We start from the raw sequence: 55,043 nt of genomic DNA on the forward strand, positions 1-55,043 counted from the left end.
CGTGTACCGGGTGGCGGTCGACCAGCGGTCGATCCCCGTCGTCGAGAGCATCGACACGGTCTCCATCACCGACGACACCGCGATCGCCCAGGCCACCGTCCACACCGGCGCGGCCCCGAACGAGAGCTCGGCGCGCTCGTTCAACCTGCAGCGCGATGGCGACGCGTGGAAGGTCTGCTGACCTAGCCCGGAAATGACGAAAGTGCAGCTACCGGGGCATCGACCGAGAGGCCGAGCCGGTAGCTGCACTTTCGTGCGAGCGACTAGCTGCCGGAGACGGAGCGTCCGGCGGACTTGAGGTCGTTGCAGGCCTCGATGACGCGAGCGGTCATGCCGGCCTCGGCCTTCTTGAGGTAGCTGCGCGGGTCGTAGACCTTCTTGTTGCCGACCTCGCCGTCGATCTTGAGGACGCCGTCGTAGTTGGCGAACAGGTGTCCGGCGATCGGGCGGGTGAACGCGTACTGGGTGTCGGTGTCGACGTTCATCTTCACGACACCGAAGTTCAGCGAGTCCTCGATCTCCGACTTCAGCGAGCCCGAGCCGCCGTGGAAGACGAAGTCGAACGGCTGCGAGCCTGCGGCAAGGCCGAGCTTCGCGGCCGCGACCTTCTGGCCCTCCTCGAGCACGGCGGGCTTGAGCTTGACGTTGCCCGGCTTGTAGACGCCGTGCACGTTGCCGAAGGTGGCGGCCAGCAGGTACTTGCCGTTCTCGCCGACACCGAGCGCGTCGACGGTCTTCTCGAAGTCCTCGCTGGAGGTGTACAGCTTGTCGTTGATCTCGGCCTCGACGCCGTCCTCTTCGCCGCCGACCACGCCGATCTCCACCTCGAGGATGATCTTCGCGGCCGCCGAGAGCTTGAGCAGCTCCTTGGCGATCTCCAGGTTCTCGTCGATCGGGATGGCCGAGCCGTCCCACATGTGCGACTGGAACAGCGGGTTCTGGCCCGCGTTGACGCGCTCCTGCGAGATCGCCAGCAGCGGACGCACGAAGCCGTCGAGCTTGTCCTTGGGGCAGTGGTCGGTGTGCAGCGCGATGGTCACGTCGTACTTCGCGGCGATGACGTGCGCGAACTCGGCCAGCGCGACGGCGCCGGTGACCATGTCCTTGACGCCGAGGCCGGAACCGAACTCCGCGCCGCCGGTCGAGAACTGGATGATGCCGTCACTGCCCGCGTCCGCGAAGCCCTTGATGGCGGCGTTGATGGTCTCGGAAGAGGTGCAGTTGATGGCGGGGAAGGCAAAGGAGTGCTCCTTGGCCCGACCGAGCATCTCGGCGTAGACCTCGGGAGTTGCGATCGGCACGGAACTGACCTCCATTTAAAGAGTCGAGGGGCGCATCCCTTGATGTCAGGGGCGCCGGGGGTACATGCAGTATTGCAAACCCCGCCGCGCGTGCCCGACGACTCCTGACCGTCGCCGCCCACCGGCGACCTCACGATTGCCGCCGGCGCCGCGTGCGTTCACCCGGTTCCGACCGGCCGCGGGGCGCGGGCGGGCGAGCCCGCGCCGATCGCCGGTACTCTGGGCCGCGTGATTGTGCAGGCAGCCTCGGAGTCCGTGACCAACCTAGCCCTGATGCCCCAGTGGATGGACCCGATGTATCTGCTGACGGAGTCGTGGCTCAAGAACCTGGTGCTACCGGCGATCCTCACCATCGTCTTCATCGAGACGGGCCTGCTGTTCCCGCTTCTGCCTGGCGATTCGCTGCTCTTCACCGGTGGCCTGCTCGCCGCACAGCCGAACCCGCCGGTCAACATCTGGGTCCTGATGATCGCGGTGCCTGTCGTGGCGATCCTCGGCGACCAGACCGCGTATTGGATCGGTCGCAAGATCGGCCCCGCGCTGTTCAAGAAGGAAGACTCGCGCTTCTTCAAGAAGGAGTACGTGACCGAGTCGCACGCGTTCTTCGAGAAGCACGGGCCGAAGACCATCATCCTGGCCCGCTTCGTGCCGATCGTGCGCACCTTCACCCCCGTGATCGCGGGCGTCTCGAAGATGAACTACCGCACCTTCCTCGGCTACGACATCGTCGGCGGCATCCTGTGGGGCGGCGGCGTCACGATCCTGGGCTACTTCCTCGGCAATGTCGCCTTCATCCGCGACAACGTCGAGGCCATCTTCCTGCTCATCGTCTTCATCTCGATCCTGCCGGGCATCGCCGCGGTGGCCAAGAAGGTGTTGGCCTCGCGCCGCGAACCGGTCGCAGCGACAGCGCCCGAGGTCCCCGTGACCCAAGACGACCCGACGCCGTAGCCGATGACGCTCGCCGCCGGCAGTTTTGCGCCACTTGAAACCGCCGGGCCGGCGGTGGTGTGGCTGATCGTCCTCGCCTTCGTCTTCCTCGAGTGCGCCGTCATCATCGGCCTGTTCCTGCCCGGTGACTCCCTGTTGATCACAGCGGGCATCGTGCTGGCGGGCCACTCCTCGGGTTCGGCCCACGTGTGGGCGCTGTCCGCGGGTGCCGCCGTCGCCGCCATCGCGGGCAACCAGGTCGGCTACCGGATCGGCCTGCGCACCGGGCACCATCTGGTGGCGCGCCGCGGGGGCCGCTACGTGACGGCCGAGAACCTGCACAAGGTCAACGTCCTGTTGGATCGGCACGGCTTCCTGTCGGTTCTGGTGGCGCGCTGGATTCCGTTCGTCCGGACCCTGTGCCCGCTGGTCGCGGGCGCGGCGGGGATGAACCACCGCATGTACACGGTGGCCAGCAGCCTGGGCGCGCTCGCGTGGGCCCCGGTGCTGCTGCTGATCGGCTACTACGCGGGCGAGTTCCTCCAGCGCGTCCCGTGGCTGATGCCTGCGGTGCTCGCAGTGATGGTGGTGTGCCTGATCGTCGGCACGGTGCTCGGCATCCGGCATTACCGGCAGGAGATGGCAAAACCACCCGTGGACTACGCCGTCGAGTGACCGCGTCCCCACGGCTTGACCTCAATTGAACTTCAGGTTCAAGGATGTCTCTCAGGACCCGAGCCCCAGCGCCCCCCGAGAGACCGGAGATCAGCCATGAGCGTCGTCAGGAACCCCCACGCGCTGCCACGGATCACCCGTCCCGGTGCCGGCATCGTCAAGGCCAGTGCTTGGGACGTCGGCACGCCCGAGCGACAGCGGGCGGCGGTCGACGCGATCGCCGCGGCCTGGGGCAAGCGCGACTGGCCCGACGAGCACCTGCTCTCCTACAGCGTCTACATCGGCAATGACGGCGGGACGCTGTTCCACTACTCACAGTGGGCCGACGAGGAGAGCTACCGGATCTGGCTGACGGGGGCGCGGAGCGACACGGTCGCGGAGATCGACGCCGCGGTGCCCGGCATCGAGCGACTCTGGCTGCACACGTACGAGCTGTACCGAAACAGGGGCGGCTCCGCCGGGGACGCCGGCCGGGTGCCGGGCGCGATCATCGTCGTCGACATCGAGTTCGACGGTCCCGACCCCGTGCGCCAGCGGGCCTGGGTGGACGGCGTCTTCGAGGCGCTGGAGAACGACCCGGAGCCGGCCCCCGGCGGGATCTCCGGACACTTCCACGTCAGCGTCGACGGGACCCGGGTGCTCAACTACGCCGAGTGGGAGAGCGCGCAGGCGCACATCGATGCCCTCGCCGGGGGCGAGGGCATCGGCTCGGCGACGCCCGAGTGGCACCGGGTGCAGAGCTTTCCCGGCGTGACCGGTCTCGGCATGAAGCGGTACACGCCCGCGCTCAGCCTGAGCGGCGGCGTCGCGGGGGCGTGAACCGCCCCGCCTCAGTGCTCGTGGTCGTCGAGTTCCCACGCGGGCAACGGATCCGGGTAGCCGACCCACGCACTCGGGCCCGCGGCCAACTCGCCGTCGGTCAGCAGGGCGGTGTCGAGGATCCGCTTCGGCGCGTGCACGTCCAGGCGGACACCGATGAAGACGAGCTCCTGCCCCGGTGGCACCTCGGCGCTCGACCACAGCTGCGCGGGCTCGATCGTCAGGTTCGGCCCCGCCTGCGACCAGATCGCCGCGACCTCGGGCCTGCTGGCGATCCAGCAGAACCCCTTGCTGCGCAGCAACCCCTTCAGCTCCGCGAGCGCGACCTCGAGGCGCGCGGGATGGAACGGCCGGTCGGCCCGGTAGGTGACGCTGCGGATGCCGTACTCCTCGGTCTCCGGGGTGTGCCCACCGGCCAGCTCGTCGTCCCAGCCGGGAGCCCGGGCGGCGAGCTCGGGGTCGTAGAGGCCGGTCTCGAGGACCTCGTCGAGGTCGACGACGCCTGCCACCGTGCGCAGCAGTCGCGCGGACGGGTTCAGCCTGCGCAGCGTCGCCTCCACCGTCCCGGCACCCTTTTCGCTGACGAGGTCGGTCTTGGTGAGCAGCAGTACATCGGCGAATTCGACCTGGTCGACGAGCAGGTCGGAGATGGTGCGTTCGTCACCGTCCCCGGCGACCTCGCCGCGGTCGGCGAGGCGCTGGCCGCGGGTGAGCTCACCGAGGAAGGTCGACGCATCGACGACGGTGACCATCGTGTCGAGCTGCGCCACCTGGCCGAGGCTGAACCCGTCCTCGAACTCCCAGTCGAAGGTCGCGGCGACCGGCATCGGCTCGGAGATGCCGGTCGACTCGATGATCAGCTGGTCGAACCGACCGTCGCGGGCCAGTGCCCCGACCGCCTCGATGAGGTCCTCGCGCAGCGTGCAGCAGATGCAGCCGTTGGTCAGCTCGACCAGCTTCTCCTCGGTCCGGTCGAGGTGCCCCTGGCCGGCAACCAGGGCGGCGTCGATGTTGATCTCGCTCATGTCGTTGACGATCACCGCGACGCGGCGCCCGTCACGATTGGCGAGCACATGGTTGAGCAGGGTGGTCTTGCCCGCGCCGAGGAATCCGGACAGGACCGTGACGGGCAGTTTCTTTGTCGGGGCTGAAGTCATTCCTTAATGGTAATGGTTACCATTTCCGTCTATGCCACCCGTGTGCGCGTCGCACCCCGATGGGGGTACAAATCACGCACCGCCGCCGGGCCCCGGCGTACCTTCACAGGGCACAGGCACCCCGCAGAACCAGACGAAGGGCGGCGATCATGTCCGAATTCCCTCCGATCGCCGACTACGCATTTCTGTCCGACTGCCAGACGTCCGCCCTGGTCGCCCCCGACGGTTCGGTGGAGTGGCTGTGCATTCCACGACCCGACGCCCCCAGCGTGTTCGGCGCGCTCCTCGACCGGTCCGCGGGGTCCTTCCGGTTCGGCCCGTCGCACGTCCAGACGCCCTCGCAGCGTCGCTACCTTCCTGGATCGATGGTCCTCGAGACGACCTGGTGCCTGCCCACAGGAACCCTGGTGGTGCGCGACGCGCTGGTGATGGGCCCGTGGAACGGCACCACCCGGTCGGACGAGTACCGGCGGCCACCGGCGGACCAGGTCGCTCAGGACATGTTGCTGCGCACCGCGGAATGCATCGAGGGCAGCGTCGAGATCACCGTCAATTGCATGCCGCTCTTCGAGTACGGCAGGTCGACCGGCGCGTGGACCTACTCGGGCGAGGGCTACGAGAGCGCGACCTGCTCCGCAGGCGAACTCACGCTGACGTTGACGAGCAACCTCCGACTCACCTTCGGCTCGGCGCGGGCGGGCACCAGGACCGAACTGTCCGCTGGGGATACCGCTTTCGTCGCGCTCTCCTGGAACGGACTTTCCGTCACGAGCCTCGACCAGGCCACCGGCCTGCTCGACGGGACCGACCGGATGTGGCGCGACTGGATCAGAAAGGGCGACTTTCCCGACCACCGGTGGCGCCCGTATCTCGAGCGCAGCGCGCTCACCCTCAAGGGCCTGACCTACGCCCCCTCGGGCGCCCTGATGGCGGCCGCGACCACGTCACTTCCGGAAACGCCTGGCGGCGAACGGAACTGGGACTATCGCTACACGTGGGTGCGGGACTCTGCGTTCATGCTGCACGCCCTGTTCGAACTCGGCTACGACTGGGTGGCCTTCGAGTATTTCGCGTTCCTGATCGACGCCGCGGCGAGCGGTCCGATGCAGATCATGTACGGCCTCGGCGGCGAACGCGACCTGACCGAGCACACCCTCGACCACCTCTCCGGCTACGACGCCGCCCGTCCGGTCCGGGTCGGCAACGGTGCCTGGAGCCAGCGCCAGCACGACATGTGGGGGATGCTGATCGAGTCGGTCGCGACCCACGTTCGGCACGCCAGCCAGCTCGGCCCTCCCGCCTGGGCCCTGGTCACCCAGCTGGTCGACAGCGCGATCGACGTCTACCGCAAGCCGGACCGGGGCATCTGGGAAGTGCGCGGCGAACCCCGGCACTTCACCGCGTCGAAGGTCATGTGCTGGGTGGCGGCCGACCGCGGCGCATCGATGGCCGCGGATCGCGGGGTGGGCGAGCTCGCTGAGCGATGGCGGCAGGCAGCCGACGAGATCCACGCCGATGTGTGCGCCAACGGCGTCGACGCCCGCGGGGTGTTCGTCCAGCACTACGACACCACCGCCCTCGACGCCTCCACCCTGCTGATCCCGATCATGGGTTTTCTTCCCCCGGAAGATGATCGGGTCCGGGCGACGGTACTGGCGATCGCCGACGAGCTGACCACCGACGGGCTCGTCCTGCGCTATCGGACGGAGGAGACGGACGACGGCCTCTCGGGCGAGGAGGGCACGTTCACGATCTGCTCGTTCTGGCTGGTGTCCGCCCTCGCGATGATCGGCGAGGTCGACCGGGCGCGGATGCTGTGCGAGAAGCTGCTCTCGTTCGCCAGCCCACTGCACCTCTATGCCGAGGAGATCGAGTCCTCCAGCGGCAGACACCTGGGCAACTTCCCGCAGGCCTTCACCCACCTCGCGCTGATCGACGCCGTCACCAGCGTGATCAAGGCCGGGGGCTGACGACGGGACCTAGATCGCTCCCGACGCCACGTACGCGGCCTCCATCAGCATCCAGCCGCCGAGCTGCACCGAGAAATCCCGCTCGGCGATGTCGGACGACCGCACGGTGCCGCCGGTGAAGGTGGCGATCCCGTCGCCGAGACCGGGCAGGTGAGCCGGGGCCGTCCAGTCGCGCCCGAAGAGCGGCAGTCCCTCGACCTGGAGGCGGTTCTCCCACGCGACCTCCGCGGAGTCCAGCACGATCTGCGCCGCGGTCCGGCGCGCTCGCACATCGGCCGCGCGATCGCCCGGTAGCTCGGCGGCGACCAGCGCCAGGTAGCGCGCGAGGATCCCGTTGAAAAGGCCGCCGTCCCCTCCCCCGCCGCCGACGATCAGGCCGTCCTCGGTGAGCCGCTTGTCGATGGCCTCGACCAGCGCGTGCACCCGGTGCCGGTGCCGGGGCGCGCCGAGCCGCACCGCGAGCTCGACCTCGGTGCCGAGCGCCACGCCCTGGCAGTAGCTGTAGATCTCGCGGTCGAGCTCCCCAGGGGAATCCGCGTCGTCGGTCCGGATGCCGTCGAACATCAGGCCCGTGAACGGGTCCCGGAGCTTCTCGTCCATCCAGTCCGCGATGGCCTGCGCCCGCCACAGCCGTCCGGTCCGGGCCAGCATGATCGCCGCGGGACCGTTGGCCGGGGTGTTGTAGAAATTGGACCTCTTGCACCACGGGATGCCGCCGCCCTGGTCAGGGGCCCACGCATCGAAGAGCTGGGATTCCAGGTCCTGGATGGCGTTCCGATAGTCGAGGTGGTGCAGTCGCTGCGCACGCTCGAGTGCGATCCCGAGCCAGGCCATGTCGTCGTAGTAGTTGTTCGTCCATCCGCCGATGTTTCGGACCCGATGTGCCCGAGCAATTTTCGTTATGCGACGGCGACGCTTGGGGGTTGGATCGCGCAACGCCGCATCCACGACGCAGTCGAGGAGGTGCGCCTGCCACCAGTAGTGCCAGCTGAAGAAGAGCCGTTCGCGCCGCACCGGCGGCCAGGCCACCACGCCGAGGGCGGTGCCGGGCAGGGCCCACAACCGGCGCACGTGCCGGGAGACCATCGCTTCCTCGGCGGCGTCGGCTCGCTCGGCCCACTGATGCTGCATAACAAACGATCTTGCCTATATATGTGACGAATCGCTACCAGGCACGCCCCAGGTCGGCGTGCTGGCGAATCCACGCGTGCATCGCGATACCCGCGGCGACCCCCGCGTTGATGCTCCGGGTGGATCCGAACTGGGCGATCGAGACGGTCATCTCCGCCGACCGTTTCGCGTGGTCGGTGACGCCGGGGCCCTCCTGTCCGAACAGCAGGATGCACTCGCGCGGCAGGCTCGCGGTCTCCAGCGGCACCGAGCCCGGCGTATTGTCCACCGCCACCACGGCCAGGTCGCTGCGGGCCGCGTATTCGAACAGCGTCTCCACATCGGGGTGGTGGACGATGTGCTGGTACCGGTCGGTCACCATGGCCCCCCGGCGATTCCAGCGACGCCTGCCGACGATGTGCACCGAGGCCGCGGCGAAGGCGTTGGCCGTGCGGACCACGGTGCCGATGTTCGAGTCGTGCCCGAAGTTCTCGATCGCGACGTGGAACGGATGCCGCCTGCTGTCGATGTCCGCGACGATCGCCTCGCGGGTCCAGTACCGGTACGCGTCCACCACATTGCGCCGGTCACCCAGCGCGAGCAGCTCCGGGTCGTAACGGGGGTCGGTCGGCAGCGGGCCGTCCCGCTCCGTGTCCCATGGCCCCACCCCGTTGGGATGCTCTCCCCACTCGGTCGGGCCGGATTCGTCGTCGGTCATTGCCGTGTCCGCATCTGTCAGAACGTGTCGTTGGAGTCGGTCGCGATCCGGAAGCCGTGCCCGGTGTCGTCCTTGACGCAGGTCACGCCCTTCGCCTCGGATTTGCAGGTGAACCCGAACGAGCTCACCTTGTCCCCCACCGGGAGCACGGAGTCAGCGGCCGAGACGCCGGAGGTGTAGACGGGACCACCCGAGCACAGGAACTCACCCGGTCCGTTGCCCGTCACCCTGATCCCGTTGCCCCAGTTCACCATGCAGTTCTCCGGCCGGGCCGGAATCGGGGTGGTGGCGCCCTGGCAGCCGGCCTCGGTCCGGGTGGGCAGCGAGATGATGCCGCACTCGAAGCCACCCACCGGCGAGCTGAAGTAGACCGCCTCGTTGCGCGCGTACTCGACCGCGGTGGTCGAGGGCGGCGCGCTGGTGGTGGTGGTGGTCGTCGTCGTGGGCGGTGCGGTGGTGGTGGTCGTCGGCGCGAGGGTGGTGGTGGGCGCGGAGGCGGTGGTGGTGGGCACCGCGATACTGGACGGCGGCGCCTGACCGGCCTCGGAGGTGCCGCAGGCGGCCGCTCCGAACACCGCCGCGACCCCGAACACCGCTGCTACAACCCGACCTGAACGCACACGCACACCCTTCCTCGACAGTCGCCACAGAACTCTAGTGGCCGACGCGCCGAGGTCCACGCGGGCAAGGGATCGGGTACCGGGCTCCCCGGCCGGGCGACCCGCTAGCTGTGGCTGATCCGCCGGTTGATCTCCCTGGTCAGCCAGGCCGGGGAGAACCGCGACGCCATCATCATCGCGCCAGCCTGACGACCCACCGGGTAGTGCACCTTCGCCAGCATCCGGTGCGAGCGCCTGGTCGCCTTGACGACGACCTTCGCGACGTCGGTCGCGGTCAGCTTGATGCCGAGCGAGTCGGCGGTGCGCATGTCCAGGTTCCCGGTCATCGCGGTGTTCACGAACAGCGGCCAGACGGCGAGCACCCGAATGCGGTGCCGCCGCCACTCCAGTTCCAGCGCCTCCGTGAGGCCCCGGATGGCGAACTTGGTTGCGCTGTAGGTGGCGAGTTCGGGCTGGCCGTAGATCGCCGAGGCCGAACACAGGTTGACCAGCTGCGAACCGGGCGTCGCCTGCAGGTAGGGGAAGGCGGCCCGGCTGCCGAGCACGACGCCGCCGACGTTGATGTCGACCATCCGCCGATGCTCGGTCAGCGACATCTCCTCGAACCGGCCAGAGGAGAGCACCCCCGCGTTGTTCACCAGGATGTCGAGGCGGTGCGAGGCGACCTCCGCGAACTCGGCGAGCCGCGCATCCCACTGATCGGGGTCGGTGACGTCCAGCACCCCGGTCGAGATCTCGCCGCCACCCGCGCGGATCTCCCGCGCCAGGTCCGCGAGACCGGTCTCGTCGATGTCGAAGGCACCGACGAGGTATCCGGCCCTCGCGAACTCCAACGCGGTCGCCCTGCCGATCCCGGCCGCCGCACCGGTGATGACCACTGTCTGCTTCGCCATGTCGGCCAGGGTAGGCGGTGCGCCTACCCTGGGGGGTGGAGGATCCGATGTTTCACGAGCGCATCGTCCGCACGGTGCTGACCATCACCGTCGGCTACCTGATCGTCCTGGCGATCTGGCTGGGCTGGCTCGTCCAGCACACGCCGCCGGGCACCGTGCCGTACCAGATCGGCGGGCTCCTGGCCGCGTACGGTTCGGCGCTCGGGCTCGGGATGATGTGGGCCGACCGGCCGACCCGGGCGGACCGGAAGCTGGAGCGGCGAGGGCTGGAGGGCTGGGCGAAGATCGAGAGCACGCAGCGGCTCGCCGAGACCGCCGATCACGGACAACTCACCGAGCTGCGGCTCGCGCTCACCGTCCCGGGCGAGGAGTCGTATTCGGGCCGGGTGGTCTACGAGGTGCCCGCGTCGATGCGTGAGCGATTCGTGCCAGGCAGGACGGTGCCGATCCGGGTCGACCCCCACAACCGGGACCGAATCGTGCTCTGCCCCTGATCGGTTCGGGGGTTCGGCGGCCGGGTCCTAGCTGGTGCGGTTCTTCCGCCCGAGCGCGAGCATGCCCTCGACCAGGAGGAACTGCGCGGCCGCGTAGCTCGCCAGGACCACGCCCTCGGCGGCCCGGCGGCCCGACTCCGAGCGCACGAACAGTCGCCGCACCACGATCAGGCCATCCGAGCCGGTGAACAGCAGCCCGCCGAGCCCGAGCCAGCTCCGCCGGTCCGCGTTGGGCAGCGCCATACCCGCGGTGGTGGTGGCGCCGGGGGCCAGCGCCGGGTCGGCCGAGAGCGTGGACGTGGTGGCCAGCGCCGCGCCGTACGCGGTGAGCGGGGTGGAGACCGTGCGAGCCCTGGCCCGCAGCAGCCCGGCCGCACCGAGCCAGCCCAGCTTCCGCGGGACAAGGGAGGGCAGGGTGGGGCGGGCCCCGCGTCGCAGCAACAGCGTCGTGTAGCTGGCCTGCATCACGGCGAACGACGACGCGCCGCGCACCAACCGGGCATCGTTGTCGGGGTCGATCATGAAGACGTCGCCGACGGTCGCGGCGGCGAGACCGCCGACGAGCAGCGCGGTGTCGGCGGCGTCGGTGTCGGCGCGCTTGCGCAGTACCCGGACCGCGAGGGACGGCGCGATCAGCGGCTTGGCGATCTGCTGCAGCCGTTCGTTCCCGATGACCGCGCCGAGCACGGTGGCTCCGGTCGCGCCGAGGAACACCGCATGCTCGAGCCGCATCTCTACCTCTTTCGGTGACGGTTGACGTGTGGCTCGAGCGTATCGGGTGCTCGAGCGGGGCCGGAGCGCCGGCGGCACCCGGGTGACATCGGGCCGGCGCACGAGCCCGCCCGGCACCGGCGATTCGCCTTGACGGTGATCGCGGGGTCTGTTGCCATGTGATCGAAGGCCTTGATCGCGATCGGATTTCGCCGGTCGGATCGGCTCACAGGGGGGCGTTTCACATATGGCGATCAAGCATGGTGCCCGATCGATGTCGATGCGGCTGGGGATCCTCGGCGTGGCGCTCGCGGGGGTGCTCGCGATATCGGCGGCGCCTGCCACCGCCGCGCCCGACACGGGCTCGGCGGCTCCGGCGCCCCCGTCGGGAACGGTGATCGAGCCCGCGATCGATTGCCGTCCCAGCAGCGTCCGGCCCCGTCCGGTGCTTGTTCTGCCCGGAGCGGACGGCACTACCTCCGAGACGGCGTCCCAGTGGGAGGTCGTCGTCTCGGCGCTGCGGCAACAGGGCGCCTGCACCCTGGTGTTCCAGGGCGGGGTCGTCGACGGCCGACGTTGGGCGGGAGACATGGCCGCCTCCGCCGGCCAGCTGGCGCAGTTCGTCGAGAAGGTCAAGGACACCACCGGGGCACCCCAGGTCGACATCGTCGCCCACTCTGCGGGCTCCGTCGCCGCGAACTACTACGTCAAGGTGCTCGGCGGCGCGCCGGATGTGCACGACATGGTGCTGCTCGCGCCGGAGGCCCGCGGCTGCGACGGCGCAGGCTTCCTGGCCCAGTACGGAATCAAGGACTTGCCGGTCACCCCGGTGCAGGTGCTGGAGGCGCTGCCCTTCCTCGCACCGGCGCTGGCAACGCTGATTCCCGGGATGGCCTCGGCGCTCCAACTGACGCCGGTATCCGACATCTATCGGACTCTCATGGACGGGCCCATCGCCCAACCCGGCGTCGGCTACGCCGTGATGGCGACGAAGAACGATCAGGTCGCGACGCCGCCCGGCACGTGTTCCTTCATCACCGAGCCCGGCGTCACCAACGTCTTCTTCGAAGACGCCTTTCCCGGCGGCCCCGCCGTGGACCACTCGAGCCTTCGATCGAACCCGAACACGGCGAGCTGGATCGTGGATCAGCTCTATCGGTGACGCCGAGCGATGACCGAGTTCCCTCGGCCTGCCCCTATCCTCGAGCGGACGAGCACACGGAGGATCGGCGATCTCAATGACATTCATCAAGATGTGTGGCCTGCGTGACGAGGTCACGGTGGACCGCGCCGTGCAGCTCGGCGTCGACGCCGTTGGCTTCGTCTTCGCGCGGAGCCCACGCCAGGTGACCCCGGAGGTGGCCGCGCAGCTCAGGCAGCGTGTGCCCGAGGGCGTCCTCGCGATCGGGGTGTTCACCGGGATCGGGATCGCCGATATCGTCTCCGCAGCGAGGACCGCGGGAATCGACGTCGTGCAGGTGCACGATCTGCGCTCGGCCGACGAGGTCGCGGCCCTGCACGACGCCGGACTCCGCGTCGTCCGGGCGCTGAACACAGGGAGTTCGGGCGATCCGGCGACCGGTTTCGACGAGGACCTCCTGCTCGTCGACGGTGCCGTCGCCGGGGCGGGCGTCGCCTGGGACTGGCAGGACCGGTCCCTGCTGCCGAGCGGTCGGTGGATCCTCGCCGGCGGGCTCGACCCCGACAACGTCGCGCAAGCGCTGGACGCCAGCGGAGCCTGGGGCGTCGACGTCTCCAGCGGTATCGAGTCGAGCCGCGGCGTCAAGGATCCGGAACTGATGGCTGCCTTCGTGACCGCGGTGCGTGGCCGCGGTTAGCGGCCACTGCTCCTGCCGACCTGCGGCCGATCGGAACTAGACTGGACGGTCAGGGGCATGTGTGTCAGTGCCCACCGAGGCGCGCATTGGGGTGGCCGTGAGCCAACTGGATGGGCCCCGTCTCAGCTATACCGACGACGACGGGATTCATCGCGAACTCGCATTGGTCGAGGACTTGCCCCGGGTCACCGTGGGGCGATCTCCGAAGGCCGATATCGCGTTTGCGTCGGACCACGACGTCGCGCTCCTGCACGCTGCGATCGAGTGGACAGGCACCCACTGGACCATCGTCGACGAGGGGCTCTCCCACACCTGCACGTTCGTCAACGGCGAGCGACTGAGCGGGCGCAGGCGCCTGCAGTCGGGCGACGGCATCGGGATCGGATCCTCGATGCTGACCTTCCACGACACACCTGCGGGTGGTGACCCTGCCCGGATCGCCGACGCCGTGCCCACCCGCGCCGCATTGACGCCCGCCCAGCAGGCGATCGTGGTCGAACTCTGCCGGCCCTTCAAGGGCAACGCCGCGGCCTGCAAGCCTGCCTCCAACCAGCAGATCGCGGAGCGGCTGTTTGTCAGTGTCGAGACGGTGAAGACCCATCTGCGGACGCTGTTCTCGAAGTTCGGCGTCGAGGATCTGCCGCAGAATCGGAAGCGGGCACAGCTCGCCGAACGCGCTCTGCAGAGCGGCGTCGTCACCGACCGTGATCTCTGAGAACCCGCCCCGCGAGGGGACTGCCCGATCGTCGCGCACAGACTGTGCGGTTGGTTTCGGGGCCGTGGTCTGTGGGAACATGTCCTCGGCCGACCCGCTGGCGCTTCGACGCCGGGGTCGCGGCCGGGGGAATGACACATCACACAACGGGGGATTCACAATGAGTATTCGTAGCTTTGCCGTGCGCGCGATCGGCGCTGGCACCGTCGCCGCGGCCGCCGTGGTCGGCCTGACCGGTCCGGCCTCGGCCGCGCCCGCACCGGCACCCATCCTGCACACGTTCTTCACCGGACCACTGCTTCCCGTGCTCGGGCAGAACGCGTTCTGCAACGGCGTCATCGACACCCTCGTCGAGACCGATCCCACTCGTCCGGGGCTCGCCACGGTGGTGCTCACCTCGCGCGGCATGCATGGGGTCGGCCCGGAGTGGGCAGCCAATCCGGTCTGCCGCATCAAGGCAGACATCGTGTGGGGCCTCGGCGTGCTGGCGGGCCAGGCCAAGACCGTCGAACTCAACTTCGGCGAGCGCCCCGGCGAGTCGGTCCGAACCGAGATCAACCCCGGTCCCGGCGTGACCGGACTGACCATCCAGGCCACCTTCATCAATCCCTACGTCAACGAGCTCCGGCCGCAGTACTCGCTGCCGGTCGGGGCGTACGCGATCATTCCCTGATCCGCGGCACCCACTGAACACCCACTGAGCGGGGGTTCGGCGGTCAGGTTTCACGCGAAACCGGCCACCGATCCCCCGTTCAGCACGTGCGGGAAACGCGACGGGCAGGACCGGCGCAGGCCCGCAGCTCCAGGAAGCGCGGTTCGGTGAGCCCGCGGGACCGCGCGCCAGCCAGCACCTCGGCTGCCACGCGCTCCGCCGCACCGGCATCGATCAACGCGATGGCCGACCCGCCGAAGCCCCCGCCGGTCATCCGGGAGCCGAGCGCGCCCGCCGCGAGCGCCGAGTCCACCGCGCAGTCCAGCTCCGGGCAGGACACCTCGTAGTCGTCGCGCAACGAAACGTGCGACGCGGTCAGCAAGGGGCCGAGCTCGCGGTAGCGACCGGAATCCATGAGGGACAACACCTCCCGCACCCGGCCGATCTCCGAGACGACGTGCCGCGCACGGCTCCGCAACACCGGATCGGTCAGCGCCGACACGTCGGTCACCTCACGCAGCGAGGCGCCGAGCGTGGCGGCCGCCTCCTCCACCGAGGCCCGGCGCTGCGCGTACTGGCCGTCGACCAACCGGTGCGGGGCGCGGGTGTCGATCACCAGCAGCGCCAGCCCCTCCCCCACCAGCTCGAACGGCACCGGGGTGACGCCGCCGTCCCGCGAATCGACGAGCAACGCGTGACCGTCCTCGGCGCGCAGCGAGACCGCCTGGTCCATGCCGCCGGTGGGGGCCAGCGCGATGTCGTTCTCCGCCCGCACGCAGCACGCCGCCAGCGCGGCGCGGCCCGCGTCGTCGGTCGGCGCCCCGGACAGGTCCGCCAGGGCGAGCGCGAGCGCGCACTCGAGTGCGGCCGAGCTGGAGAGGCCCGCACCGATCGGGACCGAGGACTCGACCGCCACGTCCGCGCCACCGAAATCGCTGTCCAGCAGCCCGTCTCGCCGCATCGCCCACACCACACCCGCGAGGTACGCCGCCCAGTCCGACGGGTTACCCGGCGCGATCTCGTCGACCCGTCCGGTCCAGGCACCCAGGCCTGACCGGCACCGCAGCATCCCATCGCGCCGACGCCCGACCGCGACCACGGTGCTGTGCGGCAACGCGATCGGCAGCGACAGGCCCTGGGCGTAGTCGACGTGCTCGCCGATGAGGTTCACCCGCCCCGGCGCGGCCCACACGCCCTCCGGGTCGGTGCCGAACTGGCCCCGGAACCGATCGACGACGGACGCGGCCAACGCCGAATCCGACGCGGACTCCACCCATTCGCTCACGGCGCGATCTCCCGAAAGCGCCCCGCGATCCGCTCCGGGGTGGTGTCGCTGACCCAGGCTCCCATCCCCGACTCGGAACCCGCGAGGAACTTCATCCGGTGCGGGGACCGCATCAACGAGAACAGCTGCAGGTGCAGCCTGCCCAGCGCGCGCTGCTCCCCGACCGGCGCCTGATGCCATCCCGCGATGTACGGAAGCCGTTCCACCCCTTCGAAGAACCGATCCAGGCGGCCCAGGATGTCGAGGTAGACGTGCGCCAGCTCGTCCAGCTCGACCGCCTCCAACGCGGCCAGATCGGGGACGTCCCGGTGCGGCGCGAGGTGCAGCTCCACCGGCCACCGCGCGGCGGCGGGCACGTAGGCCGTCCAGTGCTCGCCCTCGAGCACGACCCGGCTGCCCGCGCGCCGCTCCGCCTCCAGCACGTCGCGCAGCAGCGATCGCCCGGTCCGCGCCAGATGCCGCTCGGACTGCCGCAGCAGCGCACCGGTGTTCGCGGGCAGCATCGGGTACGCGTAGATCTGGCCGTGCGGGTGCGCCAACGTCACGCCGATCTCCTCGCCCCGGTTCTCGAAGCAGTAGACCTGCTCGATGCCCGGCAACGCCGACAGCTCCCTGGTCCGGTCGGCCAGCGCGCCGAGCACCGTGCGCACCCGGCCCACCGGCAGCTCCGCGAAGCTGCGGCCGTGGTCGCTGGTGAAGCAGACGACCTCGCAACGGCCGGCTGCGGCCCGCTGCGGCCAGAGGGACTCGCTGTCGACGTGGTCGGTCGGCGGCGCCACCGCGCCGGTCGCCAGGGACGGAAACCTGTTCTCGAAGACGGCGACGTCGTAGTCGTCGGCGGGGATCTCCGTCGGCGTGCGGCCGGGGCCGCTCGGACACAGCGGACACGCGTCGGCCGCGGGCAGGAAGGTCCGATCCATCCGGTGCGCGGCCATCGTCACCCACTCGCCGGAGAGCACGTCGTAACGCATGGTCGACTCCACCCGGATCGGCGACAGGTCACGGGTGTCGTGCAGTTGCCGGGTCGCCGCCCCGCTCACGTACGGCTCGGAGTCGTCGAAGTAGATCAGCTCTCGGCCGTCGGCGAGCGCCGTCGCCGTCCTCCGGATCGTCATCGGATCTCGTCCCCGCCCTTCACCCGTGTTCGCCGCCGCACAGATTGTGCCCCACGCGCCTCACCGGCCTGTTCGACCACAGGGTTCACATACATAGTTTGCCTATGCAATAATATGCACCCATGGCATCCGAACACCCGGCGGAGCGCCACCTGCGCGAGGTCCTCGCGGAGCTGGTGACCAACACGTCGAGATTCACCCGACTCGCCTCCTCGATCGCGACCGACGACCGGCCACGAGCCTGGATGCGGGCGCTCTCACACCTCGACGAGTACGGCGAGCTCCGCATCAGCGAGTTCGCCCGGATCGATCGCTGCTCACAGCCGACGGCCACCGCCCTGCTCAAGCAGATCACCGATGCCGGCCTGGCCCGCAGACACCGCGACCCCGCGGACTCGCGGGCGGTGGTGGTCGAGATGACCGAGGCCGGACGCCGATGGCTCGGCGAGGCCCGCGCCGAGATCGGCACCGCACTCGCCGCCCACCTCGGCGACCTCGAACCCGAACAGATCGAACGACTCTCGCAGAGCCTGGCCGACCTTCGGGCCGCGATCAAGGCGTCTACGCAGCGATGAGAGAACCAGCGACACAGAGGAAGAGCCCGTGACAGTCACCGACACGGCCACAAGCGCCGGCACCGAGAGCAAGAGCATCCTGCAGCAACCGAAGGCGGTCTGGGCGGTCGCGTTCGCGAGCGTCATCGCCTTCATGGGCATCGGCCTTGTGGACCCGATCCTCAAACCGATCGGCGAGCAACTCGACGCGACCCCCTCGCAGGTGTCGCTGCTGTTCACCTCGTACATGCTCGTGACCGGTGTCGCCATGCTGATCACCGGCGTGGTGTCGAGCCGGATCGGCCCGAAGAAGACGCTGCTCTTGGGCCTGGCGATCATCGTGGTGTTCGCCGCGCTGGCCGGGATGTCGGGCACCGTCGGACAGATCGTCGGATTCCGCGCCGGCTGGGGACTGGGCAACGCGTTGTTCATCGCGACCGCGCTGGCGACGATCGTGGGCGCGGCCAGCGGCGGCGTCGCGAAGGCGATCATCCTGTACGAGGCCGCGCTCGGCATCGGCATCGCGGTGGGGCCGTTGGTCGGCGGCGTCCTCGGCAGCGTCAGCTGGCGCGCCCCCTTCTTCGGCGTCGCCGTGTTGATGGCCGTCGCCTTCATCCTGATCGTGGTGATGCTGCCCGCCACGCCCGCACCGAAGTCGGGCCGGACGTCACTGTCCGCCCCGTTCCTCGCGCTGCGGCACCGGGGCCTGCTCACCGTCGCGATCACCTCGCTGCTGTACAACTACGGCTTCTTCACCCTGCTCGCGTACACCCCGTTCCCGCTCGACATGGGCACCTACGCAATCGGTTTCATCTTCTTCGGCTGGGGCCTGATGCTCGCGATCTCGTCGGTGTTCCTGGCGCCGCGGTTGCAGCGGGCGTTCGGCACGCTGCCGATGATGATGCTCGCCCTCGCCCTGTTCGCGGTCGACCTCGCGGTGATGGCGCTGTTCACCGAGAACAAGACCGTCCTGATCGTCTGTGTGGTCCTGGCAGGCCTGTTCCTCGGCGTGAACAACACCCTGATCACCGAGACCGTGATGATCTCCGCGCCGGTCGAGCGCTCCACCGCGTCCGCCGCGTACAGCTTCGTCAGGTTCGTCGGCGGCGCCGCCGCGCCGTGGGTGGCGGGCAAGCTCGGCGAGAGCAACGTGCACCTGCCGTTCTGGGTCGGCGCGCTCTGCACGGCCGCCGCCATCGTGGTGCTGTCCACCGGGCGCAGGGTGCTCGCGCACGTCGACGACCACGACCCGGCCCCGCACAGCGTCGACGAGGCCGCGGCCATCACCGCCGGTTCGGACTAGGCGACGCCGAAAGGGGCCGCCGCCCCGGGCATCGGCACTAACATCGACGGGTACGCGAATCACCACGGAAGCCGAGGTGCACGATGCGTCCACGCCGCCGGTTCCTGTCCGCCGGACTGATCGTCGCGTGTGCGACGCTGACCATGGCCGGGGGTACCCACGCGCCGGTGGACCGGCCCGCCGCCGTCGGAGCAGGCGTGTTCGACGGACCGACGGTTCGGGTCGGCGATGGCACCGCCCACAGCTTCGTCACCCTCGACGCCGCGGGCAATCCGACCGAAGTGGGCATGCGGCTGTCCGAGGGTGCGATGGACGGCCTGCCCGCGACCCACGACGACGTGGCGACCTTCGAACTCGACCTGCCCGACGAGGCCGCGGCGACGGTCTTCGACCACACCACCCTCGACTGGAACGACCACGGTCACGGCCCGAGCGGCATGTTCGACAAGCCGCATTTCGACACGCACTTCTACATGGCCGACAAGGCCGAGGTCGCCGAGATCGATCCGGCGAGTCCGGATTTCGAGGCGAAGGGCTTGCGGCTACCGGACCCGCGCTACCTCCCGCCGGACTACTTCCCGATGCTCGGGCCGAAGCTCGTGCCGCAGGCGTCGCCCGCGATGGGGGTGCACTGGTTCGATGTCGCCGACGGGGTGATCCCGGGCCCCTACCAGTTCACGCTGGCATTCCTCAACGGAACCTGGGACGGCGACTACACCTTCATGGAACCGATGGTGACCCGCGAGTGGCTGCTGACCAAGCCGAACACCGTGCGGAGCATCAAGCAGCCGCAGGCCTATCAGCGCAGCGGCTACTACCCCACCACCGTCGCCGTCACGTTCGACGACACCGCGGACGAGTACGTTATCACGATGGGCGGCATGGTGCTGCGCCAGGCGTCGTGAGGAGGCGCGCTAGAGGCCCAGGTCCTCGAGGCCGAGCAGCGATCGGTACTCCACGCCCTCCGCGGCGATGACGGCGTCGGCTCCGGTCGCGCGGTCCACCACGGTCGCCACGCCGACGACGATCGCGCCTGCCTCGCGCAGCGCGCGCACGGCGGTGAGCGGCGAGTTACCGGTCGTGGTGGTGTCCTCGACGACCAGCACCCGCTTCCCCACCACGTCGGGGCCCTCGATCTGGCGCTGCATGCCGTGCGCCTTGGCCGCCTTGCGCACCACGAAGGCGTCGATCGGCCTGCCCTCGGCGTGCATGACGGCCATGGCCACCGGATCCGCGCCCATGGTCAGGCCCCCGACTGAATCGAAGTCCCAGTCCGCAACGAGCTCGCGCAGCAGCTTCCCGATCAGCGGTGCGGCACGGTGGTGCAGCGTCGCGCGACGCAGGTCCACGTAATAGTCGGCTTCCTTGCCCGAGGACAGGGTCACCTTCCCGTGCACCACAGCCAGCTCGCGTACGAGCCCTGCGAGCTCCGCCTTCTCCGTCATTCGACCGCTCCTCTTCGCGTCCAGTTTTCGACGCCTAGCGTAGTCGGCTAGAGCAGGGCGCCGGGAACGCCCGCATCCCGGCCCGAAGGGGCGACCGTGTCGTCATGGAGGGGCGCAGGCGAAACAACCTCGTCATGGAGGCGAGCCAGCGGCGGGACGTCGTGCAGGGCGTGCGCCTCCGCGGCCACGTCGGGGCCGACCGGCAACTCGACGACCGTCGCCTCGAACAGCGGCATCTGCTGCCCGCCCACCAGCCGCGCGACAAACCCGGCGGGAACCGAGCGCACCAGCCGGTTCACCGCGGTGGCACTGTCGTTGTAGACCCGGGCCGCTCCGATGATCCGCTGCTCGGTCACCTTGAGCTCGAGGGCGGGGCGCTGAATCGCCCAGTCGTGCTTGACATTCGGGTTGCACTCCACCTCGAACATCAGCCGGTGCAACGCGACCGACAGCGCGTTCTCGGAACCGGCCTGCTCGCCGAGGCTCATGCCCTGCTCGCGCAGCGCCACGGCCAGCGACCGAGCACCGACCAAGGGGGCCAGGATCTCGGACGGCATCGCCGCGGCCCGGGCAGCGGCGATCAGCTCAGGCGCCTGATCGCACCGTCGTTTCAGTTCCACATCGAGTAGGCCCCGGCTCGCGGTGAGGTTTCCCTCGAATCGACGCAAGCGTCGAACCACGGACACCACCCACGTCACAAGAAGAACAACAGCAACGACCGCCACAACCGTCACAAGAGTCACAGGCGTGCAATCTACTCACACCCCGGGGCGCGCGCACACCGGGTCCACCCACCGGCCGTACGCCGGGCCTGATTCAGCCGCGCGGGTCCTGGTCGACGTCACCCTCGTGCGGGTACGGACGTCCCGGATCGTGATTTACATTGCGCGCCATCGGGACAACGTTCGGCGGCGCGTAGTCGTCCACGTCCGGCGCCGAGTACGGCGAGCGCTCCCAGTCCGGCAGCTCGCGGGGGGCGGGGGCGGCGACCGGCGGAGCCTCCGGCTCGGAGTCGAGAACAGGGGGCAGCACGTGCAGGATGCCGGAGAGCCGGGCCACCGCGTCGATCGCGGCGTCCCACTCCCGGCCGTTGCTGGTGACCGGCATCGAACCGAGCGTCCACTCCCCCTCGCTCCACAGCATCTGCACATGCGGCGGAACCGACTCCGTGAAGTGCACCATGCGCTGATCGCAGACCCGTCGGGCGATCTCCAGATCGGTGGCGAACACCACCCGCGGCCCGATCGAGCCGAGCAGGTTCATGTCCGCATCCTTCGGCGGCGGCGTCGACCGCAGCCGGAGATCGATGTCGACGTCGGACCCGACGGTGCGCTGGACCGCAACGATCGTCGTCGTCTCCTCGACGTCGAACAGCACGAAGTTCTCACCGCGCCGGATGCCGTGCACCACGTCGACCGCCCCGAGGTACTCCTGCTTGGCCAGCGCGGCCCGGTGCCAACGCGACGGCAGGTGCTCATCCGACTCGTTGTAGGTGTAGCCCTGCGCCTTCGCCCAGATCTGCCGGACGCGACCGAACTGGTCACGCCTGCTGCGATCGATGGACAGGAGCACGATCGCGCCCACGAGCGCGATCGCTGAGAGTCCGAACCAGATAAGCGTCATCGCCAGTCACAATATCGACTGAACGGTCCCCGCGCGGCACTCGGCTCGCACGGGGACCGAAATCATCTGCCGAATGCCGTCAGTTCCCGAAGTTCCCGAGGTCCGGGAGCGTGGTGTTCACGATCACCTTGGCGAGGACGGACCCGTCATCGCCCTTCTCACCCTGGACCACCACGGTGTCGCCGGGCTTGAGGTCGCCGACCTTCGCGCCGCTGAGCGAGATGATCTTGGTGGACCCGTTGGTGACGACCGTGACCGCGGAGCCGCCGATGCCGTCGAGGATCAGCGTGGATCCGTCATTGGAGGTGATCGTCCCCACGGCCGCGCCTGCCGCGCCGATCGCCTCGCCGACACCGCCCGGGATCTGCGACAGGTCCGGGGCGCTGGTGGCGGGAGGTTGGGAGGTCCGCGGCGGTGCGGTGCTGGCCCGGGGCAGGGTGCTCGTCACCGGGGCAGACGCGCTGCTCGGGGAGTCCTTGCCGCCGCCACCGATCAGCATGACGCCGAGGCCGACGACAGCCAGGAGCAGCAGCCCCGCCACGACAAGGGCGACCGCCAGCACGCCCTTGCTGGGCCCCTTCTTCTGGTCACCGTCGAGGTACGGGTCCGCACCGGTCGGCGGTGGCGTCGGCGGCTGATTCGGGTCGTACCCCTGATACGTCGGGTACGCCTGCGTCGCATTCGGCGGCTGATTCGGGTCGTACCCCTGATACGTCGGGTACGCCTGCGTCGCATTCGGCGGCTGGTTCGGGTCGTACCCCTGGTACGTCGGGTACGCCTGCGTCGCATTCGGCGGCTGGTTCGGGTCGTACCCCTGGTACGTCGGGTACGCCTGCGTCGCATTCGGCGGGACCTGACCGTAGGCCTGGTGCGGGTCCGTGGTGTATTCCGGCGTCACCGGCCCGGCCGATCGGTCGAACTGCTGCGTCGGCTGATCGGCGCCGCGGGCCCAGACCTCGGTCGGTTGGTCCGGAGCCGCGCCCTCGGCCGCCGGAGCCCACTCCGCGGTGGGGTCGGGGCCGGCGTCGAACGGCTCGGTACCGTCGCCGGTTCGCTCCTGCGGTGTGCGCGGATCGTCCGTGTTGTTCATGTCTCGGGCCTGCTCTCTGCGCGGGCGATCGTGGGTCCCGCCGCTGGTCAATTCAGTCCGACCCGTCAGGATAGAGGCGGAACCTGAGACCGCGCTGAAGACGACGGTGGTTACCGCATCACATTCCAGGCGATCGGCCTTGACAGCTCGCCGGGGAAGTTGTCCCGCAGGTAGGCCGTCCACTGCGCGACGTGCGCCCGCATCGCTGCTTCGGCCGCGTCAGGGTCGCCCTCGGCGATGGCCGTGAGGATCGCGACATCGTCCGCGAGCACCCTCGACCGCAACCGCTCCGAATAGGCGACCCCGACCCCGGCGCCGACGAAGACCCCGTCCATGGCGTCGACCAGATAGCCGTACAGCGCGTTCCCCGACGCCCACGCGATGGTGTTGTGGAATCGGCGGTTCGCCGCGAGGAACACATCGAGATCGTCGAGATGCTCCTCCATCGCACGAACCGACTCGGTGAGGACCCGACGATGCTCCTCGGTTCGGTGCTCGGCCGCCATCCGCGCCATCAACGGCTCGAGGCCGACGCGCGCCTCCACGATCGTGCCGAAGGGCGACTCCTCGAACTGCAGCAACAGACCGAGGCCGGTCATCAGATGAGAGCCGTCGGGCTTCTGCACCGTCGGGCCCCCGCCCGGTCCGGGCTTGATCGAGAGCGCACCGGACAGCTCGAGATACCGCAGCGACTCGCGGAGCGTGCCCCTGCCGACCTGATACTGCTCGAGCATCACCCGCTCCGGCGGCAACCGGTCACCGGGCCGCAGACCCTCTCGCTCGATGTCCGCAATGATCCGCCTGGCGATGATCATCGCCGTCTTCTGCGGACGATCCGCCCTGTCCATCACCATCGCTCCGCCCCCTGCACAACCAGCACTTCCGTACAACCCCCAGACGCCGAATCCTACAGATGATTCGCAGGATTTGGGGTCAATCTGGACACCTGTCCTGCACTGTACGAGTCTCGCCCAGCCTGACCGCATGGTGTGAGATGAGTCTCATTTCTGCCTCGGTGTGGTCCATTGCATTCAATCGAATGATGCGGATAGTTTCTTGGGCGCAGCGTTCGGAAGCATGGCTCACGATCTGACCAGCCCTCCGGTCCCGTGCACCGCTTCCGACCACCACTGACCACCTCTAGAGGGGAACGAATGAGCGAGATCCGCAAGTCAGGCCTGCGCCGTGGCGCCCGTATGGCAGGCGCAGGCGCCGCCGCGGCACTGGCGATCGGCCTGATGTCGACGGGTGCGGCGCACGCCGACACCTTCGTGCCGCTGCCCGACGGGCAGAAGGCCGGACCGGGAGCGGTCGTCTCCCGCACCGGAGAGAGCGCCCTGATCTCCCCGTCGCTGGCCGCCAACGGCGCCGGCCGCACCGCCTGGGTCTCGGGCACCGTCACCGCGGACGTCACCGGCATCACCAAGGAAGGTGAGGCGGGGCCGTTCAACGGTGCCACCAACGACAAGGGCACCAACAACTCGTCCACGCACGGGGTCTCGCGGATCAGCACCGGCTACATCGTCGGGTGCCAGGTCGACATCACCGGCCTCGGCGGCTCCATCGGCGCAGGCATCGACCTCTCGGGACCGTCGGTCTCGGGTTCACTGACCGTCCCGGTCTCCGCCGGCCAGGTCAAGTTCGTCGGTGTCGCGGGCAAGGACATCAAGAAGAACGGCAAGTACGCCGTCCAGTACCAGGACACCCAGCTCGAGATCCAGAACTGCGGCGGCTTCGCCCAGGCCCGCTCCTACACCGTGGTCGAGATCGTCGGAAACGACTACTCCAAGACCACCCTGTACGGCCAGCCTTTCAGCATCGGATAGCGGCTGCGCCGCCCGTGCGCGTGTTGCACCCCGACTGGGGTACGACACGCGCACAGTCCACGCCTGAACTCGATACCTGAACCCTCAGAGGGGAATTCATGAACGTCAACACCACCGGCCTGCGTCGCGGGCTCAAGATCGCGAGCGCCGGCAGCGTCGCCGCCATCGCCCTCGGCTTCTTCTCCGCGGGCGCGGCGAACGCCGACACCTTTGTCCCGCTTCCCGACGGCTCGATCACCGAGACCCTCGTCGACGGCACCGTCGTCACGGTCAGCCGCACCGGCGAGACCGCCAACATCTCCCCATCGATGGGATCGACCCCGCTGCACCGCAACGTGTGGGTCTCTGGCTCCACCAAGGTGGAACTGTCCGGCGCAGGCGCCGAGGGCGGGCGGATCGAGCCCGGCTACGTGGTGGCCTGCCAGCTGACCCTCGGCGGCAAGGGCGGCGCCGACACCGGAATGTCCTCGAACTGGGACGGCGAGAGCGTCAAGCAGACCGCCAAGAGCGCGGGCAACCTGTCCATCGCCCCCGGCCAGGCCAAGAACGTCAAACTCCTCGACCTGGAGAAGGCCGACGACTTCGGCGGCGAGCTGCACACCGGCGCCAACACCTTCAAGGGCAAGAGCGGCAGCGTCACCTGGGCCGACTCCACCATCGGCGTCGAGGGCTGCGCCGGCTACGCCCAGGCCCGCTCCTACGTGAAGGTCACCGTCAGCACTGCCAGCGTGACCAGCAACGTCACCCTCTGGGGCCAGCCCTTCAGCATCGGCTGATCCCACCCCCAACGCACCCGGTCCACTCGGCCGCGCCCCTCACGCGACCGAGCCCGGGTGGCGCCGAGCTCGACGGCGCCGCGGCTCCTGGCCTGCCCCCCGGTCCATGAGTCGCGGCACCCCGACCCGGCCACAACGCGACTGTGCGCGAGGTTCCTCTTCGAACCTCGCGCACAGTCGTGTGTGTCACACCTCTATCCCAGGACGAGCGAATCGCCGTCGACCGAGACGTTCACCGGCACAGTGTCGCCGTCGTGAATCTCCCCGGCCAGCAACAGCTTCGCGAGCTGGTCGCCGATCGCCTGCTGGATCAACCGGCGCAGCGGCCGCGCCCCGTACAGCGGGTCGTATCCGCGGTGCGCCAACCATTCCTTCGCGGGCCCCGACACCTCCAGGCTCAACCTGCGGGCCGCGAGCCGCTTCGCCAGCTGCCCGAGCTGGATGTCGACGATCGACTCCAGCTGCTGCTCCGAGAGCGGATCGAAGATCACCACGTCGTCGAGCCGGTTGATGAATTCCGGCTTGAACGCGTGCCGCACGGCATCCATCACCTGCTCCCTGGTGCCACCGGCGCCCAGGTTCGAGGTGAGGATCAGAATGGTGTTGCGGAAGTCGACCGTCCGACCCTGACCATCCGTCAGGCGCCCCTCGTCGAGAACCGCCAGCAGGATGTCGAACACGTCCGGGTGCGCCTTCTCGACCTCGTCGAACAGCACCACCGTGTACGGCCGCCTTCGGACCGCCTCGGTGAGCTGACCGCCCTGGTCGTAGCCGACGTACCCCGGAGGAGCACCGACCAGCCGCGCCACCGAGTGCTTCTCGCTGTACTCGGACATGTCGATCCGGACCATCGCCCGCTCGTCGTCGAACAGGAAGTCCGCCAACGCCTTCGCCAGCTCGGTCTTGCCGACGCCGGTCGGGCCGAGGAACAGGAACGAGCCGGTAGGCCGGTTCGGGTCGGCGACCCCGGCCCGCGCGCGACGGACGGCATCGGACACCGCGATCACCGCTTCGTCCTGTCCGACCACCCGCTTGCCCAGCTCCGACTCCATCCGGAGCAGCTTGGCTGTCTCGCCCTCCATCATCCGGCCCGCCGGGATACCGGTCCACGCGGACACGACATCGGCGACGTCGTCGGGCCCGACCTCCTCCTTGAGCATCACGTCACCGTCGCTGGCGCCGCCGGACGCCTCGACCGCGGCCTCGAGCTTGCGCTCCAGTTCCGGGATCCGGCCGTACCGCAGCTCGGCCGCCTTACCCAGATCGCCGTCCCGCTCGGCCCGATCCGACTCGCCGCGAAGCGCTTCGAGCTGTTCCTTGATCTCGCGGACGGAATCGATGGCCTGCTTCTCGTTCTGCCACCTGGTGCTCAGCTGACCCAGCTTCTCGCGGTCGTCGGCGAGTTCCTGACGCAGCTTGACCAGCCGCGCCTTGGACGCCTCGTCGGTCTCCTTCTCGAGCGCCATCTCCTCGATCTCGAGCCGCCGCACCGTGCGCTCGACCTCGTCGATCTCGACGGGCCTGGAGTCGATCTCCATGCGCAGCCGTGACGCCGCCTCGTCTACCAGGTCGATCGCCTTGTCCGGCAGGAACCGGGAGGTGATGTAGCGGTCCGAGAGTGTCGCGGCCGCAACGAGAGCCGAGTCGGTGATACGCACGCCGTGGTGCACCTCGTAGCGCTCCTTGAGGCCGCGCAGGATGCCGACGGTGTCCTCCACCGACGGCTCCCCGACCAGCACCTGCTGGAAGCGGCGCTCCAGGGCGGCGTCCTTCTCGATGTACTTGCGGTACTCCTCGAGGGTCGTGGCGCCGACCATCCGCAGCTCACCGCGGGCGAGCATCGGCTTGATCATGTTGCCTGCGTCCATGGCGGACTCGCCGGTCGCACCCGCGCCGACGATCGTGTGCAGCTCGTCGATGAAGGTGATCACCTGACCAGCCGAGTTCTTGATGTCGTCGAGGACGGCCTTGAGCCGCTCCTCGAACTCGCCGCGGAACTTGGCGCCCGCGACCATCGAACCGAGGTCGAGGGAGACGACGGTCTTGCCGCGCAACGACTCCGGGACGTCGCCCGCCACGATGCGCTGGGCGAGGCCCTCGACGATCGCGGTCTTGCCGACGCCCGGCTCGCCGATGAGCACCGGGTTGTTCTTGGTGCGGCGGCTGAGAACCTGTACGACGCGTCGGATCTCGGTGTCCCGGCCGATCACCGGGTCGAGCTTGCCTGCGCGCGCGGCCTCGGTGAGGTCGGTGCTGTACTTCTCCAGCGCCTGATAGGTGCCCTCGGGGTCGGGGCTGGTCACGCGCGCGCTACCACGCACGGCGGTGAAGGCCTCGCGCAGCGCCTGCGGGGTGGCCCCGTGGCCGACAAGGAGTTTCGCGACGTCGGAGTCCCCGGAGGCCAACCCGACCAGGACGTGCTCGGTGGAGACGTACTCGTCGTCGAGCTCGGTGGCCAGGTGCTGGGCGGCGGTGAGCGCGGCGAGCGCCTCGCGGCCGAGCTGAGGCGTGGTGGTCGCGCCGGTCGTCTGTGGCAACCGGTCCACCATCGCCTGGGCCTCGCGGTGCACGGCGGTCGGGTCGACGCCCACCGCCTTGAGCAGCGGGGCGGCGATGCCGTCGGTCTGGTCGAGCAGCGCGGCGAGCAGGTGCGCCGGACGGATGTCCGGGTTGCCCGCGGCGGAAGCAGACTGCAAAGCGGCGGTCAGTGCCGCCTGAGTCTTGGTGGTCGGAGAAAACGAGTCCACTGGTCACCCCTTCGGAAGACGTCGGTCGTTGCCGTCGAGCCTATGCAGGGCCACTCGGCGTTGTCACATGTTCCAACGCTCGGAAGGTTGAGTCTGTTCCGCTCAAGTTTGAGAATCTTGGGGCTGATGTGGTGGCGCTGGTCACAGCCCGAGGCCGACGCGGTACCGCTCGAGCCGCTCCACCAGCTCCGCCGGGTGCGCGAGCGCGGGCAGGTGGCCGCCGTCCATCTCGTCGGGTGTGATCCCCAGCCGATCCCGCACCACCCGGCGCTGGAACTCCGCGGGGAACATGCGGTCCTGGCGGCACAGCAGGAACCGCGTCGGCACGTCCGGCCACGCCGGTAGCGGCCAGGGCGCGAGGAACGGCGTCTCGGACTGTTCCCGCGCCCCGTCCGCCATCACGACCGGGATCAGCTCCGGCGGCACGTCGTGCAGAAAGACCGTGACCGGATCGAACTCGGCGTCGGGGTCACGACCGTCCGCCACGTCCTGCGCGCGGCGGGCGGCCCTCTGCCCGGTGTTCGCCCACCAGTCGCCCGGCGCCTCCCCCGGAACCGGGACCATCGCCGCGACCAGCACCATCAGCGACACCGGTACCCGCTCGCACACCAGCGGCGCGGTGAACCCGGCCATCGACTGGGCCACCAGGATCAGCCCGGTGCGGTCGCCGATCGCGTCGACCACCACATCGGTGTACTCCGCGAGCCCGGCCGAATCGTCGTCACACGGCAGGTCCGGCGTCACCACGTCGTGCTCGGCAGCGCGCAGCAGCGGCGCCACGAACTGCCAGTACGACGAGTCGGATCCGGCTCCGGGGATCAGGACGTAGGTGGCCATGGGCCGACGCTACGCCCGCGATCGCCGCTATACCGCGCGCGCCGCGCCCTCCCAGTAGCGCGCCCGCAGTGCTTTCTTGTCCAGCTTGCCCAGCGGGGTCAGCGGGAGCGCGTCGACGAAGTCGATCGTCTTGGGCGCGTGCACCGCACCCTTCGCGGCCTTCACCCGCTCGACCAGCTCGGCGACCTCCACCGTCGCGCCCTCGCGCAGCACCACGCAGGCCTTCACGGCCTCGCCCCACTTCTCGTCCGGCACACCGACAACGGCGACCGAGGCGACCGCGGGATGACCGGAGATGACGTCCTCGATCTCCCGGGGGAAGACGTTGAAGCCGCCGGTGATGATCATGTCCTTCTTGCGGTCGACGATGTACAGGAATCCGTCCTTGTCCGCGCGGGCGACGTCACCGGTGTGCAGCCAGCCGCCGCGCAGCGCCTCGGCGGTCTCCGCCGGCTTCTTCCAGTAGCCCTGCATCACCAGCGGGCCGCGCACGCAGATCTCGCCGAGTTCGCCGCGGGGCACCTCGTTCAGGTCGTCATCGAGCAGGCGCACGTCCAGCCACGGCACCGGACGCCCACAGGAGGCCAGCCGCTCGAGGTTGGCGGGGTCGTGCTCCTCCTTGCGCATCACGGTGATGGTCATGCCGCACTCGGACTGACCGAAGTACTGGAAGAAGATCGGGCCCAGCTTCTCGATGCCCTCGACCAGGCGCGTGGGCGACATGGCCGCCGCGCCGTAGTACAGCGTCTGCAGGCTGGAGAGGTCCCGCTTGGCCAGGTCCGGGTGGTCGAGCAGCATGTAGATCATCGTCGGCACGAGCATCGTCACGGTGATCTTGTGCTTCTCGATCGCCTCGAGGACGGCACCCGGCTCGAAGGCGGGCAGCACCACCAGCGCGCCGCCGCGCATCAGCGTCGGCACGAAGAACGCCATGCCCGCATGCGAGAGCGGGGTGCAGGCGAGGAATCGCATCTCGTCCGGCCACTGCCACTCGGCCATCTGGATCTGCGGCAGCGTCACGCCCGACTGGAACGTGTTGATCACGCCCTTCGGCTTGCCGGTGGTGCCGCCGGTGTAGACGATGCTGCTCGGGTCGGAACCGGACACCTTCGCTGCGACCAGTGGCCCGGCGGTGAAATCCCCCGCCAGCGCCAGCAGGTCGACGCCGACCTCGGACGGGCCGAGCGAGAAGAAGTTCTTCAGCGACGGCACCGAGGCCTTGAGCTCCGCCGCGCGCGCCTCGAACGCGGTGGGATCGAAGATCAGCGTCTCGATCTCGGAATCCTCGAGGATGTAGCGGTGATCGTCGAGCGATCCCATCGGCGCCAGCGCGGTGTTGCGGCAGCCGAGGATCATCGTGGACCCGACGCTGATGAGCACCTCGGGACGGTTCTTCGAGAGCATCGCGACCGTGGAGCCAGTGCCGATGCCGAGGGACTGCAGCGCCTGCACGAAGCAGCTGATCTGGTCGCGCATCTGCCCACCGGTGAGCACCACATCCCCGAGGTAGAGCGCGGGGCGGTCCGCGTTGCGCTCCAGCGCGGTGATCAGCAGGTCCGCGGTGTACTGCGGGCGGTGCAGGTCGGCGAGCTCATCGGTGGTCATTTTTTCTCCGCTCTGACTGGGGGTCACGGCTGGCGGGCCGCGGCCGTGCACGTGGCACGCCTCACATTAGAACGCAAACTGACACATGTTCTAGTGGCAATTGCATTTGTGCAGGTGCCAAACCCGTCGCGATACCCTCTGGTCATGCAGAACACGGGTGTCGAACAGCAGGTGTGGACCGCGACAGTGGTGGAGCACCATCGGCTGCGAACCGATCTCGCGGTCGTCCGGCTGGAGGGCGAGTTCGTCCCGTTCACCGCGGGGCAGTCGGTCTCGGTGACCGTGCCGCAGAACCCGCGGGTCTCGCGGCGGTACTCCCCCGCCCTCCCGCCCTCGCTCGACGGCAAGCTCGAGTTCCACGTCCGGACGGTGCCCGCCGGCTGGATCAGCGGCGCGATCGTCGGCGACACCGCCCCCGGCGACCAGTGGCAGATCAGCGAACCGAGCGGACGCCTGTCGGTCGACGATTCCGGCCGGGACGTCGTGATGGTCGCGGGCGGCACCGGACTCGCCCCGTTCCGCTCGATCATCCTGGAGCTCGCGCGGCGACCGAGGCCGCCGCGGGTGTACCTGTTCATCGGCGGCCGTCATCCCCGCGACCTCTACGGCTCGGACATGCTGTGGATCCTGGCCCAGCAGCTGGACTGGCTGACCGTGGTTCCGGTCGTGGAGTCCGTGCAGGACCCCGAGTGGGCCGACGAGTGGTACGACCGGACCCGCGTCGACATCGGCTTCGGCCCCGACGACATCATCGCGGGCACGCTCGCCGAGGTCGTCAGCTCGTACGGCGCCTACACCGACCACCAGGTGCTGGTCTGCGGCTCCCCCGCCATGGTGCGGTTCACCCTGCGCTCGCTCATCGACAGCGGAACCCCCGCGGGCGCGATCCAGTTCGAATAGGCGCTCCGCGCCCGTGCGCGGTTGACGAGTCCACACACTCGTCAACCGCGCACGGGCGGCGGAGCCGCCTAGCGCCTGGTGCTGCCTGCGTCGACAGGCAGGGACACCGAGGTGATGTAGCGCGCCTCGTCGGACGCCAGGAAGAGCGCGGCATTCGCGACGTCCACCGGTTCGATCCACGGGATCGCGAGCATGTTCATCGTCGCGGCCGACTCCGCGAACTCCTCGCGCGTCGGCGGCCGGTCGAGATCGGGGCGGAACTTCGCGCGCACCGCGTCGTTCTGGATCATCGGGGTGTCCACGTTGGTGGGGTGCACGGTATTGACCCGAACCCGGTGCGGCGCCAATTCCTTTGCCATCGAACGCATCAGCCCGACGACGCCGTGCTTGGCGGCGGTGTAGTGGGCGACACCGACCAGGCCGCGCAGCCCGGCGATCGAGCTGGTGAGGATCATCGACCCGCCACCCCGCTCGATCAGGTGCGGCGCCGCCACCGCGCACGTCTGCCACACCCCGGTCAGGTTGACGTCGAGCATGGTCTTCCAGGTCTGCTCGTCGAGATCGAGCGCCGGGGCCGAGGAGGTGATCCCCGCGGTGGCGCAGACGATGTCGAGGCCGCTGAACGCCGCGACGCCGGCGTCCACCGCGGACGACAGCGCCGCCCGATCGCGCACGTCCACCTCGAAAGTCTCTATCCGCCCGCCCGTTTCGCGCACGAGTGCCGCGGTCTCGGCGAGGTCCGCCGCGCTCGACGGCGGCGTGACTACCGTGTCGACCGGCCCGCACAGGTCGACGGCGATCACGTCGGCGCCCTCCTGCGCGAACCGCAGTGCCTGCGCCCGGCCGATGCCGCGGGCCGCGCCGGTCACCAGCGCGACCTTGCCCGCCACCCGTCCGCTCGGAGTAGTCCCCGCTCGCGTCATCGTCACACCTTCTGTGTCAGGCCGGCGTCGACCACCAGCTCGGTTCCGGTGATGTACCGGGCTTCGTCGGATACCAGGAAGAGCAGGGCGTTGCTGACGTCGGCGGATTCCACCCACGGCACCGGCAGCAGATGGTTGCGCGCCAGCACCTCCATCACGTCCTCCGCGGTGGGGTCCGCCAGGTCGGGCCGTAGCCGGGCGAAGGTGGCGGGGTTCAGCGTCATCGCGGTACCGACCGCGCCGGGCAGCAGGGCGTTGACGCGAATCGACCTCGGCCCCAACTCGTTTGCGAGGGTCCGCATCAACCCGATCACCGCGTGCTTGCTCGCCGAGTAGTGGGCGGCGCCCGCGACGGCCTTCATGCCCGCGGTCGAGCTGACGATGACGACCGACCCGCCGCCGGCGCCGATCGACGGGGCCGCGGCCTTCACCGTGTGCCAGACGCCGGTCAGGTTGATGTCCAGGGAGCGCTGCCACACCGGGGCGTCGATGGTCCACGCCGGGCCCGGGTTGTCGCAGACGCCCGCATTGGCGACGACGACATCGAGCCGGCCCAGCTCGGCCACGCCCGCGTCCACGCCCGCCTGCACCGCGGCGAGGTCGCGGACGTCCGCTGCCCCGACCGCCGCACGCCGCCCCGCCTCGCCCACCAGCCGGGCGGTCTCGGCCAGGTCGGCCGCCGCGCCGGGAAGGTCGAGCGCGATGATGTCCGCGCCCTCCTCGGCGAGACGGACCGCATGGCTGCGCCCCATTCCGTTACCGGCGCCGGTGATGAGCGCGACCTTGCCCGCCATACGAGACATCGGTGTCTCCTTCCACGTCTGCAGCCGACGCTAAGGGGCACTCCTCAGGGCCGACACAAGCTCTCCCGCGCAGCGGGAGGTCCGCACGAACTCCGCCTGTCGCGGTGGGCGTCCGGGGCAGTATTCGATCGACCCGACGATTGGAGACCCACATGGCGATCATCGATCCGACCCGCACCTGGGAGATGCTGCAGAGCCGACTGGCCGACACGACCAACCCGCGACATCGCGTGGTGCTCGGTGCCGTTCTGGAGCACATGCAGGCCGAGGAGGAGCCCGACCTCGACCGGTTGATGGGCACCCTCACCCCGGACCCCGCCTACCACTTCTGGAACGCCGGAAAGGACGTCGGCCCCAAGGGAACGGACGCCGTTCGGACGTACTACAGCTGGTTCATCGGGACCCAGACGAACGTGCTCGAGTTCGCGCTCGACCGGCTGGTCGTGGACGACCACTGCGTGGTCACCGAGGGATTCCTCAAGCAGATCTACCCCGGCGCGTATGCCGCATCCGTCGGCATCGAGGTCGACGACGAGAGCGCCGACTACCTGGTGGTGAACCGACAGCTGATCCTGTGGCCGGTGGACGCCGACGGGCTCATCGGCGGCGAGGACTCCTACCAATCCGGCCCGGTGAGCGTCACGAAGATCGCGTTCGAGGACCTGCCGCGCAAGTACGTGGACATGGTCCACGTCTCCACCTGAGACCACAACGACGACCTGAAAGACACACCGTGCACACCGCTTTCATCCGCGTGAAGGTAGCCCCGGCCGCGGCCGACCGCGCGGCGCTCGCCATGCTCGCACTCGTCGAGCCGACGCTCGCCGAGCCCGGCTGCGTCACCTACGAGCTCTGGGAGTCCAACCACGCGTCCGCACTCGCCTGATCCGCCACGCTCTGATCCGCCACCCACTGTTCACCCCGGCGTTGTCGACCGGCACGCCCGACCATGCCAACCTCGAAGACATGTACAGCCAAGTTATCGAGAAGAGGGCAATCGACGCGTCGGTCGTCGACGGCGACCTGCGTCTGACGGTCGACGGCAAGGTGGTCGAGGTTGCCGCGGTGTGGCTCCGCGACGCGTGCACGGACCCCGCCAGCCGCGACGCCGTGAGCGGTCAGCGACTGTTCAACATCGTCGACCTGCCCGCCGAACTCCGGGTCCGCGACGCCCGGATCCGCGGCGACCGCGTCGAGGTCGAGTTCGCCCCCGACGGCCACCGGTCGACCTTCGAGCTCGACGCGCTGATCGCAGCGGACGCGCCTGCGCCGCTGGCCGATTCGCGTACCGAGCAGGGCAAGCGGCTGTGGCGTACGGCCGCCGAGGTGTCGCCGCTGCGGTCCCACGACTGGGCCGGCTATCTCGCAGAGCCGACGCCGGCACTGCGCGAGGTGGTGGGATGCGGATTCGCGCTGCTGCGCGGGGTGCCGACCGAGCCAGGTCAGGTCACCAAGGTGGCCGAGACGTTCGGCTTCGTCCGGGAAACCAACTACGGCAGGCTCTTCGACGTGCGGGTCGAGGAGAACGCGGTGAACCTCGCCTTCACCGGCCTCGCGATCAGCCCCCACACCGACAATCCGTACCGCGACCCGGTGCCGACGCTCCAGCTCCTGCACTGCCTGCACAACGCCTCGGTCGGCGGCGAGTCAGGCCTTGTCGACGGCTTCGCGGCCGCGGCAACCCTGCGCCAGCGCGACCCCCGCGCCTTCGAGATCCTCACCGGCACCGCGGTGACGTACCGCTTCGACTCCCCCGACGCCCACCTGAGCGCGGTCACGCCCCTGATCTCCCTCGACCAGTCCGGCCGCATCCGCGAGATTCGTTTCAACAACCGCTCGATGGCGGTGCCGCGCCTACGTCCCGACCTCGCGCGCGAGTTCTATCGCGCCTACCGCGCCTTCGCCGAGCTGTTGTACGCACCCGAGGCCCGGCTCGATTTCCACCTCGGCGCCGGCGACTGCCTGATCTTCGACAACACCCGACTGCTGCACGCGCGCACCGCCTTTGCCGCCAACGGTGACCGACACCTCCAGGGCACCTACGCGGACCTGGACGGACTGCTGAGCACCATCGAGACCTACCGGGAGATCCGATGACCCACGCCTACGATGCCCTGACCGCGCTGTTCGACGGAGAGGGCGGGCAGGAGTACCTCGGCGAGCAGGTGTCCATGGCCCAGCACATGCTCCAGACCGGGCGGGCCGCACGCGCGGCGGGCGCCCCCACCGAGCTGGTGGTAGCCGCGGTGCTGCACGACGTCGGCCATTTCTCAGGCGCGATCAGCGGCCGAGAACTCATGTCGGGCAACGACAACCACCACGACGCCGTCGCAGCCGAGTGGCTGACCACCTGGTTCGACGATGCGGTGACCGAGCCGGTGAGGCTGCATGTCGCGGCCAAGCGCTACCTGTGCGCCACCGACCCCACCTACTACGACAAGCTCTCCGACGCCTCGAAGTTCACCATGGCGGTGCAGGGCGGGGTGATGGACGAGGCGGAGGTCGCGGCGTTCGCCGCCGAGCCCTACGCCGAGGAAGCCTGCCTGCTACGCCGGTTCGACGACCTGGGCAAGGACCCCGACGCGCCCGCGGTCACCCTCGCGGACTTCCGCGTCGACATCGACGCACTGGACCGAACCCTCAGCGGGAACTGACCCGGCTGGTCGCCCCGGCGGCCAGCGAGTTGCGGACCACGAACGCGACGGCCTCGCCTGCGTACAGGTCGATCGAGCATTCGAGGACCTCGCCGACAGGGTCGGTGGTCCGCCGGACCGTCCGCAGCAGCGGCGCTCCGGGAGCGAGGCCGAGCAGCTCGGCCTCCCGGGGTCTCGCCGCGACGGCGTCGATGGCGTGCTCGGCGTCGGCGAAGACGATGCCGTGGTCCGCCAGGCGGTCGGTGATCGACTCGGCGTCCAGGTCGATCGCGGCGATCAGCGGCGCGAGCGACTCCGGGTAGTAGGTGCTCTCCAGCATCGTCGGCGCCGCCCCCAACAGCCGAACGCGTTCGACGTGAAAGACGTTGGCGCCCTCGGCGACTCCGAGCTTGTCCGCGACCGCCCCGGACGCCGGCACCGCGGCAGCGCCCAGCGTCCGGCTGCTCGGCGTCTCGCCGAGGCCCCGCGCCCACCGGGAGAAGCTGACCAGCTCGGTCATCGACTGCACCTTCGGGCCGCTCCGGACCTGCCGCCGTGCACCCCGTCGCGAGGACACCACCCCGGTGGAGCGCAGGAACGCGAAGGCCTGGCGGATGGTCCCACGGGAGACGCCATACCGCGCCGTCAGCTCGTTCTCCGACGGCATCGTGGCCCCGCCTGCGAAGTCACCGCGTTCGATCGCGGTCTGGATGTCCGCGGCAATCGACCGGTAGAGCGGCAGATCGCTTGCTCCCGCACTCATCTCACCACCGTACCGACCCGGCGGCTCACGCCAGCAGCACCGGGCGCTCGAGCAGGGACACGTGCACTCGGGTGCCGGGCGTCAGTGCCCCACCGCGATGGCTGGCGACGTCGGCGAGCAACTCCGCCCCGTCCGGCCGTGCCAGCCGCAGCCTCGTCGACGCTCCGTAGAAGGTCGCTGCCGAGACGACTGTGTCGCCCTCGGTGGCCTCGTGCACCAGCACCGCCTCGGGACGCGCCAGTACGGTCACCGGGCCCGGCCCGGGCCACGCTCCGTCACAGACCAGGGTCTGCTCGCCCACGCGGACGGTGCCACGGTCAACGGCGACCGCCGGGATGTGGTTCATCGTGCCGACGAACTCGGCGACGAAGGGCGTCGCCGGACGGCGGTACACCTCGCTCGGGGGCGCACACTGCTCGAGCCGGCCTGCCCGCATCACCGCAACCCGATCCGCGACGGCGAGGGCCTCCTCCTGATCGTGGGTGACCAGCAGGGTGGTCACGCCCAGGTCCAGCTGGATCCGGCGGATCTCCTCCCGCAGCTGGTACCGGACCTTGGCGTCGAGCGCCGAGAGCGGCTCGTCGAGCAACAGGACGCGGGGGGCGATCGCCAGCGCCCGCGCCAACGCCACCCGCTGCTGCTGTCCGCCGGAGAGCTGATGCGGGAACTTGGCGACGTGGTCGGCGAGGCCGACCAGGTCGAGCAGCTCCCGCGCCCGGGCCAGCCGCCCGCCGCCCCGGCGTCCGCCGCCGCGGCCGCGCAACCCGAGGCCGAACGCCACGTTGTCCTGGGCAGTCATGGTGGGGAAGAGGCTGTAGGACTGGAAGACCATCCCCATGTCGCGGCGGTTGGCAGGCAGGCCCGCCGCGTCGCTACCGCCGACCAGCACCTGCCCGCTGTCCGGCTGGTCGAAACCGGCGAGGATCCGCAGAGCGGTGGTCTTGCCGCAACCGGACGGCCCGAGCAGCGCCACCAGTTCGCCCGGGGCGACGTCGAGGTCCAGCCCGTCCAGTGCGTTCACGGCGCCGAAGGTGCGCCGGACGCCGACGAAGCTGACGGCCGTGCCGCCGCCGTTGACGGTGGCGCGAGGCGGGGTCTCGTTTCGGACGCTCGGATTCGTCATGGCTTTGCCTTTCGTGTTCGGCCCGCGACCGCCACCACGATCAGCAGCAGCGCCCAGGTGACTGCCAGGCTGAGCAGGGCCAAGGCGACCTGCAGCTGGCCGTCGGTGGCGCCGGACTGGGCGAGCCACACCGGGAAGGTCGGGAAGATCAGGATTTTCGCGATCGTGTACTCGCCCATCACCAACGCGAAGGCGAGGAAGCCCGCGTTGAGCAGCGACGTCCGCAGGGCCGGGAGCACGACGCGCCACAGCACCGTCGGCCAGCGCGCCCCCAGGTTCAGCGCCGCCTCGACCAGGACGGTCACCTTCGAGCCACGCAGCCCGGCATCGAGGCTGCGGTAGGTGAACGGCAGGGCGATCACCACGTACATCAGCGCGAGCACCAGGGGCAGGGACTTGTCCTGCAATGCGGTGAACACGGCAGAGACCTCGACGAACTCGCTGCCGTTGCCCCAGCCGAGCACACCACGGACGCCGACGACGAGGGCCACCGGCGGAATCACCAGCGGCAGCAGCGAGAACACCTCGACGTAGGGCCGCGCCCGCGGCAGCCGCAGGTGCACCAGCAGCATCGTCGGCACCATCAGCGCCAAAGTGATTGCCACCGAGATCAATCCGAGCAGCAGCGAACTCGTCATCGCGTCCACGAAGCCGGTCGCCGTGAAGATGCGGGTGTACGCCGCCAGACTCGGACCGTCGGCGCCGTCCACAGTGAACCAGAACGCCACCAGGACCGGACCGAGGAAGTACAGGCCCGCCAGCCCGAGGACCACCCCGCGCCAGAAACGCACCGGCGGCCCGTCCCGGCGCACGCGGCCCCGAGACTGCGGCGGGGCGGCGGTGGGCGCCGGCGCCCCAGCAGTTGGTGTCACCGTGCTCGGTGCCACCGGCGCGCCGATCACTGCAACCATCGCGAACTCCTCCGCTGCATCAGTTGGTAGAGCAGGGTCAGCGGGACCACCACCACGATCATGGACAGGGCAAGAGCCGCCCCCAGGTTCTCCTGCCCGGCAAGGACATTTCCGGACAGCGCGCCGTCGATCCGCAGCGGCGTGATCGCCAGCGTGCCGTTGGTGAGCGCCTCAGCGGTCGCGTACGACGAGAAGGCGGTGCAGAAGAGCAGCGCGATGCTGCCGAGGAAATGCGGCAGCAGGGCCGGGCCCGCGACGTGACGCCAGTATTGCCAGCCACGCGCACCGAGCCCCTCGGCCGCCTCCCGCCACTCGGGGCGAAGGCCCTCGATCGCCGGGGTGATGACCAGCACCATGAGCGGGATCAGGAAGTACAGGTACACGAACTGCACCCCGCCCCGCGAGTACAGGTCCAACCCCAGGTCGTCGCGAAGCGAGAGTCCCAGGCGCTCCTGCACGAAGACGGTGAGCACGCCGGCGTTACCGATCGCCGCGACGAAGAGGAACGCCAGCGGCAGCCCACCGAAGTTCGCGAGCACCGCGGCACTGGTGGAGACCAGTTTCTGCAGCAGCCCGCCCCGGCTGGTGGCCACCGCGTACGCGAGCACCATCCCGAGCACGGCAGCGATCACCGCACACACCAGCGACATCGTCGCGCTGTTCCACAACGCGTCCAGGTAGGCGCCGCCGAGCGCGGCGGACATGTTCGCGACGCCGAAAGTGCTGGCGCCGCCCTCGCCGCGCACCCGGAACGCCGAGTACGCGATGACCGCGGTGGGCAGCAGGAAGAAGACGCTCACGTAGCCGAAGAACGGCACCAGACCGAACCAGCTCCACGGCAGGCGCGCGCGGCGCGCGGCAGTCCCGGATCGCACTACTGGACCGTGCTCGCCCACGTCTGCGTCAAGGTGTTCTTCGCCGCGGTTGCCTGTGCATCCGTGGGGAATTCGGCCTTGACGTTCACCGCGGGCAGGTGCTCGGCGAGCGCCGGGTCGACGGTTCCCGCGGCCTGCATGGCCGGCAGGCGCGCCGGGCGCGCGTAACCCGCGAGGTAGCCGTTCTGGCCCTCGTCGCTGTAGAGGTACTCCTGCCACAGACGCGCGGCGGCCGGGTGCGGTGCGGTCGCACTGATCGCCTGCGCGTAGTACGAGCCGATCGTCGCGTCATTGGAGACGGCGACGCTCCAGCGCACCCCGGCGTTCGCGAGGTCCTTGGTCTTCGCCGCGTTCAGGTAGTCCCAGTCGACGACGATGGGGGTCTCGCCGGACTGGATCGTGGCCGCGGTCGCCTTCACGGGGACATAGTTTCCGCTGGCCTTGAGCTTGCCGAAGTAGTCGATCCCAGGCGCGATGTTGTCGACCGAACCCCCGTTGGCCAGGGCCGCGGACCAGACGGACATCAGGGCGGAGTTGCTCTTGAGGGGATCCCCGGTCAGCGCGACCTTGCCCCGGTACTCGGGCTTGGCCAGGTCCGCGAACGAAGCCGGGCACACTGCCACCTTCGCGGCGTCGCAGCCGATCGAGATGTATCCGCCGTAGTCCGCGTACCAGGTGCCGTCGGGCGACTTCTGCGTCTCGGGGATGCCGTCCCAGGTCGCCACCCGGTACGGCGCGTAGAGCCCCTCTTCGGCACCGCTGATGGCGAACGCGGTGCCGACGTCGACCGCGTCGGGCGCGCGGTCCTGCCCCTTGAGGGACTTGATCGCGTTGACCTCGTCGGCGCTGCTGGCCTCCGGGTTGTCGACGGTGACCGGGATGCCGTACTTGGCGCCGAAGTTGTCGATGAGATCGCCGTAGCCTGCCCAGTCGCGGGGCAGAGCAATGAGATTCAGCGATCCTTCCGCCTTGGCGGCGGCGATCAGCGCTTCCATCCCGCCGACGTCGGCGACCGACGTGGCGGTGGCCGCGGCGGCGGGTGACGCGGTCGCATCAGCCTTCTTGGTGCAGGCGGCCGAGCCGAGGACCACGGCCCCCGCGACGAGAATGATGCCCGCGTTGCGAATCGATGTTCTGCGCACGTGTCCGACTCCAGGGTGAGAGTGCCCATCCGCTGCGGCCGGTTGGCCGAGCAGGTCAGACTCTGCGTGCACAAGTTGTATAGCCAAGAGACCGATCGGGGCGGCCAGGTGAACACAACCTGAATGCCTGGTTGTGACCCGGCCCGCGGTCCGGGAATGCCTCCGCCGCCACAACGTTGACGGCGGTCCCGGAGGAGTCCCCATGCCCCGAGACCGTCGACAACATCCTCACCCTGCTGTCCAGGAGACCGGCCCTAGCCGCCGACCCGCCCGAAGTACGCGTCCCGCAGGACCGCGAGGTCGTCGATGTCACCGGCGTCGGCGTCCATCACCACCCGTCCGATGTCGAGCACGGTGACGTGGTCGGCCACGCTCATCGCCGCCTCGACCGCCTGCTCGACGAGCAGCACCGCGAGCCCGGCCTCCTTGAGCACGCTCACCCGTTCCATCACCTCGTTGACGATCACCGGGGCCAGGCCGCCTGACGGCTCGTCGAGGAGCAGCAGCGTCGGCTCGGCCATCAGCGCCTGCCCGATGGCCAGCATCTGTTGCTGGCCACCCGACATCGAGCCCGCGAGCAGGCCGCGCTTCTCGCCGAGGATCGGGAACAGGTCATAGATCCGCGCGACCTCCTGCTTGAGCGCGGACCGCCGCATCTTGCGGACGTAGCCGCCGAGGATGAGGTTCTGCTCGACGGTCTGGCGGTGGAAGACCCGCTTGCCCTCCTGGACGTAGGCGATCCCACGTCGGACCCGCTGGTGGGCCGGGACCTTGGAGATGTCCTGCCCGTCGAACTCGACGGAGCCCGCCGAGATCTTGTTCAGCCCGGAGATGGCGCGCAGGGTGCTGGTCTTGCCCGCACCGTTGCGACCGAGCAGGGCCGTCACCTTGCCTGGCCAGACGTCGAGCGAGACGTCCCAGACCACCCGCAGGTCGCCGTATCCGGACTCCAGGTTCCGCACGCTCAGTAGCGGTGTCGTGGCGCCTGCGGTCATGACTTCACCTCCGTGGACAGTGCGGCCTCTTCGTCGGCGATGGTGCGGGCACCGGTCTCCTCGACGCTGACGCCGAGGTACTCGCTGAGCACCCGCGGGTTCTGCTCGATCTCGGCGGGGCTGCCGTCCGCGATGACGGCTCCCTGGGCGAGCACCACGATGCGGTTGGCGAGCTCGAGGACGAGCCGGAAGTTGTGCTCCACCAACACCACCGTGGCGCCGGCGTCGCGCAGGTCGCGGATCAGGTCCGCGAGCCGCTCGACCTCGTTCTCGTCCAGGCCGGAGGCGACCTCGTCGAGCAGCAGCACCCGGGGCTCGGCGACCACGGACCGCGCGACCTCGAGGAGCCTGCGCATGCCAAGGGGCAGCGCGGTGGCCGTCTCGTCGCGCAGGTGTGACATCCCGACCATCTCGAGGGCGCGCTGCGCCTCGGCGAGGTCGGCGGCGCGCACCCTGCGGTAGCTGGGCAGCCGCAGCACGGTGGCGACCATCGACACCCGATCGGTGCTGTACCGCCCCGAGGCCACCGCCTCCAGCACGGTGATGTGCTCCGGGATGTTCGGGGTCTGGAAGGTCCGGGCGACACCGACCCGGGCGACACGGTCCGGGGACAGGCCCTGGACCTCGTTGTCCCCGATCAGGATCCGGCCGGAGTCTGGCTTGTAGAACCCGCAGATCATGTTCAGCATGGTGGTCTTGCCCGAACCGTTCGGCCCGATCAGCGCGGTCACCCCACCGGGACGGTGTGGTCAGGCACCCGCCTCGATGAGCTCGAATCCCTTGTACCCGGCGGCCGCGACGTCGGCGATGATCTCGCCGTAGGCGCCGAAGCCGCCGACGAACGGCATGAACACCCGCGGCTTACCGGGGATGTTGGCGCCGAGGTACCACGAGTTCGCCGTGGTCATGAGTGTGGACGCGGCCCGATCGGTGCACTCGCGTCCCCACGCGGTGACCGCATCGGCGGTCGCCTCGACGGCGACGGCGCCGTGGGTGTCGAGGTGCTCGATCAGGTCAGCGACCCAGTTCACGTGCAGCTCCGAGTGCAGCACCATGTTCGCGAGCACCGACGGGCTGCCCGGCCCGGTCAGGTTGAACAGGTTGGGGAACCCGTCCGTGCCGAGGCCGAGGTAGGTCCGCGGGCCCTCCGCCCACGCCTGGTTCAACGTCCGGCCGTCGCGGCCGACGATGTTCACCTTCTCGAGCGAACCGGTCATCGCATCGAACCCGGTGGCCAGCACGAGGGCGTCCAGCTCGTAGCGCTCGCCGGTCGTGTTGACGCCGGTCGCGTCGATGCGGGCGATCGGGGTGGCCTTGAGGTTCACCAGGTTCACGTTGGCGCGGTTGTAGGTCTGGTAGTAGTTGGCGTCGGTGCAGATCCGCTTGGTGCCGATCGCGTGGTCCTTCGGGATCAGCAGCTCCGCGACCTCGGGGTCGTCGATGACCGCGCGCACCTTGCCCTCCCAGAACTCCCTGGCGGTGGCGTTGGCGTCGGCATCGAGCACCTGGTCCGGGAACGTCTTGCTGAACAGCACCCCGCCGAGCTGCCAGCGCTTCTCGTAGGCCTCGCGCCGCTCCTCCTCCGAGACCTCGAGGGCGTTGCTGGGGTGCGCCTGGTGCGGGGAGCCGCCGCCGCTGAGGAACGAGAGCCTGCGTCGCTCGGCGTAGCCCGCCTTCTGCGCGCGCCTGGTCTCCTCGTCGAGCGGCACGTTGCCCGCGGGCACGCTGTAGTTCGCGCTGCGCTGGAACACGTGCAGCTGCTCGGCCTGCTCCGCGATGAACGGGATCGTCTGGATGCCGGAGGATCCCGTCCCGATCACGCCGACCCGCTTGCCCGTGAAGTCGACGCCCTCGTGCGGCCAGTGCGCGGTGTGATAGACCCCGCCCTGGAACTCGTCGAGGCCCTCGATGGCGGGGATGTTCGCATTGGACAGCGGGCCGACCGCGAAGATGACGAACCGGGCGGAGATCGTCTCGCCCGCATCCGTGCTGACCTGCCAGCGCAGCGTCTGCTCGTCGAGCACCGTGTCGGTCACCCTGGTGCCGAAGGTGATGTCGCGGCGCAGGTCGAAGCGGTCCGCGACGTGGTTGACGTAGCGCAGGATCTCCGGCTGGGTGGCGTACTTCTCGCTCCAGTCCCAATCCTGCTGCAGTTCTTCGGAGAACGAGTACGAGTAGTCGACGCTCTCGACGTCGCAGCGCGCGCCGGGGTACCTGTTCCAGTACCAGACGCCACCGACCCCGTCGCCCGCCTCGAACACCCGCACCGTGAGCCCTGCTCCTCGGAGCCGATGGAGCGCGTAGAGCCCGGCAAAGCCGGCGCCGACGACGACCACGTCGACGTCGGCTGCTGTGTCGGCCTGAGGGGAAGCGGTCCCTGCGGACGAAGCTGACTGGGCGTTCACGGTGACTGCCTTTCGCTGGAGACTCTCTCTCCAGCGACGCTATTGCGGCGGCGTCATCGTGGCCTACCGCCTCTCCCGCTGACCGGGCGGTGCGATGCCCTGACCCGGATCAGTACAGGGGGTCGTGCCGCATGTTCTCGACCGGGACACCCTTGGCCTGCAGCCGGAACTTCGCAGTCTGGATCGTGGAGGCGGACCCGACGATCTGGATGTCGTGGTTCGACCAGTCACCGAAATCGGCGGCGACGGCGCTGACCTTGCCGGTGATCCGCTTGTACATCCCGGCGGGCGGGGACGGGATCGGGTCGAGGTGGAACCAGGGGTTGGTGTCCTCCTCGGAGACCGGGATGACGGTCAGCCACGGGTTGGTCAGCGACAGCTGCCACAGGGTCTCGATGTCGTACAGGTCGCACGGGTAGTTGCCGCCCACGAACACGTGCACGTTCGGGTTGTTCGCGCGCATCGCCATCTCCATCAGCTGCGCGCGCAGCGGGGCGATGCCCGTTCCCGACCCGATCATCAGCATGTCCCGGTTCTGGGTGCGGTCCACGCCGAGCGCGCCGAGCGGGGAACCCATCACCCAGGTGTCGCCGAGGTTGGTCTGGCCGACCATCGCCGGGCTCACCCAGCCGCCGGAGACGCGCCGGACATGGAACTCGATCTGCCCCTCGGGGTTCGCCGGGATGGCGGGCGAGAGGTAGCGCCACATGCGGGGACGGCCGGGGACGGTCACGCTCACGTACTGGCCGGCGCCGTACTCCATCGGCCGGTCCAGCTGCAGCCGGACCACCGCGACATCCTGGAGCACCTGCTTGTGCTCGACGACGGTGCCGGTCCAGGTCGCGGGGCCGGTCTCGGCGTTCGCGGCCTCCATCATCACCGAGGCGATCAGGGCGATGGCCTCGCGCCAGGCGTTGTCGACCTCGTCGGTCCACATCTCGTTGCCCGCGAAGTTCTTGAGCGCGAAGATCAGCGCGTTGCCGACGGCGGTGTAGTGCGCGTCGACCACGCCGTACTTGCGGTGATCGCGGCCGAGCTGAGCGAGGAACAGGAGAACCGGCTCAGGGTCGTCGAGCTGGTCGATGACGTAGGCGATCGCGTGGACCAGCCGCTCTCGCTGGGCCTCCATGGCGGCGGGGAAGAACTCGCGGACGTCGGGGTTGTTCGCGAACAACACGGAGTAGAACGACTGCGTCAGCCGAGCCGGTCCGTCGTCGATTGCCGCCACGGCCTTGAAGGTCGTTCGGACAAGCGAAATAGCCGTTGAATCCACTGCAGAGTCCCCGTTCCGCATACAAACGCGGCCTGCGGTGTCCTCTGCAGGTCGCGTGGCCCCTCCGGCTGGTTGCCGTTGGGTTTGGGGAAGTCTAGCGAGGAATCGCCACATCCGAAACACGTACTAGTAGAACGTCCGTTCAACTCGCAGACTGACGGTTCTCACACTAGGGTCTTCGTCGATGTGAGGCCGCCGCGGGGGCGGCAGAATGGAGTTCCGTCACCGTGGTCATAGCCTCCGGAGAGGAAGGGCTCCGCGACATTTCGGCCGCGAGCGCCCGGACGTCGACAACCGAGGACCTGGAGCGGCGGCTGCGCGAGTGCACCGAGTTCTTCGCGCAACCGGAGCTGGCGCACCTGCCCGCGGAACGGCACACCGCGGCACTCGACGAGTTCGCGCTCACCGGGCGCTACGAGCACACCGCCGAGGAACTCCTGATCGGGGCGAAGCTCGCCTGGCGGAACCACGCGCGCTGTGTGGGGCGCAATCACTGGCGCACCCTCAAGCTGATCGACGCCCGCCACGCGGTGACCGCGGCGGAACTGGCCGAGGCGTGCTGGGAACACCTGCGGGTCGCCACCAACGGCGGCGCGCTGCAGTCGGTGATCACCATCGGCCCGCGACCGCTCCCGGACGGCCGGGAGTTCCGCATCCTCAGCCCCCAGCTCATCCGCTACGCGGGGTACCGCAACGAGGACGGCAGCATCACCGGCGACCCGTGGCACGTCGCACTCACCGAACAGGTGACGAAGATGGGCTGGAAGGGCGAGGGCACCCGGTTCGACGTGCTGCCGTTGCTGATCTCGGTCCCCGACGAGCCGCTGCAGTGGTTCGAGGTGCCCGAGGACCTGGTTCTCGAGGTCCCGCTCGAGCACCCGAACTACAAGTGGTTCGCCAAGCTGGGCCTCAAGTGGCACGCGGTGCCCGCGGTGTCCGACATGGACCTGGAGATCGGCGGGCTCACCTACCCCTGCGCGCCGTTCAACGGCTGGTACGTGAGCACCGAGGTCGGTGCCCGCAACTTCAGCGACGAGGACCGGTACGACATGCTGCCGACCATCGCCAAGAAGCTGCGGCTCGACATGAGCTCGGACCGCACGCTATGGAAGGACCGGGCGCTGGTCGAGCTGAACCGGGCGGTCATCCACAGCTACCGGGAGGCGGGGGTGATCATGGTCGACCACCACACGGTGGCCAAGCAGTTCCTCGACTTCGTCGGCCGTGAGGAGAAGGCCGGGCGCACCTGCCCGACGGACTGGTCGTGGATCAACCCACCGATGTCCGCGGCATTGACGCCGACCTTCCACCGGCTCTACGACGACCCCGATCTCGATGTCCGGCCGAACTTCGTCAGCAGGACACCGGCTTCCGGCTGCCCGATCTGATCCATCAGGACGAGGGGACCGTCGCCACCACACGGGTGCCCTCCCCCGGCGCCGACGTCAGCTCCAGGGTCCCGCCCAGGTTCTCGATCCGGAGGAACTGCGAGGCCAGCCCGATGTGCCCCTCGGCGACCCGCGCGGGCAGGTCGTCCGGGTCGAAGCCGACACCGTCGTCGGCCACCTCGAGGGTGATGGCCGTGGCGGTGCGGGCCAGCAGCACCTCGACCCGGCGCGCGTGCGCATGCTTGTCGACGTTGCCGAGCGCCTCCCTTGCCACCCGGTAGAGCTGCGACTGACAGTCCGGCCTGCCCACCTCCTCCAGCCGCACCCGCATCTCGTAGCCGCCGCGGCGGCCATGCCCGTCGGCCAGCTCACGCAGCGCCGCCGTCAGGCCCAGCTGCTCGAGCACCTGCGGGTGCAGCGTGGTGACCGTCGAACGGAGCTGGGTGGCGGTCTCGCGCAGCGCGGCCTCCGCGGCCACCAGTGCGGGGTCCCGGTCGCGCTCGATCGCCTCCTCGAGGTCCATCCGGGCGGCGAGGACGTTCTGCAGCGGGCCGTCGTGCAGGTGCTCGGCCAGTCGCCTGCGCTCGCGCTCCTCCGCCCCCATCGACTCGGCGACCAGGCGTCGGCGCACGTCCAGCAGCGAGATCACGGTCCCCGAGCGGCGCATAAGGACGAAGGACAGCGCGGTGGTCGCGGCGGTGAGCCACAACAGGAAACCGAAGTACAGGAACACCACTCCCGGCAGGTCGACGAGGTCGTCTCGGACCGCGTAGAAGATCCACACCAACAGGTAGCCGACGGCCGTGCAGGTGCCGAGGGAGGCGGTCAGCGCGGGCCGGTACTGGAACGCCACCGCCACCGGCAGCAGGAAGAACACCGGTAGCAGCGAGGAGGTCGCGCCGCCGGACGCCAGGCAGAGCGCGAGCAGCGCCGCGATGTCGACGCCGGTGGACGCCCAGCCCGCCCACGGCCGCACCTGCCTGCGCAGCACCACCGCGAGCCACACCGCCGCCGCGACGGCGTACCCCAGCAGGACCAGCCGGAACAGCGTCGGCATCCAGTGCTCGATGCGGACGACCGGACCCAGCAGCGCGATCAGCGCGATCAGCGGGAGCCGAAGGACGGCGGTGACCCGCACGGCCTCCGTCGCGTACCGCTCGACGACACGGTCCCGATCACGGCCCGCCACGTCACTCCAGCAATCCCCGGCGCATGGCCTCGGCCACCGCCGCCGCGCGATCGCTCACCCCCAGCTTCTCGTACAGCCGCTGCACGTGGGTCTTCACCGTGGACGGCGCCAGGAACAGCTCCCCCGCGATTGCCGGGATCGTCAACCCGCGGGCGATGGCCGCCAGCACCTCCCGCTCGCGGGCGCTCAGCGCCGGACCGGTGGGCTCGGCGTGCCGCCGGACCTCGCCGAGCAGGCCCGCGGCCAGGCCGGCGGGGAGCACGTCGCGACCCTTCGCGCAGTCGAGGACCGCGGCCACGATCTCGGCCCGCGTCGACTCCTTCGGCAGGAACCCGGCCGCGCCCTCCTGCACCGCGTGGTACACGATCGCGGACTCGTCGTGCGCGGAGAGCAGCAACACCCGGGTGCCCAGTTCGTCGCGGCGCACGGCGGCCGCGACCTGACTCCCGTCGAGCTGCGGCATCCGGTAGTCGACCAGCGCGACCTGCGGTCGATGCTCCCTGATCAACGCCAGCGCGGCGGCCCCGTCGTCGGCCTCCCCCACCACCTCGACGGCGCCGCTCCCGACGAGCGCCCGGACGACGCCGTCACGAAAGAGCGGATGATCGTCGGCGACCACGACGCGTACCTTCTCGACCATCGCTCACCACGACCCGAGACCGGCCATGGCTCACTGTCTCACGAGGCTCCGACCGCGATCTGGCAATTCGCCGGATACCGGCGCAGCGGCCGGGCCAAAGGCCTGTCGCCTGAGTCGCCGACCATATTGAAGGTTTTGCGTCACTGTCCTGCCAATATCACTGGAAAGCTTCAACGGACAGTTCAACGATACGGTTGAGTGTCATGAATGTGGCCGACGAGAAACTGACGATAGAACTCAGCATGGCTGAACTGCGCGAGATCACGCGCTTTGCCGTGACCTGCGCGGAGCCCGCCTTGGCCATCTTCGAACGTGAACACCCTGACGATCGGCGCCCACGTGCAGCGATCGACGCTGCGCAGACGTTCGTGGAGGGAGCCAAGCGGACCAAGGCGATCCGGGACAACGCGTGGGCGGCAAACCGGGCCTATCAAGAGACACGTGATGCAGGACAGGCTGCGGCGAGCGCTGCTGCGCGGGCTGCCGTTGCCGCGGCCAGTGCGGCGTTCCTGCATCCGCTGGCAAAAGCGACTCAGGTCTTGCACATCCTCGGACCGGCCGCCCACGCGGCTCGAGCCTTTGAGCTCGATGCATGCGACGACCACAGCGTCGGCGCCGAATACATCGAGAAGGCAGAAGATCTGGCAAGCCCCGTCGTGGTGAGCGTCCTGACGCGTTACCCGAACGCCCCGAGCGGTCGCGGCCGTGTCGGAGCGCTAGTACGGGACCTGGACGCATCATTGCGACGACTGGCGACCGATCGCTAACCAATCGTCGCCATCAAACGGAGCCCGGCCCTGCATCGTTCAACGCCGCCGAACCGATCGCCCTGCGCTCGACTGCGCGACAGGGCGGATCAGCGCTCGTGCCTGGGCTTCCAGACGACCAGTGCGTTGTTGCGCGGGATCGGCACCAGGTCCCGCCGATAGCTGGCGTGCACCTGGGCGATCTCGGCGGCCATCTCGGTGACCCGCCGTTGCAGCGCCTCCACCTGATTGGTCAGCTCGATGATCCGCTTGATGCCCGCCAGGTTGACGCCCTCGTCCTGGGAAAGCCGCTGCACCTCGCGCAGCAGTGCCACGTCCCGGGGCGAGTAGCGGCGACCCCCACCGGTGGTGCGGTGCGGGGTCACCAGGCCGAGCCGGTCGTAGGTCCGCAGCGTCTGGGCGTGCATGCCCGCCAGTTCCGCGGCCACCGAGATCACGAAGACCTGGGCGTCCGGGTCCGCGGGCACGTCAGACCGGCTGTGGCCTGGTCCCCGGGGCGCGGTCATCACGCACCCGCCCAGCCCGCACGCGGATCGAATCCGCTGGCCTTCTCGGCCGACAGATAGGTCTGCAGCGCCTCGGTGGCGGTCTCGTCGAGATCCTGCGGCACCGCGACCTTGACGGTCACGAGCAGATCGCCCGCACCGCCGCTGCGCTTGGGCACCCCGCGACCGCGCACCCGGAGGATCCGGCCGTCCACGGTGCCGGCCGGGATCTTGACACCGACCCGGCCCTCGAGGGTGGGTACGGAAACGGTGGTGCCGAGCACCAGTTCGCCGTAGCTGACCGGCACGGTGACGGTCAGGTCGTCGCCGTTGCGGCCGAACACCTTGTCCGCCTTGACGTGCACGGTGACGTACAGGTCGCCCGACGGCGCGCCGCGCAGGCCCGCTTCGCCCTGCCCGGCCAGCCTGATCCGCTGCCCGTCGCTCACGCCCTTCGGGATCCGGACGGTGAGGTTGCGGGTGCGGTTCTGCACTCCGGTGCCGTGGCAGTCGGTGCACGGGTCGTCGATGATCGAGCCGGTGCCGCGGCAGTCGTCACACGGCTCGCTGAACCCGAACGCGCCCTGGTTCCTGCTGACGATTCCGGAACCGTTGCAGCGCGGGCACACCCGCGGGCTGGTGCCCGGCTTCGCACCGCTGCCGTGGCAGGTGATGCAGGACGCCGGACTGGTCAGCCGCAGCGGCACCGTGACGCCCGTCGCGGCCTCGCGGAACGGCAGGGTGGTCTCGGCCTCCACGTCGCTGCCCCGCTGCGGGCGGGTGCCCGCACCGGTCCGCGTGCCGCCACCTCGACCGCCGCCGAACAGGCCGCCGAAGATGTCGCCGATGCCGCCGTCACCGCCGGAGGTGTAACTGGTGCCACCGCCGAACAGGTCACCGATGTTGAACTCGCCGCCCCCGAATCCGCCGCCCGCCGTGCTGTACTCGGCGCCGGGGCGGAAACCACCGCGACCGAAGCCGCCGCTGGCGAACAGCCGGCGGGCCTCGTCGTACTCCTTGCGCTTGGCGGCATCCGAGAGCACGGCGTTCGCCTCGCTCACGGCCTTGAACCGCTCCTCGGCCGCCGTGTCCCCGGGGTTGGCGTCGGGGTGCAGATCCCGCGCCAGCTTCCGGTAGGCCTTCTTGATCTCGTCTGCCGAAGCATCAGAGGAGACGCCCAGCTCCTTGTAGAAGTCCTTCTCGATCCACTCCCGCTCACTCACCGGGCGTCTCCTCCTCTCGTTGCTTCCTGTGTAACTACTCCGGGGCCCCGTCCGGCGCAGGCGCGCCGTCCGTGACCGTCACCATCGCCGTCCGCAGGATCCGGTCGCCGAGGCGGTAGCCCTTGCGAAGGACCGTCCCGAGCACCGGATGGTCGCCGTCGCCCTCGACCTGCACGGCCTCGTGCAGCTCCGGGGAGAAGGCGTCGCCCTCGTCGCCGAACGCCGCGAGACCGAGACCCTCCAGCACCCCGGCGAGCTTGTCGGACAGCGCCTTCAGCGGGCCGGACTCCAGGTCACCGTGCGCGCGGGCCCGGTCGAGGTCGTCCACCACATCGAGGAACTTTCCGACCACCGAGGCCCGCTCCGCCGCGACCGCCTGGTCGATGCGGACGAGCGAATTCCGGCGGATGTTCGCGATCTCCGCCTTCGCGTAGCCCAGTTCGGTGCTGGCCTTCTCGAGCTCCGAGGTCAGCGTGAGCAGCTCGTCCACGGTGTCCTCGGTGTCGGCCGCGGCCCCGGCCGCCGCATCAGCGGCGGCCAGGGTCTCGGTGTCGACTACTGGTTCGCGGTCGGCGTCCCGTTCGGTCACTTCTTGTCCTGATCGGAGGGCTCGTCCACGACCTCGGCGTCGACGACATCGTCGCCCTGGCTCGGGGCGGCGCCGTCGGCGCCTGCCGCGGACTCATCGGCCTGCGCCTTGTAGATCGCCTCGCCCAGGGCCTGGGACTCGGTGGCGAGCTTCTCCACGGCGGACTTCACCGCGGAGATGTCGGTGCCGGCAAGGGCGGTGTTGGCCTCCGCGATGGCGGCCTCGACCTTCTCCTTGACGTCCGCGGGCACCTTGTCCTCGTTGTCCTTGATGAACTTCTCGGTCTGGTGCACCAGCGACTCGGCCTGGTTGCGGACCTCGGCCTCCTCGCGGCGGGCCTTGTCCTCCTCGGCGTGCGCCTCGGCGTCCTTGACCATCCGCTCGATCTCCTCCTTGGACAGGCCGGAGCCGTCCTGGATCTTGATCGTGTTCTCCTTGCCGGTGCCCTTGTCCTTCGCGGTCACGTGCACGATGCCGTTGGCATCGATGTCGAAGGTGACCTCGATCTGCGGCACGCCGCGAGGGGCCGGCGGGATGCCCGCGAGCTCGAAGGATCCCAGGAGCTTGTTGTGCGAGGCGATCTCGCGCTCACCCTGGAACACCTGGATCTGCACCGACGGCTGGTTGTCGTCCGCCGTGGTGAAGGTCTCCGAGCGCTTGGTCGGGATGGTGGTGTTGCGCTCGATGAGCTTGGTCATCACGCCACCCTTGGTCTCGATGCCGAGGGAGAGCGGGGTGACGTCGAGGAGCAGCACGTCCTTGACCTCGCCCTTGAGCACGCCGGCCTGCAGGGCTGCGCCGATGGCGACGACCTCGTCCGGGTTCACGCCCTTGTTGGGCTCGCGGCCACCGGTCAGCTCGCGGACCAGGTCCGAGACCGCGGGCATACGGGTGGAACCACCGACGAGCACGACGTTGTCGATGTCCTTGACCGAGATACCGCTGTCCTTGATCACGGCCTGGAACGGCGCACGGGTGCGGTCGAGCAGGTCGGAGGTGATCTTCTGGAACTCGGCGCGGGTCAGCTGCTCATCGAGGAACAGCGGGTTCTTGTCCGCGTCCACGGTGATGTACGGCAGGTTGATCGAGGTGCTCTGCGAGGAGGACAGCTCGATCTTCGCCTTCTCGGCGGCCTCGCGCAGACGCTGCAGGGCCATCTTGTCCTTGGTCAGGTCGATGCCGCTGGACGCCTTGAACTTGTCGACGAGCCAGGAGACGATGCGCTCGTCCCAGTCGTCGCCACCGAGGTGGTTGTCGCCGGAGGTCGCGCGGACCTCGACGACGCCGTCGCCGATCTCGAGCAGGGACACGTCGAAGGTGCCGCCGCCGAGGTCGAAGACCAGGATGGTCTGTTCCTTCTCGCCCTTGTCCAGGCCGTACGCCAGCGCGGCCGCGGTGGGCTCGTTGACGATGCGGAGCACGTTGAGGCCGGCGATCTGGCCGGCTTCCTTGGTGGCCTGACGCTGCGCGTCCTCGAAGTACGCGGGCACGGTGATGACGGCGTCGGTGATCTCCTCACCGAGGTACGCCTCGGCGTCGCGCTTCAGCTTCATGAGCGTGCGCGCGCTGATCTCCTGCGACGTGTACTTCTTGCCGTCGATCTCGACGTTCCAGTCGGTGCCGACGTGGCGCTTGACCGAGCGGATGGTGCGGTCGACGTTCGTGACCGCCTGGTTCTTTGCGGGCTGGCCGACCAGCACCTCACCGTTCTTGGCGAAGGCGACGATCGACGGGGTGGTGCGCGAGCCCTCGGAGTTGGCGACCACTACGGGCTCGCCGCCTTCGAGCACAGACACGACCGAGTTGGTGGTCCCGAGGTCGATTCCGACCGCACGAGCCATAGTGTTCCTCCTACTTGTCGCAGCACCCCCGGCGACGTTAGGCGCCGGGGCTGGTTGTGCTGGCATTTCTTGGCCATCTCACCCTAAGTGAGTGCTACACGCTCAAGTTTGCAACCCATCGGCGTGGGAGTCAAGCTCGAACTTGAGTCTGGTTCACTCAAGGCTGTCGAAGTGGTCAACGGGGGCGGTTCGCGTTTTGTTCCCTGGCGCACGAACTTTCTCCGGCGAGTTCCCGTCCCGTGTGGTGATGGTGCGGCGAGGGGTCCGGTCATAGCGTTGGAGGTGTCCTGCGAGCCTCGGCCGCACCCCCAACCACACGAACGGTCTGCCGTCATGTCCACCAACCGAATCACCGCGGCCATCCGCACCGCCGCCGTCGCCGCACTGATCGCCCTGCCCGCGCTCGGGCTCGGGGGCGCCGCCGTCGCACACCCCGGTCCGCACCCGCCCGCCGCCGATCCGATCGTCGGATCCGAGGGCGGAGGATGCTCGGAGAATCGGGTCGGCGTCGACGGGGACACCGGCGAACAGCTCTCCTGCCGGCGCGGTCCCGACGGCGCGGGCGCCTGGTCGGGTACCAACGGGCGGATCGTCGGCGTCCACGAATTCGGATCGCCGTGCGACCCCGCGCTCGACGAGAGATCGCAGACGCCGGAGGGCAGGGAGATCATGTGCACGCCCGCCGATCACCAGTGGCAGTACGACGCCTAGTCCGGGATCCGCGGGGAACCCCTAGCCGGACGCCTACGATCCAGGCATGGACAACGCAGGCGAGCAGGAGTTCGGAGTCCCGCCCCAGGCCGCACCGCCGCAGCCGCCGCACCGCCCGCAGCCACCGCGCCCGGAGTTTGCCGCCACCCCGCTGCGCCCCGCGCCCACCGACGCCCCGCCGCGCGCTCTCACCGTCGCCCGGTCCGCCTGGATCGGCTCGTTCGCCGTCCTGATCGGCATCGGTGCCGCCACCGCGCTCGAGCTGACCGCGGTCCGCGACGCGCTGGAGTCCGCACTGTCCGCCGAACGGCCGCGCACCGCCCACCGCGACATCGCCGACACCGTCTCGGTCACCCTGCTGGGCTGCGCGTCGGCCGCCGCGCTGCTGCTGGTCGCCGGACTGATCTGTCTGCACCTGCTCGGTGGGCGTCGCAGCGCCGCCCGAATCGCCCTCGCCCTGGTCGGCGTCGTCTCCGTCGCCGCGGCCATCGTGTTCTTGTCGCTCATGGTCGACGCGGGCGAGGCCTCCGGCGGCGTGCTGGAGTGGGCCCCACTCGTCTACGCCGGACTCGTGACCATCGGCGTCGCAGCGCTTTTCGCGCCCGGTATGAGTCGCTGGTTGCGGCACTGACCGCCGCGACCCGCGGCCGGACGC

At 69.5% G+C, this 55,043-nt stretch carries 57 protein-coding genes and 1 pseudogene (1 of these 58 running past the window's edge); 24 read left to right on the top strand and 34 right to left on the bottom strand.

Features of this window, described 5'->3' with window-relative positions:
• Positions 1 to 181, top strand: the 3' end of a protein-coding gene (locus ABIC28_RS16240) for an Rv0361 family membrane protein (protein WP_354579793.1). Its footprint begins 1,406 nt before the window's first position; only the last 181 of its 1,587 coding nucleotides appear in the window; its start codon lies beyond the left edge, outside the window; it ends in the stop codon at positions 179 to 181.
• A gap of 82 nt (positions 182 to 263) precedes the next feature.
• Here ABIC28_RS16240 and fbaA read toward each other — a convergent pair whose 3' ends face one another.
• Positions 264 to 1,301 (bottom strand): class II fructose-bisphosphate aldolase, encoded by a 1,038-nt coding sequence (gene fbaA / locus ABIC28_RS16245; RefSeq protein WP_027502545.1) that lies wholly within the window; start codon positions 1,299 to 1,301, stop codon positions 264 to 266.
• A gap of 273 nt (positions 1,302 to 1,574) precedes the next feature.
• On the opposite strand from fbaA, the gene ABIC28_RS16250 reads away from it, so the two are divergent.
• From ABIC28_RS16250 to ABIC28_RS16260, 3 genes are all read left to right on the top strand, one after another.
• The gene (locus ABIC28_RS16250; RefSeq protein ID WP_209929227.1) at positions 1,575 to 2,252 is read left to right on the top strand and encodes a DedA family protein; all 678 of its coding nucleotides are present in this window, start codon (positions 1,575 to 1,577) and stop codon (positions 2,250 to 2,252) included.
• Between the two features lie 3 nt (positions 2,253 to 2,255).
• Positions 2,256 to 2,906: a DedA family protein gene (locus ABIC28_RS16255; RefSeq protein ID WP_097210056.1), complete on the top strand. Its 651-nt coding sequence runs from the start codon at positions 2,256 to 2,258 to the stop codon at positions 2,904 to 2,906.
• A 96-nt stretch (positions 2,907 to 3,002) separates the two neighbouring features.
• Positions 3,003 to 3,725 (top strand): antibiotic biosynthesis monooxygenase, encoded by a 723-nt coding sequence (locus ABIC28_RS16260; protein WP_097210055.1) that lies wholly within the window; start codon positions 3,003 to 3,005, stop codon positions 3,723 to 3,725.
• Between the two features lie 11 nt (positions 3,726 to 3,736).
• Here the strand turns inward: ABIC28_RS16260 and ABIC28_RS16265 are convergent, their stop codons facing one another.
• Positions 3,737 to 4,882, bottom strand: a complete 1,146-nt coding sequence (locus ABIC28_RS16265) for a GTP-binding protein (protein ID WP_097210054.1) — start codon at positions 4,880 to 4,882, stop codon at positions 3,737 to 3,739.
• 59 nt (positions 4,883 to 4,941) lie between these two features.
• Here ABIC28_RS16265 and ABIC28_RS16270 point away from each other — a divergent pair, with 59 nt between their 5' ends.
• A complete protein-coding gene (locus tag ABIC28_RS16270) occupies positions 4,942 to 6,852 on the top strand; it encodes a glycoside hydrolase family 15 protein (RefSeq protein WP_097210053.1) in 1,911 nt (636 codons plus the stop codon).
• Positions 6,853 to 6,861: 9 nt separating this feature from the next.
• Here ABIC28_RS16270 and ABIC28_RS16275 read toward each other — a convergent pair whose 3' ends face one another.
• The 4 genes from ABIC28_RS16275 to ABIC28_RS16290 form a co-directional block, all read right to left on the bottom strand.
• On the bottom strand, positions 6,862 to 7,983 hold the full coding sequence (locus tag ABIC28_RS16275) for a glycoside hydrolase family 76 protein (protein WP_097210052.1): 1,122 nt from the start codon (positions 7,981 to 7,983) through the stop codon (positions 6,862 to 6,864).
• A 34-nt stretch (positions 7,984 to 8,017) separates the two neighbouring features.
• Positions 8,018 to 8,680, bottom strand: a complete 663-nt coding sequence (locus ABIC28_RS16280) for a TrmH family RNA methyltransferase (protein ID WP_097210051.1) — start codon at positions 8,678 to 8,680, stop codon at positions 8,018 to 8,020.
• Positions 8,681 to 8,697: 17 nt separating this feature from the next.
• On the bottom strand, positions 8,698 to 9,306 hold the full coding sequence (locus tag ABIC28_RS16285; RefSeq protein ID WP_502945022.1) for a hypothetical protein: 609 nt from the start codon (positions 9,304 to 9,306) through the stop codon (positions 8,698 to 8,700).
• Between the two features lie 98 nt (positions 9,307 to 9,404).
• Positions 9,405 to 10,193, bottom strand: a complete 789-nt coding sequence (locus ABIC28_RS16290; protein ID WP_097210049.1) for an SDR family oxidoreductase — start codon at positions 10,191 to 10,193, stop codon at positions 9,405 to 9,407.
• 47 nt (positions 10,194 to 10,240) lie between these two features.
• On the opposite strand from ABIC28_RS16290, the gene ABIC28_RS16295 reads away from it, so the two are divergent.
• The gene (locus tag ABIC28_RS16295) at positions 10,241 to 10,687 is read left to right on the top strand and encodes a hypothetical protein (protein ID WP_097210321.1); all 447 of its coding nucleotides are present in this window, start codon (positions 10,241 to 10,243) and stop codon (positions 10,685 to 10,687) included.
• 27 nt (positions 10,688 to 10,714) lie between these two features.
• On the opposite strand, the gene ABIC28_RS16300 is transcribed toward ABIC28_RS16295, so the two are convergent.
• The gene (locus ABIC28_RS16300) at positions 10,715 to 11,419 is read right to left on the bottom strand and encodes a lysoplasmalogenase (RefSeq protein ID WP_354579798.1); all 705 of its coding nucleotides are present in this window, start codon (positions 11,417 to 11,419) and stop codon (positions 10,715 to 10,717) included.
• Positions 11,420 to 11,672: 253 nt separating this feature from the next.
• Here ABIC28_RS16300 and ABIC28_RS16305 point away from each other — a divergent pair, with 253 nt between their 5' ends.
• The 4 genes from ABIC28_RS16305 (at position 11,673) to ABIC28_RS16320 (ending at position 14,624) form a co-directional block, all read left to right on the top strand.
• Entirely contained in the window at positions 11,673 to 12,560 is an 888-nt protein-coding gene (locus ABIC28_RS16305) for an esterase/lipase family protein (RefSeq protein ID WP_179800429.1), read from the top strand.
• A 76-nt stretch (positions 12,561 to 12,636) separates the two neighbouring features.
• A complete protein-coding gene (locus ABIC28_RS16310; RefSeq protein ID WP_354579800.1) occupies positions 12,637 to 13,236 on the top strand; it encodes a phosphoribosylanthranilate isomerase in 600 nt (199 codons plus the stop codon).
• Between the two features lie 97 nt (positions 13,237 to 13,333).
• Positions 13,334 to 13,951 carry an FHA domain-containing protein gene (locus ABIC28_RS16315; protein ID WP_354579802.1) on the top strand — a complete coding sequence of 206 codons (618 nt, stop codon included), beginning with the start codon at positions 13,334 to 13,336 and terminating at the stop codon, positions 13,949 to 13,951.
• 160 nt (positions 13,952 to 14,111) lie between these two features.
• Complete coding sequence (locus ABIC28_RS16320; RefSeq protein ID WP_354579805.1) at positions 14,112 to 14,624, top strand: hypothetical protein; 513 nt, start codon at positions 14,112 to 14,114, stop codon at positions 14,622 to 14,624.
• Between the two features lie 79 nt (positions 14,625 to 14,703).
• Here ABIC28_RS16320 and galK read toward each other — a convergent pair whose 3' ends face one another.
• Complete coding sequence (gene galK / locus ABIC28_RS16325) at positions 14,704 to 15,888, bottom strand: galactokinase (protein ID WP_502945023.1); 1,185 nt, start codon at positions 15,886 to 15,888, stop codon at positions 14,704 to 14,706.
• Positions 15,885 to 17,003 carry a galactose-1-phosphate uridylyltransferase gene (gene galT / locus ABIC28_RS16330; RefSeq protein ID WP_354579807.1) on the bottom strand — a complete coding sequence of 373 codons (1,119 nt, stop codon included), beginning with the start codon at positions 17,001 to 17,003 and terminating at the stop codon, positions 15,885 to 15,887. The genes galK and galT overlap by 4 nt, the downstream gene beginning before the upstream one ends.
• Before the next feature lie 122 nt (positions 17,004 to 17,125).
• Between galT and ABIC28_RS16335 the strand changes: the two genes are divergently transcribed.
• From ABIC28_RS16335 to ABIC28_RS16345, 3 genes are all read left to right on the top strand, one after another.
• Entirely contained in the window at positions 17,126 to 17,578 is a 453-nt protein-coding gene (locus ABIC28_RS16335; protein WP_097210041.1) for a MarR family winged helix-turn-helix transcriptional regulator, read from the top strand.
• A gap of 28 nt (positions 17,579 to 17,606) precedes the next feature.
• Complete coding sequence (locus ABIC28_RS16340; protein ID WP_354579810.1) at positions 17,607 to 18,860, top strand: MFS transporter; 1,254 nt, start codon at positions 17,607 to 17,609, stop codon at positions 18,858 to 18,860.
• 83 nt (positions 18,861 to 18,943) lie between these two features.
• Positions 18,944 to 19,765, top strand: coding sequence for a DUF5602 domain-containing protein (locus ABIC28_RS16345; protein ID WP_354579812.1), 822 nt, complete (start codon positions 18,944 to 18,946; stop codon positions 19,763 to 19,765).
• A 9-nt stretch (positions 19,766 to 19,774) separates the two neighbouring features.
• Here ABIC28_RS16345 and pyrE read toward each other — a convergent pair whose 3' ends face one another.
• The 5 genes from pyrE to ABIC28_RS16370 form a co-directional block, all read right to left on the bottom strand.
• A complete protein-coding gene (pyrE, locus tag ABIC28_RS16350; RefSeq protein ID WP_072752564.1) occupies positions 19,775 to 20,305 on the bottom strand; it encodes an orotate phosphoribosyltransferase in 531 nt (176 codons plus the stop codon).
• A gap of 47 nt (positions 20,306 to 20,352) precedes the next feature.
• The gene (locus ABIC28_RS16355) at positions 20,353 to 20,973 is read right to left on the bottom strand and encodes a LemA family protein (protein ID WP_209928460.1); all 621 of its coding nucleotides are present in this window, start codon (positions 20,971 to 20,973) and stop codon (positions 20,353 to 20,355) included.
• Between the two features lie 148 nt (positions 20,974 to 21,121).
• Positions 21,122 to 21,919 (bottom strand): TtfA family protein, encoded by a 798-nt coding sequence (locus ABIC28_RS16360; protein WP_373560220.1) that lies wholly within the window; start codon positions 21,917 to 21,919, stop codon positions 21,122 to 21,124.
• Positions 21,920 to 22,007: 88 nt separating this feature from the next.
• Positions 22,008 to 23,018, bottom strand: coding sequence for a DUF5666 domain-containing protein (locus tag ABIC28_RS16365; protein ID WP_354579815.1), 1,011 nt, complete (start codon positions 23,016 to 23,018; stop codon positions 22,008 to 22,010).
• 110 nt (positions 23,019 to 23,128) lie between these two features.
• Entirely contained in the window at positions 23,129 to 23,866 is a 738-nt protein-coding gene (locus ABIC28_RS16370; protein ID WP_354579817.1) for a FadR/GntR family transcriptional regulator, read from the bottom strand.
• A 306-nt stretch (positions 23,867 to 24,172) separates the two neighbouring features.
• Between ABIC28_RS16370 and ABIC28_RS16375 the strand changes: the two genes are divergently transcribed.
• Together ABIC28_RS16375 and ABIC28_RS16380 are read left to right on the top strand one after the other, a co-directional pair.
• A complete protein-coding gene (locus tag ABIC28_RS16375; RefSeq protein WP_354579819.1) occupies positions 24,173 to 24,844 on the top strand; it encodes an MspA family porin in 672 nt (223 codons plus the stop codon).
• A 98-nt stretch (positions 24,845 to 24,942) separates the two neighbouring features.
• A complete protein-coding gene (locus tag ABIC28_RS16380; protein ID WP_097210034.1) occupies positions 24,943 to 25,620 on the top strand; it encodes an MspA family porin in 678 nt (225 codons plus the stop codon).
• A gap of 194 nt (positions 25,621 to 25,814) precedes the next feature.
• Here ABIC28_RS16380 and clpB read toward each other — a convergent pair whose 3' ends face one another.
• The 3 genes from clpB to ABIC28_RS16395 form a co-directional block, all read right to left on the bottom strand.
• Complete coding sequence (gene clpB, locus ABIC28_RS16385) at positions 25,815 to 28,367, bottom strand: ATP-dependent chaperone ClpB (RefSeq protein WP_077040447.1); 2,553 nt, start codon at positions 28,365 to 28,367, stop codon at positions 25,815 to 25,817.
• A 141-nt stretch (positions 28,368 to 28,508) separates the two neighbouring features.
• The gene (locus ABIC28_RS16390; protein ID WP_209928457.1) at positions 28,509 to 29,204 is read right to left on the bottom strand and encodes an alpha/beta hydrolase; all 696 of its coding nucleotides are present in this window, start codon (positions 29,202 to 29,204) and stop codon (positions 28,509 to 28,511) included.
• A 27-nt stretch (positions 29,205 to 29,231) separates the two neighbouring features.
• Positions 29,232 to 30,809 carry an AMP-binding protein gene (locus ABIC28_RS16395; RefSeq protein WP_354579823.1) on the bottom strand — a complete coding sequence of 526 codons (1,578 nt, stop codon included), beginning with the start codon at positions 30,807 to 30,809 and terminating at the stop codon, positions 29,232 to 29,234.
• 144 nt (positions 30,810 to 30,953) lie between these two features.
• Between ABIC28_RS16395 and ABIC28_RS16400 the strand changes: the two genes are divergently transcribed.
• Entirely contained in the window at positions 30,954 to 31,709 is a 756-nt protein-coding gene (locus tag ABIC28_RS16400) for an FAD-binding oxidoreductase (protein ID WP_354579825.1), read from the top strand.
• Positions 31,710 to 31,777: 68 nt separating this feature from the next.
• On the opposite strand, the gene ABIC28_RS16405 is transcribed toward ABIC28_RS16400, so the two are convergent.
• Positions 31,778 to 32,632: a mycofactocin-coupled SDR family oxidoreductase gene (locus tag ABIC28_RS16405; RefSeq protein ID WP_209928451.1), complete on the bottom strand. Its 855-nt coding sequence runs from the start codon at positions 32,630 to 32,632 to the stop codon at positions 31,778 to 31,780.
• A gap of 2 nt (positions 32,633 to 32,634) precedes the next feature.
• A complete protein-coding gene (locus tag ABIC28_RS16410; protein ID WP_097210029.1) occupies positions 32,635 to 33,435 on the bottom strand; it encodes a mycofactocin-coupled SDR family oxidoreductase in 801 nt (266 codons plus the stop codon).
• A 152-nt stretch (positions 33,436 to 33,587) separates the two neighbouring features.
• On the opposite strand from ABIC28_RS16410, the gene ABIC28_RS16415 reads away from it, so the two are divergent.
• The 4 genes from ABIC28_RS16415 to ABIC28_RS16430 all read left to right on the top strand — a co-directional run bounded on the left by ABIC28_RS16415 (position 33,588) and on the right by ABIC28_RS16430 (position 36,089).
• The gene (locus ABIC28_RS16415) at positions 33,588 to 34,139 is read left to right on the top strand and encodes a nuclear transport factor 2 family protein (RefSeq protein ID WP_097210028.1); all 552 of its coding nucleotides are present in this window, start codon (positions 33,588 to 33,590) and stop codon (positions 34,137 to 34,139) included.
• Between the two features lie 29 nt (positions 34,140 to 34,168).
• Positions 34,169 to 34,321 carry an antibiotic biosynthesis monooxygenase gene (locus ABIC28_RS16420; protein ID WP_179800426.1) on the top strand — a complete coding sequence of 51 codons (153 nt, stop codon included), beginning with the start codon at positions 34,169 to 34,171 and terminating at the stop codon, positions 34,319 to 34,321.
• A gap of 80 nt (positions 34,322 to 34,401) precedes the next feature.
• Positions 34,402 to 35,532: a 2-trimethylaminoethylphosphonate dioxygenase gene (tmpA, locus tag ABIC28_RS16425; protein WP_218840946.1), complete on the top strand. Its 1,131-nt coding sequence runs from the start codon at positions 34,402 to 34,404 to the stop codon at positions 35,530 to 35,532.
• Positions 35,529 to 36,089, top strand: a complete 561-nt coding sequence (locus ABIC28_RS16430; RefSeq protein ID WP_209928446.1) for an HD domain-containing protein — start codon at positions 35,529 to 35,531, stop codon at positions 36,087 to 36,089. Before tmpA ends, ABIC28_RS16430 begins: the two co-directional genes overlap by 4 nt.
• Here ABIC28_RS16430 and ABIC28_RS16435 read toward each other — a convergent pair.
• The 9 genes and pseudogenes from ABIC28_RS16435 to ABIC28_RS16475 all read right to left on the bottom strand — a co-directional run bounded on the left by ABIC28_RS16435 (position 36,076) and on the right by ABIC28_RS16475 (position 45,555).
• Positions 36,076 to 36,831 (bottom strand): GntR family transcriptional regulator, encoded by a 756-nt coding sequence (locus tag ABIC28_RS16435; RefSeq protein WP_097210027.1) that lies wholly within the window; start codon positions 36,829 to 36,831, stop codon positions 36,076 to 36,078. The two genes, ABIC28_RS16430 and ABIC28_RS16435, sit on opposite strands and share 14 nt — an antisense overlap.
• A gap of 25 nt (positions 36,832 to 36,856) precedes the next feature.
• Positions 36,857 to 37,954: an ABC transporter ATP-binding protein gene (locus tag ABIC28_RS16440; RefSeq protein ID WP_354579830.1), complete on the bottom strand. Its 1,098-nt coding sequence runs from the start codon at positions 37,952 to 37,954 to the stop codon at positions 36,857 to 36,859.
• On the bottom strand, positions 37,951 to 38,865 hold the full coding sequence (locus ABIC28_RS16445; RefSeq protein ID WP_269588455.1) for an ABC transporter permease: 915 nt from the start codon (positions 38,863 to 38,865) through the stop codon (positions 37,951 to 37,953). The genes ABIC28_RS16440 and ABIC28_RS16445 overlap by 4 nt, the downstream gene beginning before the upstream one ends.
• Positions 38,853 to 39,740: an ABC transporter permease gene (locus ABIC28_RS16450; protein ID WP_209928444.1), complete on the bottom strand. Its 888-nt coding sequence runs from the start codon at positions 39,738 to 39,740 to the stop codon at positions 38,853 to 38,855. Before ABIC28_RS16450 ends, ABIC28_RS16445 begins: the two co-directional genes overlap by 13 nt.
• Complete coding sequence (locus ABIC28_RS16455; RefSeq protein ID WP_307861323.1) at positions 39,740 to 40,882, bottom strand: ABC transporter substrate-binding protein; 1,143 nt, start codon at positions 40,880 to 40,882, stop codon at positions 39,740 to 39,742. Before ABIC28_RS16455 ends, ABIC28_RS16450 begins: the two co-directional genes overlap by 1 nt.
• Before the next feature lie 254 nt (positions 40,883 to 41,136).
• Positions 41,137 to 41,877: an ABC transporter ATP-binding protein gene (locus ABIC28_RS16460; protein ID WP_097210024.1), complete on the bottom strand. Its 741-nt coding sequence runs from the start codon at positions 41,875 to 41,877 to the stop codon at positions 41,137 to 41,139.
• A pseudogene (locus ABIC28_RS16465) lies at positions 41,874 to 42,617 on the bottom strand (ABC transporter ATP-binding protein); the annotation flags it as partial. The gene ABIC28_RS16460 and the pseudogene ABIC28_RS16465, both read right to left, overlap by 4 nt.
• A gap of 9 nt (positions 42,618 to 42,626) precedes the next feature.
• Positions 42,627 to 44,282 carry a flavin-containing monooxygenase gene (locus tag ABIC28_RS16470; RefSeq protein WP_502945024.1) on the bottom strand — a complete coding sequence of 552 codons (1,656 nt, stop codon included), beginning with the start codon at positions 44,280 to 44,282 and terminating at the stop codon, positions 42,627 to 42,629.
• Between the two features lie 109 nt (positions 44,283 to 44,391).
• Positions 44,392 to 45,555 (bottom strand): globin domain-containing protein, encoded by a 1,164-nt coding sequence (locus tag ABIC28_RS16475; protein ID WP_179800425.1) that lies wholly within the window; start codon positions 45,553 to 45,555, stop codon positions 44,392 to 44,394.
• A gap of 263 nt (positions 45,556 to 45,818) precedes the next feature.
• On the opposite strand from ABIC28_RS16475, the gene ABIC28_RS16480 reads away from it, so the two are divergent.
• Positions 45,819 to 46,943 (top strand): nitric oxide synthase oxygenase, encoded by a 1,125-nt coding sequence (locus ABIC28_RS16480; RefSeq protein WP_179800447.1) that lies wholly within the window; start codon positions 45,819 to 45,821, stop codon positions 46,941 to 46,943.
• A 4-nt stretch (positions 46,944 to 46,947) separates the two neighbouring features.
• Here the strand turns inward: ABIC28_RS16480 and ABIC28_RS16485 are convergent, their stop codons facing one another.
• Both ABIC28_RS16485 and ABIC28_RS16490 read right to left on the bottom strand, forming a co-directional pair.
• A complete protein-coding gene (locus ABIC28_RS16485; protein WP_097210018.1) occupies positions 46,948 to 48,132 on the bottom strand; it encodes a sensor histidine kinase in 1,185 nt (394 codons plus the stop codon).
• 1 nt (position 48,133) lies between these two features.
• Positions 48,134 to 48,772, bottom strand: a complete 639-nt coding sequence (locus tag ABIC28_RS16490; protein WP_077040433.1) for a response regulator — start codon at positions 48,770 to 48,772, stop codon at positions 48,134 to 48,136.
• A 203-nt stretch (positions 48,773 to 48,975) separates the two neighbouring features.
• Here ABIC28_RS16490 and ABIC28_RS16495 point away from each other — a divergent pair, with 203 nt between their 5' ends.
• Complete coding sequence (locus tag ABIC28_RS16495; RefSeq protein WP_209928437.1) at positions 48,976 to 49,539, top strand: putative immunity protein; 564 nt, start codon at positions 48,976 to 48,978, stop codon at positions 49,537 to 49,539.
• Positions 49,540 to 49,628: 89 nt separating this feature from the next.
• Here the strand turns inward: ABIC28_RS16495 and ABIC28_RS16500 are convergent, their stop codons facing one another.
• Genes ABIC28_RS16500 through dnaK form a run of 4 tightly spaced genes read right to left on the bottom strand, consistent with a single transcriptional unit; the run spans position 49,629 to position 53,677 of the window.
• Positions 49,629 to 50,045 carry a heat shock protein transcriptional repressor HspR gene (locus ABIC28_RS16500; RefSeq protein ID WP_077040431.1) on the bottom strand — a complete coding sequence of 139 codons (417 nt, stop codon included), beginning with the start codon at positions 50,043 to 50,045 and terminating at the stop codon, positions 49,629 to 49,631.
• Positions 50,045 to 51,247, bottom strand: a complete 1,203-nt coding sequence (gene dnaJ, locus ABIC28_RS16505; protein WP_097210016.1) for a molecular chaperone DnaJ — start codon at positions 51,245 to 51,247, stop codon at positions 50,045 to 50,047. Before dnaJ ends, ABIC28_RS16500 begins: the two co-directional genes overlap by 1 nt.
• 34 nt (positions 51,248 to 51,281) lie before the next feature.
• Positions 51,282 to 51,836 (bottom strand): nucleotide exchange factor GrpE, encoded by a 555-nt coding sequence (gene grpE / locus ABIC28_RS16510; protein ID WP_097210015.1) that lies wholly within the window; start codon positions 51,834 to 51,836, stop codon positions 51,282 to 51,284.
• Positions 51,833 to 53,677, bottom strand: a complete 1,845-nt coding sequence (dnaK, locus tag ABIC28_RS16515) for a molecular chaperone DnaK (protein ID WP_097210014.1) — start codon at positions 53,675 to 53,677, stop codon at positions 51,833 to 51,835. The genes grpE and dnaK overlap by 4 nt, the downstream gene beginning before the upstream one ends.
• Before the next feature lie 333 nt (positions 53,678 to 54,010).
• Here dnaK and ABIC28_RS16520 point away from each other — a divergent pair, with 333 nt between their 5' ends.
• Both ABIC28_RS16520 and ABIC28_RS16525 read left to right on the top strand, forming a co-directional pair.
• Entirely contained in the window at positions 54,011 to 54,388 is a 378-nt protein-coding gene (locus tag ABIC28_RS16520) for a hypothetical protein (protein ID WP_354579836.1), read from the top strand.
• A gap of 46 nt (positions 54,389 to 54,434) precedes the next feature.
• Complete coding sequence (locus ABIC28_RS16525; RefSeq protein ID WP_354579838.1) at positions 54,435 to 55,019, top strand: hypothetical protein; 585 nt, start codon at positions 54,435 to 54,437, stop codon at positions 55,017 to 55,019.
• Positions 55,020 to 55,043 lie beyond the last annotated feature (24 nt).

Origin of the sequence: Rhodococcus sp. PvR044, assembly GCF_040548995.1 — a bacterium.
Lineage (GTDB): Bacteria > Actinomycetota > Actinomycetes > Mycobacteriales > Mycobacteriaceae > Rhodococcus_G > Rhodococcus_G oryzae.

Bases quoted from the DNA above. Each gene is read 5' to 3' on its own strand.
- ABIC28_RS16250 (WP_209929227.1), top strand. From the start codon at position 1,575: ATGCCCCAGTGGATGGACCCGATGTATCTGCTGACGGAGTCGTGGCTC.
- ABIC28_RS16255 (WP_097210056.1), top strand. From the start codon at position 2,256: ATGACGCTCGCCGCCGGCAGTTTTGCGCCACTTGAAACCGCCGGGCCG.
- ABIC28_RS16260 (WP_097210055.1), top strand. From the start codon at position 3,003: ATGAGCGTCGTCAGGAACCCCCACGCGCTGCCACGGATCACCCGTCCC.
- ABIC28_RS16265 (WP_097210054.1), bottom strand. From the start codon at position 4,882: ATGACTTCAGCCCCGACAAAGAAACTGCCCGTCACGGTCCTGTCCGGA.
- ABIC28_RS16270 (WP_097210053.1), top strand. From the start codon at position 4,942: ATGGGGGTACAAATCACGCACCGCCGCCGGGCCCCGGCGTACCTTCAC.
- ABIC28_RS16275 (WP_097210052.1), bottom strand. From the start codon at position 7,983: ATGCAGCATCAGTGGGCCGAGCGAGCCGACGCCGCCGAGGAAGCGATG.
- ABIC28_RS16280 (WP_097210051.1), bottom strand. From the start codon at position 8,680: ATGACCGACGACGAATCCGGCCCGACCGAGTGGGGAGAGCATCCCAAC.
- ABIC28_RS16290 (WP_097210049.1), bottom strand. From the start codon at position 10,193: ATGGCGAAGCAGACAGTGGTCATCACCGGTGCGGCGGCCGGGATCGGC.
- ABIC28_RS16295 (WP_097210321.1), top strand. From the start codon at position 10,241: ATGTTTCACGAGCGCATCGTCCGCACGGTGCTGACCATCACCGTCGGC.
- ABIC28_RS16300 (WP_354579798.1), bottom strand. From the start codon at position 11,419: ATGCGGCTCGAGCATGCGGTGTTCCTCGGCGCGACCGGAGCCACCGTG.
- ABIC28_RS16305 (WP_179800429.1), top strand. From the start codon at position 11,673: ATGTCGATGCGGCTGGGGATCCTCGGCGTGGCGCTCGCGGGGGTGCTC.
- ABIC28_RS16310 (WP_354579800.1), top strand. From the start codon at position 12,637: ATGACATTCATCAAGATGTGTGGCCTGCGTGACGAGGTCACGGTGGAC.
- ABIC28_RS16320 (WP_354579805.1), top strand. From the start codon at position 14,112: ATGAGTATTCGTAGCTTTGCCGTGCGCGCGATCGGCGCTGGCACCGTC.
- galT (WP_354579807.1), bottom strand. From the start codon at position 17,003: ATGACGATCCGGAGGACGGCGACGGCGCTCGCCGACGGCCGAGAGCTG.
- ABIC28_RS16335 (WP_097210041.1), top strand. From the start codon at position 17,126: ATGGCATCCGAACACCCGGCGGAGCGCCACCTGCGCGAGGTCCTCGCG.
- ABIC28_RS16345 (WP_354579812.1), top strand. From the start codon at position 18,944: ATGCGTCCACGCCGCCGGTTCCTGTCCGCCGGACTGATCGTCGCGTGT.
- pyrE (WP_072752564.1), bottom strand. From the start codon at position 20,305: ATGACGGAGAAGGCGGAGCTCGCAGGGCTCGTACGCGAGCTGGCTGTG.
- ABIC28_RS16365 (WP_354579815.1), bottom strand. From the start codon at position 23,018: ATGAACAACACGGACGATCCGCGCACACCGCAGGAGCGAACCGGCGAC.
- ABIC28_RS16370 (WP_354579817.1), bottom strand. From the start codon at position 23,866: ATGGACAGGGCGGATCGTCCGCAGAAGACGGCGATGATCATCGCCAGG.
- ABIC28_RS16375 (WP_354579819.1), top strand. From the start codon at position 24,173: ATGAGCGAGATCCGCAAGTCAGGCCTGCGCCGTGGCGCCCGTATGGCA.
- ABIC28_RS16380 (WP_097210034.1), top strand. From the start codon at position 24,943: ATGAACGTCAACACCACCGGCCTGCGTCGCGGGCTCAAGATCGCGAGC.
- ABIC28_RS16390 (WP_209928457.1), bottom strand. From the start codon at position 29,204: ATGGCCACCTACGTCCTGATCCCCGGAGCCGGATCCGACTCGTCGTAC.
- ABIC28_RS16395 (WP_354579823.1), bottom strand. From the start codon at position 30,809: ATGACCACCGATGAGCTCGCCGACCTGCACCGCCCGCAGTACACCGCG.
- ABIC28_RS16400 (WP_354579825.1), top strand. From the start codon at position 30,954: ATGCAGAACACGGGTGTCGAACAGCAGGTGTGGACCGCGACAGTGGTG.
- ABIC28_RS16405 (WP_209928451.1), bottom strand. From the start codon at position 32,632: ATGACGCGAGCGGGGACTACTCCGAGCGGACGGGTGGCGGGCAAGGTC.
- ABIC28_RS16410 (WP_097210029.1), bottom strand. From the start codon at position 33,435: ATGTCTCGTATGGCGGGCAAGGTCGCGCTCATCACCGGCGCCGGTAAC.
- ABIC28_RS16415 (WP_097210028.1), top strand. From the start codon at position 33,588: ATGGCGATCATCGATCCGACCCGCACCTGGGAGATGCTGCAGAGCCGA.
- tmpA (WP_218840946.1), top strand. From the start codon at position 34,402: ATGTACAGCCAAGTTATCGAGAAGAGGGCAATCGACGCGTCGGTCGTC.
- ABIC28_RS16430 (WP_209928446.1), top strand. From the start codon at position 35,529: ATGACCCACGCCTACGATGCCCTGACCGCGCTGTTCGACGGAGAGGGC.
- ABIC28_RS16435 (WP_097210027.1), bottom strand. From the start codon at position 36,831: ATGAGTGCGGGAGCAAGCGATCTGCCGCTCTACCGGTCGATTGCCGCG.
- ABIC28_RS16440 (WP_354579830.1), bottom strand. From the start codon at position 37,954: ATGACGAATCCGAGCGTCCGAAACGAGACCCCGCCTCGCGCCACCGTC.
- ABIC28_RS16445 (WP_269588455.1), bottom strand. From the start codon at position 38,865: ATGGTTGCAGTGATCGGCGCGCCGGTGGCACCGAGCACGGTGACACCA.
- ABIC28_RS16460 (WP_097210024.1), bottom strand. From the start codon at position 41,877: ATGACCGCAGGCGCCACGACACCGCTACTGAGCGTGCGGAACCTGGAG.
- ABIC28_RS16490 (WP_077040433.1), bottom strand. From the start codon at position 48,772: ATGGTCGAGAAGGTACGCGTCGTGGTCGCCGACGATCATCCGCTCTTT.
- ABIC28_RS16495 (WP_209928437.1), top strand. From the start codon at position 48,976: ATGAATGTGGCCGACGAGAAACTGACGATAGAACTCAGCATGGCTGAA.
- ABIC28_RS16500 (WP_077040431.1), bottom strand. From the start codon at position 50,045: ATGACCGCGCCCCGGGGACCAGGCCACAGCCGGTCTGACGTGCCCGCG.
- dnaK (WP_097210014.1), bottom strand. From the start codon at position 53,677: ATGGCTCGTGCGGTCGGAATCGACCTCGGGACCACCAACTCGGTCGTG.
- ABIC28_RS16520 (WP_354579836.1), top strand. From the start codon at position 54,011: ATGTCCACCAACCGAATCACCGCGGCCATCCGCACCGCCGCCGTCGCC.
- ABIC28_RS16525 (WP_354579838.1), top strand. From the start codon at position 54,435: ATGGACAACGCAGGCGAGCAGGAGTTCGGAGTCCCGCCCCAGGCCGCA.